General features: G+C 58.7%; 33 protein-coding genes and 10 pseudogenes. 19 read left to right on the forward strand and 24 right to left on the reverse strand.

Annotated features, from left to right (window positions below; all coding sequences use genetic code 11):
- Nucleotides 1-110: 110 nt before the first annotated feature.
- Together QCM77_RS35210 and panB are read right to left on the reverse strand one after the other, a co-directional pair.
- Nucleotides 111-368 (reverse strand): annotated as a pseudogene (locus QCM77_RS35210) (transposase); the annotation flags it as partial.
- Between the two features lie 1,079 nt (nucleotides 369-1,447).
- Nucleotides 1,448-2,317, reverse strand: coding sequence for a 3-methyl-2-oxobutanoate hydroxymethyltransferase (panB, locus tag QCM77_RS35215; protein ID WP_280096042.1), 870 nt, complete (start codon nucleotides 2,315-2,317; stop codon nucleotides 1,448-1,450).
- Between the two features lie 606 nt (nucleotides 2,318-2,923).
- On the opposite strand from panB, the gene QCM77_RS35220 reads away from it, so the two are divergent.
- Nucleotides 2,924-4,006, forward strand: coding sequence for an IS5 family transposase (locus QCM77_RS35220; RefSeq protein WP_280096043.1), 1,083 nt, complete (start codon nucleotides 2,924-2,926; stop codon nucleotides 4,004-4,006).
- Nucleotides 4,007-4,368: 362 nt separating this feature from the next.
- Here the strand turns inward: QCM77_RS35220 and QCM77_RS35225 are convergent.
- The 7 genes and pseudogenes from QCM77_RS35225 to QCM77_RS35255 form a co-directional block, all read right to left on the reverse strand.
- Nucleotides 4,369-5,709 (reverse strand): annotated as a pseudogene (locus QCM77_RS35225) (adenosylmethionine--8-amino-7-oxononanoate transaminase).
- Complete coding sequence (gene bioD, locus QCM77_RS35230) at nucleotides 5,709-6,341, reverse strand: dethiobiotin synthase (protein ID WP_280096044.1); 633 nt, start codon at nucleotides 6,339-6,341, stop codon at nucleotides 5,709-5,711. The pseudogene QCM77_RS35225 and the gene bioD overlap by 1 nt, the downstream one beginning before the upstream one ends.
- A pseudogene (locus QCM77_RS35235) lies at nucleotides 6,338-7,485 on the reverse strand (8-amino-7-oxononanoate synthase). Before QCM77_RS35235 ends, bioD begins: the two are co-directional and overlap by 4 nt.
- 84 nt (nucleotides 7,486-7,569) lie before the next feature.
- Nucleotides 7,570-7,923 (reverse strand): aspartate 1-decarboxylase, encoded by a 354-nt coding sequence (gene panD, locus QCM77_RS35240; protein ID WP_280096045.1) that lies wholly within the window; start codon nucleotides 7,921-7,923, stop codon nucleotides 7,570-7,572.
- Between the two features lie 63 nt (nucleotides 7,924-7,986).
- Nucleotides 7,987-8,508: pseudogene (locus tag QCM77_RS35245) on the reverse strand (radical SAM protein); the annotation flags it as partial.
- Nucleotides 8,509-9,066: 558 nt separating this feature from the next.
- Complete coding sequence (locus QCM77_RS35250; RefSeq protein WP_462804371.1) at nucleotides 9,067-9,372, reverse strand: DUF7694 domain-containing protein; 306 nt, start codon at nucleotides 9,370-9,372, stop codon at nucleotides 9,067-9,069.
- Nucleotides 9,373-10,329: 957 nt separating this feature from the next.
- Nucleotides 10,330-10,518, reverse strand: a complete 189-nt coding sequence (locus QCM77_RS35255; protein WP_280096046.1) for a hypothetical protein — start codon at nucleotides 10,516-10,518, stop codon at nucleotides 10,330-10,332.
- Between the two features lie 1,339 nt (nucleotides 10,519-11,857).
- On the opposite strand from QCM77_RS35255, the gene gmd reads away from it, so the two are divergent.
- The 4 genes and pseudogenes from gmd to QCM77_RS35275 all read left to right on the forward strand — a co-directional run bounded on the left by gmd (nucleotide 11,858) and on the right by QCM77_RS35275 (nucleotide 17,248).
- Nucleotides 11,858-12,943, forward strand: a complete 1,086-nt coding sequence (gene gmd / locus QCM77_RS35260; RefSeq protein WP_280096047.1) for a GDP-mannose 4,6-dehydratase — start codon at nucleotides 11,858-11,860, stop codon at nucleotides 12,941-12,943.
- Nucleotides 12,924-13,901 carry a GDP-L-fucose synthase gene (gene fcl / locus QCM77_RS35265; protein ID WP_280096048.1) on the forward strand — a complete coding sequence of 326 codons (978 nt, stop codon included), beginning with the start codon at nucleotides 12,924-12,926 and terminating at the stop codon, nucleotides 13,899-13,901. Before gmd ends, fcl begins: the two co-directional genes overlap by 20 nt.
- 221 nt (nucleotides 13,902-14,122) lie before the next feature.
- Nucleotides 14,123-15,949: a glutamine--fructose-6-phosphate transaminase (isomerizing) gene (gene glmS, locus QCM77_RS35270; RefSeq protein ID WP_280096049.1), complete on the forward strand. Its 1,827-nt coding sequence runs from the start codon at nucleotides 14,123-14,125 to the stop codon at nucleotides 15,947-15,949.
- 341 nt (nucleotides 15,950-16,290) lie between these two features.
- A pseudogene (locus QCM77_RS35275) lies at nucleotides 16,291-17,248 on the forward strand (MFS transporter).
- Between the two features lie 568 nt (nucleotides 17,249-17,816).
- Here the strand turns inward: QCM77_RS35275 and QCM77_RS35280 are convergent.
- From QCM77_RS35280 to QCM77_RS35295, 4 genes are all read right to left on the reverse strand, one after another.
- Complete coding sequence (locus QCM77_RS35280; RefSeq protein ID WP_280096050.1) at nucleotides 17,817-18,683, reverse strand: electron transfer flavoprotein subunit beta/FixA family protein; 867 nt, start codon at nucleotides 18,681-18,683, stop codon at nucleotides 17,817-17,819.
- 412 nt (nucleotides 18,684-19,095) lie between these two features.
- Entirely contained in the window at nucleotides 19,096-20,862 is a 1,767-nt protein-coding gene (nifA, locus tag QCM77_RS35285) for a nif-specific transcriptional activator NifA (RefSeq protein WP_280096051.1), read from the reverse strand.
- Between the two features lie 250 nt (nucleotides 20,863-21,112).
- Nucleotides 21,113-21,949 (reverse strand): SDR family NAD(P)-dependent oxidoreductase, encoded by an 837-nt coding sequence (locus QCM77_RS35290; protein WP_462804372.1) that lies wholly within the window; start codon nucleotides 21,947-21,949, stop codon nucleotides 21,113-21,115.
- A 1,369-nt stretch (nucleotides 21,950-23,318) separates the two neighbouring features.
- Nucleotides 23,319-23,963 carry an effector protein NopP gene (locus QCM77_RS35295; RefSeq protein WP_280096052.1) on the reverse strand — a complete coding sequence of 215 codons (645 nt, stop codon included), beginning with the start codon at nucleotides 23,961-23,963 and terminating at the stop codon, nucleotides 23,319-23,321.
- Between the two features lie 653 nt (nucleotides 23,964-24,616).
- Between QCM77_RS35295 and QCM77_RS35300 the strand changes: the two are divergent.
- Nucleotides 24,617-25,950: pseudogene (locus QCM77_RS35300) on the forward strand (IS5 family transposase).
- Nucleotides 25,951-26,396: 446 nt separating this feature from the next.
- On the opposite strand, the gene QCM77_RS35305 reads toward QCM77_RS35300, so the two are convergent.
- The 10 genes from QCM77_RS35305 to QCM77_RS35350 form a co-directional block, all read right to left on the reverse strand.
- On the reverse strand, nucleotides 26,397-27,368 hold the full coding sequence (locus QCM77_RS35305) for a nodulation protein NodZ (protein WP_280096068.1): 972 nt from the start codon (nucleotides 27,366-27,368) through the stop codon (nucleotides 26,397-26,399).
- Between the two features lie 197 nt (nucleotides 27,369-27,565).
- Nucleotides 27,566-29,569 (reverse strand): carbamoyltransferase family protein, encoded by a 2,004-nt coding sequence (locus QCM77_RS35310; RefSeq protein WP_280096053.1) that lies wholly within the window; start codon nucleotides 29,567-29,569, stop codon nucleotides 27,566-27,568.
- 194 nt (nucleotides 29,570-29,763) lie between these two features.
- Entirely contained in the window at nucleotides 29,764-30,552 is a 789-nt protein-coding gene (gene nodJ / locus QCM77_RS35315) for a nodulation factor ABC transporter permease subunit NodJ (RefSeq protein WP_280096054.1), read from the reverse strand.
- A gap of 3 nt (nucleotides 30,553-30,555) precedes the next feature.
- Nucleotides 30,556-31,470 (reverse strand): nodulation factor ABC transporter ATP-binding protein NodI, encoded by a 915-nt coding sequence (gene nodI, locus QCM77_RS35320; protein WP_280096055.1) that lies wholly within the window; start codon nucleotides 31,468-31,470, stop codon nucleotides 30,556-30,558.
- Nucleotides 31,471-31,474: 4 nt separating this feature from the next.
- A complete protein-coding gene (gene nodU, locus QCM77_RS35325; protein WP_280096056.1) occupies nucleotides 31,475-33,187 on the reverse strand; it encodes a nodulation protein NodU in 1,713 nt (570 codons plus the stop codon).
- Nucleotides 33,188-33,198: 11 nt separating this feature from the next.
- Nucleotides 33,199-33,825 carry a nodulation methyltransferase NodS gene (nodS, locus tag QCM77_RS35330; protein ID WP_280096057.1) on the reverse strand — a complete coding sequence of 209 codons (627 nt, stop codon included), beginning with the start codon at nucleotides 33,823-33,825 and terminating at the stop codon, nucleotides 33,199-33,201.
- 24 nt (nucleotides 33,826-33,849) lie between these two features.
- Nucleotides 33,850-35,205 (reverse strand): chitooligosaccharide synthase NodC, encoded by a 1,356-nt coding sequence (gene nodC, locus QCM77_RS35335; protein WP_280096058.1) that lies wholly within the window; start codon nucleotides 35,203-35,205, stop codon nucleotides 33,850-33,852.
- 14 nt (nucleotides 35,206-35,219) lie between these two features.
- On the reverse strand, nucleotides 35,220-35,879 hold the full coding sequence (gene nodB / locus QCM77_RS35340; RefSeq protein WP_347882415.1) for a chitooligosaccharide deacetylase NodB: 660 nt from the start codon (nucleotides 35,877-35,879) through the stop codon (nucleotides 35,220-35,222).
- The gene (locus QCM77_RS35345) at nucleotides 35,876-36,508 is read right to left on the reverse strand and encodes a NodA family N-acyltransferase (RefSeq protein WP_085399767.1); all 633 of its coding nucleotides are present in this window, start codon (nucleotides 36,506-36,508) and stop codon (nucleotides 35,876-35,878) included. The genes nodB and QCM77_RS35345 overlap by 4 nt, the downstream gene beginning before the upstream one ends.
- Complete coding sequence (locus tag QCM77_RS35350; protein WP_280096059.1) at nucleotides 36,505-36,903, reverse strand: response regulator transcription factor; 399 nt, start codon at nucleotides 36,901-36,903, stop codon at nucleotides 36,505-36,507. Before QCM77_RS35350 ends, QCM77_RS35345 begins: the two co-directional genes overlap by 4 nt.
- A 465-nt stretch (nucleotides 36,904-37,368) precedes the next feature.
- On the opposite strand from QCM77_RS35350, the gene QCM77_RS35355 reads away from it, so the two are divergent.
- The 12 genes and pseudogenes from QCM77_RS35355 to QCM77_RS35410 all read left to right on the forward strand — a co-directional run bounded on the left by QCM77_RS35355 (nucleotide 37,369) and on the right by QCM77_RS35410 (nucleotide 52,496).
- Complete coding sequence (locus QCM77_RS35355) at nucleotides 37,369-38,313, forward strand: LysR family transcriptional regulator (protein ID WP_280096060.1); 945 nt, start codon at nucleotides 37,369-37,371, stop codon at nucleotides 38,311-38,313.
- Nucleotides 38,314-40,926: 2,613 nt separating this feature from the next.
- Nucleotides 40,927-41,631 (forward strand): MerR family transcriptional regulator, encoded by a 705-nt coding sequence (locus tag QCM77_RS35360; RefSeq protein WP_280096061.1) that lies wholly within the window; start codon nucleotides 40,927-40,929, stop codon nucleotides 41,629-41,631.
- Nucleotides 41,632-42,141: 510 nt separating this feature from the next.
- The gene (locus QCM77_RS35365) at nucleotides 42,142-42,972 is read left to right on the forward strand and encodes a branched-chain amino acid ABC transporter substrate-binding protein (protein WP_280096062.1); all 831 of its coding nucleotides are present in this window, start codon (nucleotides 42,142-42,144) and stop codon (nucleotides 42,970-42,972) included.
- Nucleotides 42,973-43,010: 38 nt separating this feature from the next.
- Nucleotides 43,011-43,427, forward strand: a complete 417-nt coding sequence (locus QCM77_RS35370; protein ID WP_280096063.1) for a type 1 periplasmic-binding domain-containing protein — start codon at nucleotides 43,011-43,013, stop codon at nucleotides 43,425-43,427.
- Nucleotides 43,428-44,045: 618 nt separating this feature from the next.
- Nucleotides 44,046-44,684: pseudogene (locus QCM77_RS35375) on the forward strand (aminotransferase class I/II-fold pyridoxal phosphate-dependent enzyme); the annotation flags it as partial.
- Between the two features lie 6 nt (nucleotides 44,685-44,690).
- Nucleotides 44,691-45,056, forward strand: a complete 366-nt coding sequence (locus QCM77_RS35380; protein WP_462804373.1) for an LLM class flavin-dependent oxidoreductase — start codon at nucleotides 44,691-44,693, stop codon at nucleotides 45,054-45,056.
- Nucleotides 45,053-45,526, forward strand: coding sequence for an LLM class flavin-dependent oxidoreductase (locus QCM77_RS35385; RefSeq protein WP_462804374.1), 474 nt, complete (start codon nucleotides 45,053-45,055; stop codon nucleotides 45,524-45,526). The genes QCM77_RS35380 and QCM77_RS35385 overlap by 4 nt, the downstream gene beginning before the upstream one ends.
- A gap of 349 nt (nucleotides 45,527-45,875) precedes the next feature.
- Nucleotides 45,876-46,151 carry a hypothetical protein gene (locus QCM77_RS35390; RefSeq protein WP_280096064.1) on the forward strand — a complete coding sequence of 92 codons (276 nt, stop codon included), beginning with the start codon at nucleotides 45,876-45,878 and terminating at the stop codon, nucleotides 46,149-46,151.
- Between the two features lie 590 nt (nucleotides 46,152-46,741).
- The gene (locus QCM77_RS35395) at nucleotides 46,742-47,092 is read left to right on the forward strand and encodes a hypothetical protein (protein ID WP_280096065.1); all 351 of its coding nucleotides are present in this window, start codon (nucleotides 46,742-46,744) and stop codon (nucleotides 47,090-47,092) included.
- A gap of 1,041 nt (nucleotides 47,093-48,133) precedes the next feature.
- A pseudogene (locus tag QCM77_RS35400) lies at nucleotides 48,134-48,469 on the forward strand (chitooligosaccharide deacetylase NodB); the annotation flags it as partial.
- Nucleotides 48,466-49,713: pseudogene (nodC, locus tag QCM77_RS35405) on the forward strand (chitooligosaccharide synthase NodC); the annotation flags it as partial. The pseudogenes QCM77_RS35400 and nodC (QCM77_RS35405), both read left to right, overlap by 4 nt.
- A gap of 2,420 nt (nucleotides 49,714-52,133) precedes the next feature.
- Nucleotides 52,134-52,496, forward strand: coding sequence for a hypothetical protein (locus tag QCM77_RS35410; protein ID WP_280096066.1), 363 nt, complete (start codon nucleotides 52,134-52,136; stop codon nucleotides 52,494-52,496).
- Between the two features lie 534 nt (nucleotides 52,497-53,030).
- Here the strand turns inward: QCM77_RS35410 and tnpB are convergent.
- The gene (gene tnpB / locus QCM77_RS35415) at nucleotides 53,031-53,384 is read right to left on the reverse strand and encodes an IS66 family insertion sequence element accessory protein TnpB (protein ID WP_247466759.1); all 354 of its coding nucleotides are present in this window, start codon (nucleotides 53,382-53,384) and stop codon (nucleotides 53,031-53,033) included.
- A gap of 125 nt (nucleotides 53,385-53,509) precedes the next feature.
- On the opposite strand from tnpB, the pseudogene QCM77_RS35420 reads away from it, so the two are divergent.
- Nucleotides 53,510-53,688: pseudogene (locus QCM77_RS35420) on the forward strand (IS66 family transposase); the annotation flags it as partial.

A 53,688-nucleotide genomic window follows, 5' to 3' on the forward strand; every position in this document is an offset into this window, starting at 1 on the left:
TATGAGACACGCTATCGGACGCGAGTGATCAACAATTTGCACCGACGTGCCAAGGCATTCGGCTTTGTCCTGCACCCCTTGGAACCGGGAGCTGGTGCCGTTTCTTAGGAATCGTTCTCCAGCGTCAACTCCCCGATCTTGGCGTGCAGCGACCTCACATCGACCGCCGGCGTGGCAGGCGCCGTGCCCCCAGGTCCAAAAACTCCGGAAGCGCCACCCTCCAGCTGGGCCTTCCACGCCGTAATCTGATTGGGGTGAACATCAAAGTGCTCGGCCAGTTGAGCTATCGTCCGGTCGCCTTTGACGGCGGCAAGCGCCACCTTCGCCTTGAAGGCCGGAGTGTGGTTCCGGCGCGGTCGTCTGTTCATGGTCTCTCCTGATTCGCGGGCTTATCGTGCCCGCCGTCAGGCAGAAACTCCACTTAGCGTCCTGTTCAAATTTGCGAGTCCGGCTCTATGAACTAGCTGTATCCATTTGATCGTTTGAGTAAGGCAGGGTGCCGATAGCGTCGACTTGTGACGCCGCTGGAATAGCTTTCGAACCCAGATCCGGGCGGCGACGGCGTGCTGCCGTCGAGGCGATGATCGGCATAAGAGCAACCCCATCGAGCGTGTATTGCTCTCGGTTTGTATGGCAGCGGCGAACTCAGCCCATTGCCGCCCATCCAAATACGGTCGCGTGTCGTGAGATTTGCTTCGCTGTACCAGTCGTCTATTAGCCGCCAGTTTTCGATTTAGAATCGAACCCAATCCATTCACACTCAGCAAGATGGTTTCTTCGACTGCCGTACTGAACCCGAAACCTCCCAGTCGTTCAAATCTCCGTCTAGACCCGCAGCTGCCCGAAGTAAAAGGCCCTCGGAAACCAACAAGCCGTTCTTGTTCGAGGAGGCGATCGCGATTGCTCATCGCGAGCCTGTCGGGTTCTCACCGTCTCGAAACGGTGACGATCTCGATCGGAAGATTTAGATTCACTAGCATGCGGCGCACGACCGCGCGTTGTTGACCCCTTTTGTCCAATGCATGCGACAATGGCTGCACGATAGAACAGCTTGCACACGTACTTTGCAAGGCCGCGAGAATGCAAGCGTGCAGAGGCTTGGCGGGTTCGCCGGTTCGACGGGGTCTCAAATAAAGCCGGACAAGTCTCCCGGGAACTGGCGCAGAGACGAACCCGCCCCGCTTCGCGGCACGGCTTCTCACCGTTTGGGAAGTCACGAGACTATCTGCCGAGATCCTCATTTGGCCTCAACTGGAGCGGGTGCGAGGAAGGCGCTCACTAACGGTGATAACGGAGGTCGTCGAGCTTTCGGCCAGGGCGAGATGACGATCGTGCGGCCAACCTATCGTCGCAGCGGGCCCCGCCTCGTTATCGGACTGGCGCTCCTCTGCAAGGGCGCCGCGCAGTTCCCCGACCGTACTTGCTCGTTTGCATGTTGGACCTTGCACTAGCTTGACTTGGGCGTCCAATTTACGATCGCCCCGCGCAAGCCGTCCGGAATCCGATATGACTCCTGCGCCGCAGGGAATGCTCCGCTACGGACATCAGCTGCCCAGCGCGAGAGGCCCTCCTGCAGCAGCTGATGGCCCTCAACATAGACACGCACGAATTTTGGATAATGGCTTCCTGCGAGCCCCAACACGTCGTGGAACACTAGAACTTGGCCTGAGCAACTTGGACCCGCTCCGATCCCAATCGTTGGTATGGTTAGAGATTCAGTCGCTCGGGCAGCGAGCTCAGCCGGGATACCTTCGAGGACAAGAGCAAAGCATCCCGCCTGCTGTAGCTGGTGCGCATCGTCAAGCAGACGTAGGGCATCGTCCGCGTTCCGGCCTTGTACCTTGAAGCCACCCATTGCGTTGACGCTTTGTGGCGTGAGACCAAGATGGCCCATCACGGGAATTTCGCAATTCACCAAGGCTCGGATCATCTCGACACGCTTACCCCCTCCCTCAAGCTTGACGGCGTCGGCGCCACGCTGCAGGAAGCCTCCAGCGTTGCGTATCGTGTCGTCGGGACTGAGATGAAAGCTAAGAAACGGCATGTCAGCTACAAGCATGGCCCGAGGCCTTGTCCGCGCGACCGCCTCCAGGTGGTGATTCATCATCGCCATGCTGACCGGTAAAGTGTCATCAAACCCAAGGCATACATTGCCGACGCTATCGCCAACAAGAATGACGTCGACCACAGGATCGGCGATACGTGCCGTTACCGCATCATAAGCCGTGGTCATGACGATGGCGCGCCTTTCCTCTTTGAATCGTTGCAGAACGGGAATCGTGACGCGCTCAACTGACAGCTGCGAAATGTGACTCATGTTCGATCTGACCCGGCCGCGCATGTCTCTGGAAATGGCCTTTCCCTTGGAAGAGCAAATGGTCTCTGTCAATAGGGAGGCCGAAAAGTCGCGTCACTGAGAAGTTGGAAAGCACAAGTTTCCAATGATTGCGCGATCAGCAAACAAACTCTTTCAAGATGTTCCTCTGCGATGTGGTTCTGGGATTCCACCATCCAAACATTCTGCGACTCAAAACGGCGGCCTGGAGACGATCCACGCAAGCGGCGACAGTGAATGTCCTTATGAGGCTCCGATCTACGTGTCAAAGCCCACGTTAAGGCGGCATGTCCATTTCGTATGGCTGCTGATTGGCTTATGGCGCTCAAAGCCGCGGCTTCGGCGGACTGCAGGCACATTCCGCAGCGACCGTGATCCAGGCGAGCGAAATAGGAAAGATGCACCGGCGCTCGCACGGCTGCCGCACACTCCAGAATGCGGATGACGTGTCCACCATCTTCGCGTGCGCCGCCTCTTGATAAGATCCGCCGTCCAGGCCGATCTCCTCTAACAGTTTGCTGAAGAACCCCCTCGCCACGGAGGGGGCTTGATGATTCACTTTATCATCTCGAATCGGCGGAGGCGATCATGCGCGGCAGGTTTACGGATCAGGGCGGGCTGTTTTCGTACATCGCGCCCGATAAGCGAGTGCCAGCGAACCATCCGCTGCGGAAGGTCCGGGAACTTGTCCGGGATGTTTTGAGTGATTTGAACCGCAGCTTTGGGAGGCTCTATGCCAGCGAGGGGCGTCCTTCGATCCCGCCGGAGCAATTGTTGAGCGCCTTGTTGCTACAGGTGTTCTACGGCATCCGCTCGGAACGCCAGTTGATGGAGCAACTGGACTACAATCTTTTGTACCGCTGGTTCGTGGGACTGTCGCCGGACGATCCGGTCTGGGACCCGACCACCTTCACCAAGAACCGGGAGCGGCTGCAGAACGGCGATGTGTTCACGAAGTTCATGACCAGGCTTCTGAACCATCCGCAGGTCAAACCCCTATTGTCGGATGAGCATTTTTCGGTGGACGGAACGCTGATCGAAGCCTGGGCTTCGCAGAAGAGCTTTCGCCCCAAGGACGGCAGCGGCGGCGATGATGACGGCGCCAACTTCCACGGCCAGAAGCGCAAGAACGACACCCATGCCAGCACCAGCGATCCGGACAGCAGGCTTTATCGCAAGGCGGCCGGACGGGAGGCCAAGCTTTGCTATATGGGCCACGCCACCATGGAGAACCGGCATGGGCTGGCGGTGGCTGGCAGAGTCACGCATGCCAATGGCACCGCCGAACGCCGGGCTTCGGAGACCATGCTGAAGGCCAGACGCAAAGCCGCGGGCCGTCGCATCACGGCTGGTGAGGACAAGGCGTACGATACCGCCGATCACGTCGCCAACCTTCGCGCCATCGGCGTGACGCCGCATGTGACACAGAACCAGGCCGTCACCAAAACCGGCAAGACCCGCAACAGCGCGATCGACGAACGAACCACGCGGCATCAGGGTTATGGCATGTCGCAATCACGCCGAGCCATGGTCGAGTGCATCTTCGGCTGGGGCAAGCAGCATGGGACAAAGCGCAAGACCAAGCATCGTGGCATCGCTCGCGTCGCCGCCGACTTCCTGCTCAATCTGATCGCCTATAATCTGATCCGCATTCCCAAACTGCTTGCGTAGCCGTATCGGGCGGCAACACCGCCCTCACGCAAAAAAAAGCCTCGAACTGGCGACCCCATCACCTGAAACTCGATCGACGGCCTTTACCGAGACAAAGAAAACTCAAATCCTTGGGTTTTTCAGCAAACTGCTAATCAAAATGACGAACGACCTTCCGCAACAGGCCGCCACCAATGGGCGCATAACTTCATCACCTCGTGGCGAATTCGCGCAGGCATCCATACTGATCAACGGGTACCCAATCGCAATGACGCGATCGGATTGAAAACGAACGCGCGGTCACACTGTGGACCGGCCGGCGAAGCCCGCGGTCTCCCGGCCGGCCGCACCCACATTGCAGGATGCGAGGCAACAATCGTCCATTACGTAGGCAGTCTATGGTAAGGCTCTCTCAAGTCGTTCGAGAAGCGGACGACAGCTGGAACTCCTGGATCTTGCACTCCCGCGCGCGTCTTCAGGCCAGCGCATCGGCACGTCACAGACGCCTCATATATTTCGTCCAGGTCTCCTGCTGTTACGCAATACGGCGGCATCATGTAAATCGTATCACCGAATGGGCACAGCAAGAGATTGCGGTCTTTAAAGAGGGCGTGAAGCTTCGGGCCGACGCCTGCGAGATAGCCGGTCTCTCTCGTCTTCAGATCGTGTGCTGTGATTGTGCCGCAACGGCGAACGTTTGCAAAGCGCGGATCAGCGCGGAATGCTTCAATTGCCAGCTCTTGCATGGTTGCGACCGCAGCGATGCGCCGGTGACTTTCCTAGCCTTTCCACAGATCCAGGTTAGCCCTGGCGGCCGCATGGGCGACCGGATTTGCCATATACGAACTCGAGTGAAAGAATGTGCGCGTAAGGTCTTTTGAATAATGAGCATCGAAAATCTCTGCCCGGCAGACTGTCACGGCGAGCGGCAGCGCTCCTCCCGCGAGACCCTTCGAATAGCACGCTATATCTGGCCCGACATTGGCGAAGAATATTCCGGTGCGGCCTTAGCCCGTCATGCCTCATCGGCAATGAACAGGACGTCCGACGCCTCGCAGATTCGCTTCATCTCTCTTAGCTTCAAAGCTTGGTACATCAACATTCCGCCTGCCCCTGATACCAGTGGCTCGACGATAAAGGCCGCGGCATTATTTTCGTTCCGACATGCTGACTCAAGCGCATCAAGGTCGCCTGCTCACGACCGCTCGCAGGGAACGGGATTGAGGTCACGTCGAAGAGGAAAGGGCCGTACGCCGCGTTGAAGACACCGCGGGCCCCCACTGACATCGCCCGAAGGCGTCACCCTGATAGGAGTGTTGCATGACAACGATGCGTGCTCGCTGTTCGCCTATATTGTGCCAATAGCCGAGTACCATCTTCAAGGCGACTTCCACGCTGGCTGAGCTACTATCCGAGTAGAAAACATGTTCGACGCCTTGGGGGGTGCGAGGTTCAAAAGGAGCCGAGCGACCTCTTCAGCCGGATCGTGGGTGTAGCCGGCGAAAATGATTTGGTTCAGCTTGCCGGCCTGTTCTTCTGAATCGCGCTCACGATTTGCGGATGGCGATGGCCGTGGGTGACGACCCACCAGGATGAGATTTCATTGTTGATTCGATGGGCGCAGTGTAGAGATAAGCACCGTCGCCACGCACAACTTTGGTCATTTCGTTGTCAAGAGCATGCTGCGTGAATGGATGCCAAATTGGCCACCTCTTGTTTGGCATCAAGGCTCGAAATCGCCGGGGATAAACGAGCCCTTGAAGACAGCCTGCAGGCTGTCTGCCGTCAGAGGAGAAATCCAGGGAAGCCGTCCTAACCAACGCACCCGCGTGATGTCACAAATTGCGCTCTCAGTTTCAGAATTTCTTTCCCCGATGAATGCGATCCCAAGAAGTTCGATCTGGCGCTTTCGCAAGGCCTCTATCGACAGCAGAGAGTGATTGATGGTCCCGAGTTGCGTGCGGGCGCAAAGCACGACGGGAAGCCGCCACCGCTCGAAGACGTCGATGTAAAGTGCGCTGGAATGCAGCGGCACCATCAGTCCGCCGACGCCTTCGATGACGAGCGGTCGCGCCCCGGCATCCGGCACCACGAGCGAATCGGGATCGATGCGAATTGCGTCTATTTCGGCGGAATGATCCGGGGAAACGGGCGTTCTAAGGCGGTAACGCTCCGGAATGATCCGATCGGCCGACAGACCGCCCAGTCGTGCGACCAGCTGGCTATCGGTCTCTCCTTCAAGACCGGCCTGAATTGGTTTCCAGTAATTCGCGCCCAGGAGATGGGCAAGGCCTGCCGAAAAGACAGTTTTGCCGATCCCAGTATCTGTGCCGGTCACCACGATCCGCTGACTCATCGAGATCCGCCCCTCGTCTCCTCAGCGAGCACATCGAGCATCGCACGTACCTCTTCCTCTCCGACGTTAAACGTCAGTGAAATTCGTAAACGGGCCGTGCCGGCCGGCACCGTTGGCGGTCTGATTCCTCGGATGTCAACCTCGAGCCCGTAGCGCGGGGCTCGCCTCATGGCGCGGGCATTCTCGCCAACGATATAAGGCAGGATCAGCGAGTTCGAAGGACTTCTCTCGCCTCGCGCAACGATCTCCCAATGCGTCAACGCGACAAGCTTCGTCAGACGCTGTTGGCGCTCCGGCTCCTCCTGCAGGATCAACAGAGTCTCCCATGCGGCCACCGCCATTAACGGCGAAGGGGCGGTCGCGAAAACAAGCAGGCGACAGCGTTTGATTATGAAGTCGCGACAGCACGCCAGAGGCGGTGACAAGCGCCCGGGCAGCTCCCAGCGCTTTGCCGCAGCTATGAACAACGAGGAGATTTTCCCGTCCTTCATAGGGCGCTGTGAGACCTCGTCCCTGCTCGCCGCAAACACTGGTGGCATCCGCCTCGTCCACGACCAAGAACACATCGCGCCGGTCCGCGATCGCGAGCAAATCTTCAAGCGGTGCGGGATCGCCATCCATGCTGTAGAGACTCTCGACTACGATCCAGACCTGCCCGGCTCCGCCCGCGGCACGCCAGTCGCGAATTTCGCTCTCGATAGCCTGCGGGTCCTTATGGGCGCAGATACTGAAAGCGGCTCGGCCAGCTCGCGCCCCTTCATGAGTACTGGCGTGAACCAGAGCCTCAAAGCAGGTCGTGCCGTTGCGGCAGCATTGTCAGCACTGGAAAACTTGCGAAATAGCCACCGCCGAAGAAAAGCGCGGTCTGCGCCCCGAAGAACCGCGCTGCTTCTGCCTCGAGGCATTCGTGCTCCTCATAGTTGCCGCGCAGAAGCCGTGACCCGCCGGCTCCGATCGGAGTACCGGCTTCCAGCCCGGTCAGAATGGCCATTTTCATGCGCGGCGCGTCCGCCAGGGCCAGATCATCGCTTGATGGAAAGTGGGTACCGATGCGCGGCATGATACCGCGCAGGCGATCGTCTTCTTTAAGCGCATCCAAGCCTGCCACATAGCTGGCTGGTTTAGCGGCAATGACGGAACTCATTCTTCACTCGCTGAGCAACGATGGACGCCGCAAAACTCCAACTGGCGGCGAAGAACAGGGCCTTCCCGCGTTGGCCGTTTGAATTCAAACCGGCAGGATGCGATTTTCTCGATCAACCAGCACAATGCGCGGCCTGAAGATTCTTGCATCCTCCTCGTCAAACGACGCGTATGCGACGATACTTATCTTATCTCCGGGCATCGCCAGTCGGGCCGCCGCACCGTTCACGTCTACGGTGCCGGATCCTTGTGGCGCTTCTGTCACAAACGTTGCAAAGCGTGCCCCCGTCTCAAGATTGTAGAGTTCGACGCGTTCGTTGATCAGGATACCGGCCGCGTCCAGGAGCCCGCGATCAATCGAGATCGAGCCTTCATATTGCAGGTCGGCTTCAGTTACCGAGGCGCAATGAATCGTTCCCTTCATCAAGACAATCTGCATTTTTCACCTACGCTGATCGCTTGCGCGCAGCACCTTTATCGGTTTGAAAACCTATGCGAAGGCCACGTTGTGATTGTAAAAGTCGAGGCCGACGTCGGCGAGCCGTGCGGCCTGCTTTGGCGTGAGCATGCCGAGCGTTACGCACGTCTCCATGACAACACGTTTAATGGCGACAATCGTGTCGCAGACCTGATCGAGATCGCGGTCCTTTGGACTGCGCCAGGCCGCGACCATGCAGAAGCGAATCGCCCCGGCGGCCTTGGCGTGCTGCGCGGCGGCGACCACATCCGCGCGATCCATCAAGCGAGTCGCCTTCAGGCCAGTGTCGTAATGCACGCCCTGTGCGCAGTAGGCGCAGTCTTCAGGACAACCGCCGGTCTTGACGCTGAGCAAGCTTGCGGTTTCGACGTGGTTTGGATCGAAATTGTCGCGACGAACGGTCTGGCCGTGAAATAGGAGCTCGGCAAATGGCAGCTCGTCAAGCTCTCCCGCTTCGGCACATTCCCAGTCGCGGCGGACCGGCGCGCCGTTGCGGCCGCTATTGCCTTCGACTTCCACAGCCCCCCGAGACTTTCGCTCATTCATATAGACGACACCATCGTGCGTAGCCCCGCAAAGCAATACTCTTGCCCGGTATTAAACGAGAATTATCGCCGAGTTGCGCCGGGATGGCGCTCATATCAGGCTTATAGCCGCCTCTCACGCAGGATTCCCTCGCAGCATCGAGGAACGCGCAACAACACTCCTCAGCGCCCCTCACTCAGGCAACTAGCCGATGCGTACGTGGTTGCGCTCCATAGGATCCTTTCCTGATACTAATGTGTTTTGCCGCGCGCCATATATAGTGGATCCACGGACCTGCTCTATTCGTCCCCCCGGCCGATTCCTCGTCGGTGCGGTTATGCACGTCGCATTCCGCACAATAACGGTGTTCGGACGCGCCGCTTGTGCGAGCGCTGCCCCGCGCCGCCTTCAGAAGCGCAGCGGGTTGGACTCTGGGGCGCAGAGTGGTGACCCGCACGCCCTTGGCGAGCCTGTGCACCATTAGGTCACCTAGGCTCCATCGACGGTGTGCTCGCCGCCGGTAGGAGCAGCAGTGTCCTTTGCCGCCACTCGACTTAAACACCGACGCGGCGAAATCCGTTATGAGACCGCACTCATCTGCCCAAACAGAGTTGCCGCTTGAGACGGCCCGAGCCCGACGATGCCGGCGGAGGCTGCCGGAGGCACCGGGATGAGCTGACGTATCCGCCTCCAGAGATGCAGGCAATAGCGACTAATGTCGACATATTGAGAGCGAGGAGGATGCAGCTGCATCACGCATTCCTCCTGATCCACAACAGATCTTTGACGAGGTACATTTCGTGCCAGCTTGGAGGTCGCCGTCGCGCCGACACCGAGCCATGCACCCATCCCGGACGGACGAAGCCGATAATCTTGAGGTGACATCCACAAGGCCCCTGCACGAAGAAGTGAGCGAAAGGACCAGAACCCGGTGCGGTGGTGAATCGGCCATCGCCGACGCGCCCTGCCTGGAGTCTTTCTACAATTTGCTTCCTCACGCGTTCCTCCTTGCTTCGGCCGATAGAGTTGACGCCGGCACCGCTCGTGTCCTCCGACTGATATATCGAGCGGTTGCCACCTGGCATGGGCAGTCCCAAATACTCCTGATCATCTGCACCGAACTTACCTGGATGAAGAACATCGGTTCTGTCCGGAATCGTCCACCGGAGAGTTCTGTTGTGGTTGGTTTTTCGACTATGATTTTCGCTTGGATTTTCTCGTCATGCGTGACTTCGTTGCGAACCCGCCTCATGCTGACGATCCGCGCAGACGTCTACGATGGTTTGGCTCCGCAAGCCTGCCAGCAGGAGCTTCTGCTCGCCGCTTCGCCTTAGTAAGCCGCAACGTTATGGCGTTGAGCTATCCGTGTTTGGTCCAAGATACCAGAGCTCGACTGAAACGCCTCACAGCCAAAATGGCGGCGGAAGCCAATTCGCGTAGCATGATCCGGCGAACCGGTTACTTTGCCACCCAAAGACACGTCGCCGGCGTCAGCAGATGATGCAAAGTGATGCCAATGCTTCGCCAGTTCGTCGAGCGAGAGGCTTGTAATTTCGCGCTTGCGACGATCAGACGGCGGGCATCCATCTCATTCCTTCCCATGTCCAGCAGTTAGCCAGCTTGCCGCCTGAGACACCGTCAATGCGTCATCTAAGTGGCCGGCCACCCTTGACTCACAAGCGATACACGGCCAGAGGCTCGGACGCGCTGACCGCACTTTTGAGCAGCCTCGCTCATTGGCGTTACCGATCAGGGCGTTTGCCCTAGAGCCGTCCGACGGCGAGGCTTGCGCTGCGATCACAACGCCTTGACCTTCGATGCAACCGTTCGCTCCGGCGGGGATCAGAACTTCCCGTCAACCTCATTTCTTTGCCGCTTCTCCGCGCGGCGAGCCAGCTTATCATATTCCTTGGCGATCTTGAGGAGCCTGCGTCTGGATATGTCGTCCTTGAGCGACTCCGCTTTTACTCGCGTCGCTTCCGCACGGCCTCGCCAATGTTTGGCGTCGGGGAATGGCTTCTTCTGCTTCATGCAAAAGACGATGTCATTTTTAGATCAAGAGAATGCGACACATGCCCTACGTAAGATCCCGTAGGTTGGCTTTCGCAAAAGCACCTCATTTGCCGTCATCTGCCGCCCGCTCTGTCAATGTCTGAGATGCGACAAACCACTCGCAGTAGACGCAAGCGCGTCGAGTGAGCTTGACTGCGGTCTTCTTGGTCGAGAACGCCCGCTTGGAAATCCCACGCCAACGCACAATGATAGTGGAGATTGGACTCATTGGGGGTTCGCGTCAGATCGCGCGCCAAATGCGCGACTCTCGACGTAAGGGCTTGAATCGGACGTAGCGTCAGACTGTAAGGTCTTCGATACAGCTGACGACCGTGCCTGGCACGTACAACAGCTTCCGGGCAACCAATTGGGAGTGTGTCATTTGGAGCTCAGATTGCAGAACACCCGCGATGCCTCGAAACGCCTCAGTGGGGTAGCCTCGGCGAATCATTGCAAGATCTCGCGATGAAACGGGGAGTGCAGGAGAACCGGATACTAAGATCGGAGCAGCATCACCGGTGGCGATTGCCCGATTTGAGATATTGCTCATGGCGGAGATCGCCTTCCGGAGCTCAGCGCTTCGCTGCTCACAGTGGAATGGAAGTTGGAGGCCATACAGGTGGTCGTGATCCACCTACCGCGAACCTACGAATGGCTTGCTCGCGCGGAAACCGATCAGCTGTCGGCATACACGTCGGCACAGTGTTTGGTACGCATCCTCCTATCGCGACATCTTCGTCATGCCTGGCTGCAATGATTGGGCCATCGTACGAAAGCTGGTCGGATTATGAGCTGGCTCACAGCTTGCTGAGCAATCTCAGGAGGGTTCAGGCCTTAGAGACTACCACTGCCTCCTCGATATGCGCATCGAAAGCTCAAGGAGCCCGACTGCATGCCTGCCTCATTCGGGCCCAACGATCGGCCCTTTCGAGCAGGTCGCATGTCCGAGGCGGCCATCCTATGGCCTGGCTCGCCGCGCGAGTTGCGCAAGCAGAGACAGTGGAACGGCTTCTCGGTCCCGACCGGTCGCTTACCACCTGTCCGCGCCGCAATTCCACTGGTCGCCCCCAAGCAGTGGAGCGACACCCGACGAAGCCGAACGAAATCCGCCGGATTACAAACTTTCGTATAGTCCTTCAAAACCGTTTCGATGTGGAACGTTTACCTCCGTACAGTTGAGCGATCGATGCATAGTCTATACACGGTCTATACACGTCCAGAATTCGGTGCTTCGAGAGCGTGACGCTTCCGCATCGGAGGCCGACGCGATTACAGGTCGTCGATCGCGGGACGACATTAACATGCGCAGAGAAAAGATTTGTCAAACCAAGCGAGCAAACGGCGGGTCGCTCTCATCACCGGCGTGACTGGACAGGACGGCGCCTATCTCGCCGAACATCTGCTGTCGCTCGGCTATATCGTGCACGGCATCAAGCGGCGCTCGTCCTCGTTCAACACCGCGCGCGTCGACCATCTCTACCAGGACCCGCATGTCGGCAAGGTGCCGTTCCTGATGCACTACGGTGACATGACGGACTCGACCAATCTGATCCGCCTGGTGCAGCAGATCCGGCCGACCGAGATCTACAATCTCGCGGCCCAAAGCCACGTCGCCGTCAGCTTCGAAAGCTCCGAATACACCGCCAACGCCGACGGCATCGGCGTGCTGCGGCTCCTGGAAGCAATCCGCATCCTCGGCATGGAGAAGGAGACGCGGTTCTACCAAGCCTCGACCTCCGAGCTCTACGGCCTCGTGCAGGAGATCCCGCAGAAGGAGACCACACCGTTCTATCCGCGCTCGCCCTACGGCGTCGCAAAGCTTTACGGCTACTGGATCACGGTGAACTACCGCGAGGCCTACGGCATGTTTGCGTCCAACGGCATCCTGTTCAACCATGAGAGCCCGACCCGCGGCGAGACCTTCGTGACCCGCAAGATCACGCGCGGCGTGGCGCGCATCGAGGTCGGGCTCGAGCAGACGCTCTATCTCGGCAATCTCGATGCCAAGCGCGACTGGGGCCATGCCAGGGATTATATCGAGGGCATGCACATGATCCTGCAGGCCGACAAGCCGGACGATTTCGTGCTCGCCACCGGCGAGACGCGCTCGGTGCGGAAGATGGTCGAGCTGTCCTTTGCGCAGGTCGGCCGTCGCGTCGAATGGCGCGGCGCAGGCGTCGACGAGACCGGAATCGATGCCAAGAGCGGCAAGACCCTGGTGAAGATCGATCCCACTTACTTCCGCCCCACCGAGGTCGATCTCCTCGTCGGCGATGCCACCAAGGCACGCGAGGTGCTCGGCTGGACTCCGAAGCGGAGTTTTGCGGAACTCGTCGCCGAGATGGTGGCGAGCGATCTGGCGGAGGCAAACCGGGATGCGACCAATGCCAAACGCACCGTTTGAGCTCAACGGCAAGAGCGTTTACGTCGCTGGCCATCGCGGCATGGTCGGCAGCGCGCTCGTACGCCGGCTCGCGCGAGAGGATGTGAAGCTCTTGACGGTGGACCGTAGCGAGGTCGATCTCTGCAACCAGGCCGCCGTGGTCAACTGGTTTGCGAGGACCCGGCCGCAAGTCGTGTTCCTTGCCGCTGCAAAAGTCGGCGGCATCGTCGCCAACGCCACGCTGCGCGCCGAGTTCATTTACGACAACATCGCGATCGCGGCCAATGTGATCCGTGCCGCGCATCAAAACGGCGCCGAGAAGCTGATGTTCCTCGGCTCGTCCTGCATCTATCCGAAGCTGGCCGCCCAACCGCTACGCGAGGACTCCGTGCTGACCGGCCCGCTGGAACCGACCAACGAGCCATATGCGATTGCCAAGATCGCCGGCATCAAGATGGCGGAGGCCTATCGCAGCCAGTATGGCAGCGACTTCATCAGCGTGATGCCGACAAATCTCTACGGCCCCGGCGACAATTATCATCCCGAGCTCAGTCACGTCGTCGCGGCCCTGATCCGCCGCTTCCACGAGGCCAAGGTTTCGAGCGCGAAGAGTGTCATTGTGTGGGGCACCGGCACGCCACGGCGCGAGTTCCTCTATGTCGACGACATGGCGGATGCCTGCGTGCATTTGATGAAGACCTATTCGAGTGCCGAGCTGATCAATATCGGCACCGGCGAGGACATCACCATCGCCGAATTTGCGCGCGTGGTCGCCGAAACCGTCGGTTACAGCGGCGAGATCAGTTTCGATACCTCCCGGCCCGACGGCACGCCGCGCAAGCTGCTCGACGTCAGCCGTCTCGCGAGCCTCGGCTGGTGCGCGAGGACATGGCTCACACATGGAATGCGGCAGGCCTACCAAGCCTTCTTGGCGGCATCGGCTACATCGGACAAAAGGAGAGAACCATGCAGCTGCTAGGCGCTGATGGCGCTCATTGTTCGGCTCCAGAAAGTTGCTTTACGATCTTCCGGCGAATTCGCCAGGGCTCCACGTGTTTGCTTGCAGCTCGCGCGCCGCCGGGTGACGCGTGCCCCGATGGAGGGCAGGCACGGGCTAGACTGGCCCATAGCTAGAGCGAGCGAATTGGTCAGGCGCGCCTTGCGGCGCACTCTGTTTGCACTTGAGGTAAACTGATTAGCATGTGCGGGATTGTCGGCATCTTGGGGCGCGGTCCGGTCGCGGATCGACTCATCGATTCACTTAAGCGACTGGAGTATCGCGGCTACGACTCAGCAGGCATCGGAACGCTCAAAGGAAATTATATCGAGCTTCGGCGTGCCGAGGGCAAGCTGAGGAACCTGGAGACACGCGTTCGCCGCCATCCGCTCTCAGGCCATGCCGGGATTGGGCACACGCGGTGGGCTACCCATGGCAAGCCGACCGAGCATAATGCTCATCCCCATGCAACGGATAATGTTGCAGTCGTCCATAACGGCATTATCGAGAATTTCCGCGAGCTGCGCGCGGAGCTGAAACAGCATGGCGCCTATTTCGCCTCTGAAACAGACAGCGAGGTGGTGGCGCATCTTATCGACTCATATCTGAAAAATGGCTGCTCGCCGCAGGACGCAGTAAAAGCGTCGCTGCCGCGGCTAGTGGGCGCGTTTGCGCTTGCAATCCTGTTCAAGGGGCAACACGACCTCATGATCGGCGCGCGGAAGGGCTCACCGCTTGCGATCGGCCATGGCGAAGGCGAAATGTATCTCGGATCGGATGCTATCGCGCTCGCGCACCTGACCGACTTGATCACCTACCTTGAGGACGGCGATTGGGCTGTGCTCAACCGCAACTTCGTCGTGGTTTACGACGCACAAGGCACAGTCGCCCGCCGGGAGGTGGTGAAATCTGCCACGTCGTCGGTTCTCGTCGACAAAGCAAACTACCGTCACTTCATGGCGAAGGAAATCCACGAACAGCCAGAGGTGATCGGGCAGACGCTGGCGCACTACGTCGATATCGCCAACGAGAGCGTCGCACTGCCGCAGCAGCTTCCGTTCGATTTCAACGCGATCGGACAGATCTCGATCACGGCTTGCGGTACGGCAGGATATGCCGGCCATATCGCCAAATACTGGTTCGAGCGGCTGGCTCGTATTCCGGTCGAGCTCGATGTCGCCTCCGAGTTTCGCTATCGTGAGGCACCGATGCGCAGGGGAGATCTTGCTATCTTCATCTCGCAGTCCGGCGAGACGGCCGATACGCTGGCCGCCCTCCGCTACGCCAAGTCTCAAGGCCTGCATACGCTATCGATCGTGAACGTTCTGGGTTCGACCATTGCGCGCGAAAGCGGGACAGTGTTGCAGACACTCGCCGGACCTGAAATCGGCGTTGCCTCCACCAAGGCGTTCACATGCCAGCTTGTCGTCCTGGCGGCGCTTGCAGTCGCTGCGGGCAAGGGGCGGGGTGAATTGTCGGAGAGCGACGAGGTCGATCTCGTGCGAGCGCTGATCGAAATTCCCCGGCTGGTTACAGCGGCGCTTGCCAGCGAGCCGCAGATCGAGAAGCTCGCACGCGACATCGCAAAATCGCGTGACGTGCTATATCTTGGTCGCGGCACGTCGTTTCCACTGGCGCTGGAAGGGGCCCTGAAGCTGAAGGAAATCTCCTATATTCACGCCGCTGGCTATGCGGCCGGAGAGCTCAAGCACGGCCCCATCGCTTTGGTCGACGAGAGCGTTCCCGTCATCGTCATCGCTCCTTGCGACCGGCTCTTCGAAAAGACCATCTCGAACATGCAGGAGGTCGCCGCACGCGGCGGCAAGATTATCTTGATAACGGACGCTACCGGAGCCGCGGAGGTGTGCATGGATACACTCGCGACGGTCGTGCTGCCGGAAATGGAGACAACATTTACGCCCATTGTCTATGCGATTCCGGTGCAGCTCCTGGCCTATCACACGGCCAACTTGATGGGCACGGACGTCGACCAACCGCGAAATCTTGCGAAATCGGTTACCGTCGAATAAGCTAAGGTGACGCCACCTGGAATCGGCGTGGGTCAGATACGGAAGGCGCGCAAAGCCCCGGCAGATCTCATCATGATGTGCCGCCCAGCTCGAGGCCCGACGCCCTCGCATGGCGTATTTGGTTGTGCCGGTCCATGGTCGGGAAGCTGGGACTCGTGCGCAAAATCTACGGCTCATGAGGTTAGAGGCTGGCCCGTCTTCCGGCAAAAAGGAGTCGGATCCGTCAGGCGCTTACGGGTGGGCCGATAGTGCCTGATGGCAGATTCGCGGCCATGAAACTGCACTCGGCTGGCATGAGATTTTCCGGCAACCGGCCATTTCAAACCGAGAGGAACCTCGTCCTGTCACCAGCGTCCATTGCGCACGGGTCAAATGCCAAATCGCGCATTGGCGCCATCTTACGTGCGACGAGCGGCAACTTTCTCGGGCACTTCGACTTCTTCTTGTTCGGGTTCTACGCCAGTGCCATCGAAAACGCGTTCTTTTCCATCAGAAGCGAAACGGCTTCACTGCTTAACACCTTCGGTGTGTTCTGGCTCGGTGCCTTGATGCGATCTGTTGGCGCGATCGTGCTTGGAGCCTATATTGACCAGATTGGCCGTCGGGGCAAAGGCCTGATCATTACGCTTTCGATCATGGCGATTGGCACCATCATCATCGCCTTTTTTCCCCGCTAAGCGACGATCGGCATTGCCGCACCCGTGATCGCGCTGTTCGGACGGCTGTTGCAGCTCTTTTCTGCCGGCGTTGGGGTTGGCGGCGTTTCCGTCTACCTCTCCGAGATTGCCACAACGGGAAGCCGCGCTTTTACACTCGTTTCAGTCATCGAGCCAGCAGGTTGCGATCTTTGATCGCGGCTCTTATCCGATATTTTTTTGAGCAAGCCGGTCCTGCTGACGATTGCCGGCCTCGCCTTGGTGACCGTATATCTCGCGTTGCCTTGGCTTGTGACCGACCCAAGCTTTGGCAAGATGCTGGCAGTGGAGATGATGTTCTCGTTCTACTTTGGCACCTATAGCGCGGCGCCTTGTTGGACGCTCTGGTTGAAATCGTGCCGAAGCACGTTCGCATAACCTGCTTTTCTTTAGCCCTTCGCACTCGCCGCAGGCTCTCTTAGGCACGTTTACGCCGCTCGCATCGACGTGGCTGATCGAACGGACCGATGATGAGGCGCCCCCCCCCGGTTTCTGGTTGATGTTTGCAGCTTTGCTCGGCATCATCGCCGCACTGACGATCTATCCAGGAAACACAAGAGAGTTGCGAAGCCCTCGCGACTCGAGCGGTCTAACACGGCCCTAACCGTGCAATTTTTCGCGTATTAGCATGCGCGCCCACCGGGACGTTGACGGCCCAAAACCGAATTGAACTTGGTGCGTGACGGTCCTTGATGATCTTACGGTGGTGCGCGGGCTACTCTGCCGGTCACGGTTCTTCCTATGCGATCTGGGGCAGTATCGGGACGAGTTGGCGATGATGTTGACCGGGAATGGCTGAGCATGATCAGCTAACTTCGATTCCGTCCTGTGGTCGAACCTTCGATGATAATGCCCGCAGGTTGCAGTCACGCGGTGAATTCAGCGGGCGCTCTATGCGGCTGCCACACAAACTGAACGGGCGCGTCTTCAGGCTCCATGAATTCTCCAGTGAATTGGTGTATCGCAGGTCGCCAAACGTTAGCGTAACGAGACGTCTGGTATGTTGATCCGATACCTGCCTCTCGGCGCTCAGATACGCAAGTCGAATGCTCATCCTTATCGTATTTGGAGAGGAGCGGCCGACAAGATCAATGCGGCCTCGTGCAACCGAGCGACGGGCCATGCTTGACCACGATCCGGCCATCGCCGGCTCCGCTCGATCAGCCGCGACTTCACGCACCGCTAGCTTGCGCAGATGAGGTACCGCGCGCGAGCTGTGCGAGCTCCGCCTCAAGCATAGGGTTACGATTGAACATGGCGTCGATCAATGCTTGCGCCGGCTGCTCGGCCGCCTCCACCCACGTCGCCTTCTCCGCTCGTGGGGAGGGCGCGAAAACACGTTTGACGACGGTCGGCGACCCCCTCAGACCGCATTTGGCCATGTCATCCACGCCGGCATTTTGGGCGCTCCATTTTACGATTGTGGCACGGGCGGCACGCAACGCATCTATCATTGCACCGCGGCGAATTTGATTGGTTGCCTCTAACATGCTGACGAGACACGGCAGCTTGGAACGCAGCACCTGGACGCCGCCTTCGCAGCGCCGTTCCGCCTCGATCGTGTGTACTTTGAAGTTCAACGCTTTGATTGTGGAAACATAAGTAAGCTGCTGGACCCCGAGCCTCTTTGCAATGCCAGGCCCCACCTGAGCCGTATCGCCGTCGATCGTCTGCTTGCCGGTGAATATGACGTCCGGCGGGCCATATTCCCTCCCGATATTGCGAATCGCGCACGCCAGCGCGTAACTCGTCGCCAGCGTATCGGAGCCCGCGAAGCTACGATCGGTGAGCAGGACAGCGCGATCGGCACCAAATGTCAGTGCCTTTCGGAGAGATTCTTCGGCCGACGGCGGCCCCATTGTGAGAACGGTAATTTCGCCGCCGAACCTATCTCGTAGCTCGAGCGCAGCTTCCAGTGCGAAGAGATCATATGGGTTGATGATTGTCGGCACGCCCTGGCGCATGATCGTATTCGTAACAGGGTGCACGCGGATTTGAGCGGAGTCGGGGACCTGTTTGATGCAGACGATGCTGTGCATGTACTTCTCCTAAGATGCTGAGCCGGCTCCCGACGAGCAGCAAATGTCATACCATCCCAGGCGTTTCGCTGATCAGGAAGGCATGCAAAGACTGACGGCGAGTCGGTTGTCGCAACTGCGACGGCTTGAGCATGGGCGTGATCTTAGGCTGATCTGAGTTACGGGCAGCAACGGAGCCGCAGCAATCACGCGCCGGTTTCACGCCAAGCCAGTTTTCAGGGCGAATACGTTGCAAGCAGACGATGACAAGACCAGCCGACGCGAAGACGCCCTACACTTCACCGGCAAGCGTATCCCAACCAAGGCATGAGGCTAGCATCCGCATCATGCATCAGAGCTGGCAACCGCCTCTTGCCACGCTCTCCTATCCCAGTCGGCCGAGCGCGAGAGAGGAGCGAGCCCGACGCTTTGCTCAGAAGCGCTTGATCTCGATACCGTGTCTTCGCAAGGCATAGCCAATCTGGCGCGGGGTTAGTCCAAGCAGGCGCGCCGCCTTCGCCTGTACCCACCCGGATCTTTCCATGGCTGCGATGACGCGCTCGCGATCGGTGAGTTTCGCAGCACCCACCGCGGGTCGCCCCGGTGGCCCTAGCGGTGTCAGCTCGCTACTGACCGGCTGAACGGCTGTTATAGCTTCTGGAGGCGGCATGCTCAGCCTCGCGGGCAGTGAGAAATTGGGGCTCTGCTGTCGCGCCATTTCCTCCGGTCCACAGTTCAGTCCACACTTCCATAGCTTGGCCGACAGGCATTGCCCGTGACAGCATGCAAAATCGTGTCTTACGATCGACGATCCTTGCGCGAGGGTCGCGGTCCGCTGCACGCAGTTCTCCAGCTCGCGGACATTACCGGGAAATTCGCAACTCATGAGGATCTCAATCGCACTTGAATCGAACACCAGAGCACGGCCGTTTTCATTGTTGAAGTTCTTCAAGAAGCGAGCGGCGAGAAGCGGAATATCAGTGCGTCTTTCGCGCAGGGGCGGCAGTAGCAGAGGAACCACGCTGATTCGGTAATAGAGATCGGCACGAAACTCCCTCCTTGCCACCGCCTCTTCAAGATCCTTGTTCGTGGCTGCAATCACGCGGACGTCGACTTTGATCGTCTGATTGCCGCCCACCCGCTCGAATTCCTGCTCCTGAAGCACGCGCAGGAGCTTCGCCTGGAACGACGCCGAGATCTCACCGATCTCATCTAGGAACAGCGTTCCCTTGTCGGCGAGCTCGAAGCGACCCTTGCGCGCGTTGAATGCACCCGTAAACGCCCCCTTCTCGTGACCGAACAATTCGGATTCTAGCACCGTCTCAGTCAGGGCTGCGCAATTCAGCTTGATAAAGGGGCGTTTGGCGCGCGCTGAATGCTCGTGAATCGCCTTCGCGACCAGCTCTTTTCCGGTACCCGATTCGCCACGCAGCAGAACCGTGCTGTTGGATTTTGCGATCACCTCGATCTTCTCAAGTAACGTGCGCAGCGCCGGGCTGTCGCCGATAATTCCATCGACTTGGACCTTTTTACGCTCCCGCCCATGAGGCTTTGGTTCGGACAGCTGCTTCTGCAGCCGCAATTCCTCGTCCATAAGGCGCCCGCGATCGCGCTCAAAAACGTGATGCAGCTTCGCAGTCCGACCCAGAAGGCCAGCGACCATGGTCAGCAGGTGGAGGTCGTCCTCGAACTGCGCACGCGTCCCGTTATCTGCGACGCGGTCGATGCTCAGCGTACCCACAACCTTCTCGTCAATATCTATGGGAACGCCGATGAACGCAACACGCGTATTACCGGCGGCATCTAGCATCTCGACGTCGGATGGACTGAAGGCCGAATGCAGCGCTACGTTCTCGACGATGAGCGGCTGCCCCGACGCCACGATTTGATCAATTGCTCCTTGCGGCAAGCGCACCCCGCAGCGGGAATCGCGGCCTTCGTTCTGACCGTCGCCTACGATGATCTGGGGCACGCCGTCATGATCGAAGAGACACACGATGCCGCGGCGCATCTGCACGAGCGATTGCAGACGCTCGATGACACTCTCCAACTTGGCTTCGAGCCGGGATAGGCCGGTGAGCGTGTGCGCTATTTCAAAGATCGTGCTTAGCGATTTCTCTTGCGACGGCACAATATAACCGGAAGGGTCCGCGTCGGAGGTTGAGTTTAGTTTCTCGCGCAGGGAAACGCTGTCCAGCATAACGACTTCTCCGTTTCTTTCTTGATCCTCCCATGACCTTGATCGGACTCTTGTTGCATGCCCTCTCGATCTGACATCCGGTTCTCAGGGCGGGGCGAGAGATGACGCCTCTTCATGGCACGTCGGCAGCACCTACAGTGACTAGGTTTGCTGCGTTATTCTTTCCAACTCCCTGCGCGGATTCGCCCTGGCCAAAATGAGTTCCATCCATGAGGCTCAGATTAACCGGGCTTCGCCAAGGGCAAATTCATCACAAGTGTTGTCCGCCATTGATCGGGACTTCGGCGCCAGTGACATAACTTGCCGCATCTGAACATAGGAAGAAAATGACCTTGGCGACCTCTTCGGGTGTACCCACTCGGCGAAGTGGGATCTTTGGCACAAGATGCGCTTCCGTGGCAGGCGACAAAATGTCCGTCTTGATTTCTCCGGGCGCGACCGCATTGACGCGAATGCCATGTGAGGCGTAATCGTGCGCCATTTCGCGCGTGAGACAAGCGAGCGCAGCTTTCGAAGTCGCATATGCCGTGCCTGCAAATGGATGCACCCGCGAGCCGGCGATCGAAGTCACATTGACGATCGAGCCTGAAGCCGCTTTTAGCTCATCGAACAGACCTTGGGCGAGCAGGATCGGCGCCACCAGATTGAGGTGGAAGACGCTCATCCAGGTATCGACTGAGGTCGCCAGCGACGTCAGCCGGGCACCGTTCGGCGTTTTTGGTGAATTTCCGGCATTGTTTACCAGGCCATGCAACGGTGCGCCGGCAAGGCACTCCTTGATCTCGGCAATCACGCGCGGCAGCGTCCGATGGTCGCTCAGGTCGACTTTGATATAGCTGCCGTCCTCCGAGTCCCAAGGGCAGCGCACCGCGTCGAATGGTTGGCGCGCGCAAGAAATGACGCGCCAACCGGCTTCCGAAAACAATTTTCCGGTGGCGCGACCGATACCGCGCGATGCTCCGGTCAATACCAGCGTCTTCCGCTCACGCAGCAGGCGGCGCGCTCGATCGGCGTGAATTGGACCGCCCGGGTCCGTTTCCGACGATTGAGCTGCGACCGCTTTGTCATTTGGTAGACCTAGATTCACATGCCGCTCCCGTCCGCTCTCCTCGGCTATGCACCTGGTGCAGGATCCGGGCCAGATCGATGCAGAGCACAACTGGCGCGGTTTGACCCCCCAAATGGCAGATTCCGAACATCTCGCCTGTTCGCTTTTCGACAATAGCAACGCCCCGGCAATGGCAGGACCATCGTCGTGTTTCCGTGCGCGTTACAAATGCGTGCGGGCTCGATCTTCGAGTCGAGAGGCCGGCGTTTGCACCGCGAGCTGACTACATCGCTCTCCCCAGGTGGCCTGAGGCTCATTCGCCAGGGAAGATAGATCAGCTCCCTTTGGCGGAGATCAGGACCGATGCTAGTTCGTGCAATTCCTTCTCGGCCGCAGTGTGCGCGCGCGCACATGCGGCTGTTGATCAATCCGATACGGGCCAGAGGTCTTGCTGTTCGCAAGGTCCAACAAAAAGGACGCGATGGGCGCATGAATGAATAAGAAGACTAGTTAGTGGCAAAACGATTGCCCAGCAAAGGCGATCTATCCACCGGGCGCGCCCTTGTTGCTGCTGGGACATTCACACGTGACTGGCCTGCTGCGTTGACCGCCGGACAGCAATCACTGTGCTCTTCGCCGTCTGCCCGGGGATGGCAGTTTTTGGCTACGATGATGATACGGCCATAGCCCTTCCGGACGACACGGCTTACGCATGGTGGCGCGAAGCATTACGTAGCCAAGCCGCTGGCGCTCGTCGGTATTGGCCGAGGCTTCGCACCCGCACGCCTGATCGTGCCGGCATCGCATCCGTCGCAGAAGCAGCCGTATTAACAGTCGGCCGGCCAGGCGTCGCACCCGGGGCGGAAATCACCACCGTTTCGTTTCTGCGATATACCTCGCCAAGCAGATGGGTCGAGGCCAGCACTATCAGGCCGATGATCTCGGCAGGCCATTGATTAGCCCGAGCAGCCTCGTGGTAAGTGGTTCGGCGTGGAATAAGGCACCCCTTTGGTCCGCGCGCTAAACTGGTAGCGCTCGCGTCCTCGGAACTGGTCGGGATTGCGGAGGCAGAGGAGCGCGGGTTGTTCGAGCATCGTCGCGGCATCACTCGCGGTCGTTTTGGGTCTCGACGATGTCGCAGTGATGGGCCGAGCGCTGGATTTTGGAAACGGCGAGCACGCTCGGCCATTCCCCGGTCGACGTCAGGCTCGGCCAGGCCGGCCTGCGCGATCTCCTTGGCCCGCCAGCACGTAGCTGGCGGCCAGCACTCAATGCCGCGCCGCAAGCTTCGTGCCTAGCTTTCGTGGTCAACTAAATCACGCTCTCCGCTTCACGCGGGCGTGACCATAGGACTCCTGCAGTCGGATGCGGCCGCCATCATTGCGGCTACATCCAACAACAGTGCTAGTCACATGAAATCATCCTCGTACGAGTATCTGGGGGAACCTGGTGCGTTCTCGGTATCACTGCTCCCGTTCTCCTCAGCTTTGGAGAGATAGAGTCGAGGTTTGTCCGCACGCTGCCATTCACCGGCACTGTTCTTCGTCCACTTGTCGGGATGCTGCGCAGGGTCGAGTACCATGCCTCCATCAGCCAGTTGAACGAAACCCATCTTCGCTGCACGGGCTTGTGCTTCTGGATTGTCCGGATGCCAATTCAGCAATGGGCGTTCGCCATCGATCCGAAGTTGATGCTCAAGCAGAATATCGCCAGCGTTCTCGACAAGTGGATGAGCGACCTGAAAATCCACGATCGAGGTAATCTCAGCCCCGCCAGGAAACTGGTGTCGCCAATCGTCCGATTCAAATTCAGTCATGCTGAACCCGCCTTCCGTTCTCATCAGTCCGGCGCTCTGGTTTCCTAACTGGTAGCTGAAATACCGCGCTTCGTCCGAATCTCGCCTCACCGCGTATTGCTTAGCAACTTCCGCGGTGCGTCTCGCCCTCGAGGATACGAATTCCGAATACTCTCGTGGATTCTCGGCAATGTGCATGATATTATCGCCATGAAACTGCCTCGCTTCCCTCCTGAAAGACGTGATGTCCATCTCCATCACTGGAGGTCTGTCATTCAGGAAGTACGCTGGTGCTCCCGCTGAAGATGAGCTTCCGCCAGAAGTCGATCCGTCTAAGCGCATCTGTGCAAACGTGTCAGCGAAGCTTTCGGTTCCCGCATCGGTTTGCCAGCTGGCGTCATGCGTGTAGCATCGGAGGATCCACCAATTCGACCATACATAACTGTTCGCTCTCCTATTTTTTGCATTGGGTTCAGGCCAGCGAGGCCCGGCAGATACCCATAAATTGCTTAGTTGACGACTAGCCGACGAAGGCGTTCTCCCGGACGCACAAACCAATTAGAATTGCATCAAGTCAACGAAATTAGGTTGCGGCCCTGCTTGACGAACCCCGCATCTGTTCTGCGAGGTCCGCCGGACGAAAAGAAAGAAAGGGCCCTTTTCTGGCTCGAGGCGGCGGGGCCTGCTACTGCAGCTTCGGCTCCAAGTCGACGCGCTTCGCCGGGCTTGCCGCAATGAGTCGTCCGTGAAGAATTCGGAAGTGATTGATCCGTCGCTGTGATTTGACGTGAGCAAGTATTCGATTTTGCAAGAAAACCGTGGGTAGGTCTGGGTTTTCTGGCGTTTTGGGATTCCGGATTTGGCGGCTTCGTGATTCCTTTGACGGCGAGATCCGCTGTTGGGGAGAGCCCATGAGCCAGCCGCGCGACAATCGTCAGGACGATCTGTTTCGTCCATCTCTGGAAAAGATCATCAACCTTCGCCATCCGCTGGTGCGTCTGGCGGCGGAGATCGATTGGGACTTCCTGGCGGGACGCTTCAGTTCGGTGTGTCGCCTCGGCCCGGGGCAGCCACCGTTTGCCGACACGATTGGTAGCCGGACTGTTCATCCTCAAGCACATGCACAATCTCTCTGACGAGGCGCTGTGCGACAGGTGGGTCGAGAACCCGTATTTCCAGTATTTCTGCGGCGAGGTGGTGTTCCGGCACGACCTGCCGTTCGATCGCTCGTCGCTGACCCGCTGGCGCCAGCGGCTGGGAGAGGAGCAGATCGCCGCGCTGTTGCAAGAAAGCCTCTCGGTGGCACATCGAACGGGGGCGATCGAGACCAAAGATCTCGAGCGGGTCATTGTGGACACCACCATCCAGGAAAAGGCGATCGCGCATCCGAGCGATGTGCGGCTCATGCACCGGGCGATCGAGAAACTGGTCGATTTGGCCAAACGCGAGTGCGTCGAACTGCGCCAAAGCTATCTGCGCGTGGCCAAGCGCGCCGCCATCATGGTGGGCGCTACACGCACGCCACCAGTTCAAGCGTGCCCGGCGAGAACTCAAATTCCTGCGCACCCGGCTTGGCCGCGTCATCCGTGACATCAGACGCAAGATCGAGGGCGACCCAGCGCTTGAGGATCGCTTTGGTCCGCTGCTCGATCTCGCCCACCGGGTTCGCCATCAAGAGCCGCGTCAGCGCGGCCCCAAGGTCTACTCGTTGCACGCCCCCGAGGTCGAGTGCATCGGCAAAGGCAAGGCCCGGGCACCTTACGAGTTTGGCTGCAAAGTCTCCATTGCCACATCTGCCACAGCACCCAAAGGCGGGCAGTTCGTGCTGCATGCCAAGGCCCTGCACGGCAATCCTTATGACGGCCACACGCTCGGCCCCGTCATCGCCGATCTGGAAAAGCTCACAGGTGTCGCAGCCCGCCGCATCCACGGCGACAAGGGCTATCGCGGCCACAACTATCCCGACCGGTTCAAGGTCTGGATCAGCGGCCAGGTTCGCCGTGTCACCAAAGCCATCCGCCGCGAGATGCGGCGTCGCGCCGCCGTCGAGCCTGTGATCGGCCATCTCAAGGACGACCACCGGATGCGCCGCAACCATCTCAAGGGTCGCGACGGCGACCGCATCAACGCCGTGCTCGCCGCCGCCGGCTACAACTTCAGCCTGCTCCGCCACTGGTTCAAGGAACTTTTACGCGTCCTGTTGCGGATTCTCTGCCGCCGCCTATCGCATCCACACCTTGCCTAAAACGGCGCTCAGAAACGTTCTTCACGAACGACCAATGAATGCTTCATGCCCCTGCGTACCAAACCTAAACGCCGCGACCAACCGCAAGATCGGCTGCGGCTCCGTGGCCGACCTGCTGTAAACAGCCCGACGTCGGAAGGCGGTGTGAGAAGCGACGACCAGAATAGCGCGCGCCGAGAGCAAGCGTCAATGCGCCCGCTGTTGAGATTTGGACTTGATCTGCACTCCACCGACAGCGGCTTCTGGAAATGCCAATATGAAGCTCTGACAGAAGACCGCACTCGATCACGTGCCGTAAAGGGGCAGGCCTCTTGTTGAGAGGCAACCACAGAGGGCACCAATGTCAATCGGCGTTGCAGTTGGTCTCAAAGGTGGATGCTGCTAACCCCGAAATGGCGTCCCCTTTTGGATGCCGATTGAGACTAACTGCAAGCCGACGCGGCAGTTCATGAAGCCGCGAAATGCTCGTATGGGTTATCGATCATGGTCAGACGCGCCGGATTGCTCAGATCGAATTCAATAATGTGTGGCACGAGCAGACGGGCATAGCGCGTGAAGGCGCTGGTTGGGGGAAAGCGGATCACGGTAGCGCATCGCGCAAGAAGATACATGTCGACGAGAGCGGAAGCTCCACCTTCAATTCCCATTTCCGCACTATGCAACGGCCCTGCCCGATCGGCCTGGAAACGTTTTGGTACCGCGAAGACATCGGGAAACATACCCGATACGTAATCGAGCACCTGTGCACTGTCCGTGCACAGGAAGACCTTTACAGGCTTTGGATATGGCAAAGCCTTGGCTTTACGGATTGCCATGCAGACCTGACGAAGGGCGAGCTCAGAATCGGCCCAGTACGGCGCATGCTCCATGATATCTTCGCCATTGCCGTGCCGAACATGAACGCCGATGATGCTATGGCCGTTAAAGTGTTCCTCACAGAACGCGTCGATCCGCGCTCGAATCTCAGGCCTGAGTTTGATGTTCCGAAAGATCAGTCGTTCGGCTTCCTCGCTGCAACGCCACATCAGGCAAGCGTCACAGACAATGGTGTTGGCTTCGTTATCTTCTTTTGACTGGAACAGCTCGGTCAGTTCGTCACGTTCTCGGAATATCTGCTCATCCGGGCGATTGATGCAGTCGATCGATGGCCTATTCCACCACCGCGGGAAGAACGGTCCGGGAAACGAGAGCTGGTTGACCCGATCATCGCAAATCACCGGCACTCCAGCGATGTCCTGAACCGGCTCGAAGAACACCGGAAAGGCGTTGCTGAACTGTTGGTCGATGTAACAGGAACCGCGCCAGTCGATGACGAGCGTCCGCCCGGTCCGCTGCGCGTACGACCAGGCTGACGCCAGCGACCAGAGGCAATCACCAAAGCCGGTACGCCTCCGAGAAATAACAAAGCGTTCCTTCATCAAATTATCAAACCCTTCTCGTTGCGCAAGATCAGTTTTGTGTGGCGTACCTACTTTTCTGCGATTCCGATCCCCGCCAATGGACGGCTGGTCACCTGGACGCAAGGCGATCAACCTGCAAGCCTATCCTCCACGGCACCGCGATTGGCAGGTCATGCAAGAGGCTTCCACGGAGCCTCTTCCGCATTGCTCACCTTTCACGACCGCGCAGGATGCAGCCGAATACGGCGCTGATCCCAGAGCCCGCGCAGTTCGTTCACGAGACCTTCGCGCCTAATCCTGTCAGAGGTGACCCTTGCGAGAAGATCGGCAAGAACAGCTTCCTTCTCAATTTGCATCAGCATGTCGAACAGGTCATGCGAGACGCGCACGCTGTCATGGCTGGAGTGACCCATGCGGATCTCGCAGACCGTCTCCTGACGTTCTCGGCCCGCATGAGCGCGAACCCGGTAAAGGGATACATGGGGCGGCAGTGATACAGCGAGTGCAGTCCAGCTTTCGAGCGTTGTTGCCCGCTTCTTGACGAGGAATGACCCGACCACAAGGCCATCCAGCTCGGTCGACAAAAACGCCGTAATCGCATCGGCAACGGAATCTACGATCGGTTCGGCATTGTTGTTGAATGACGTATTAAGCAGAATCGGGACGCCTGTCCGGCTCTTGAACGCATTGATGAGTTCCCAATAGGCGGCATTGTTCGTGCGGGAAACCGTTTGCAGCCGAGCGGTACCATCGATATGCGTGATCGCCCCCAGCAAAGCGCGCTTGGATTCACGCACGCGAACGACGAAATTCATGAAGGGATATTCTGCGCGACCATCCGGCAACTCAAAGAACGCGCCCGCATCCTCCTCCAGAACCGACGGCGCAAATGGTCGATAACTCTCGCGCTTCTTGACCATCGCGTTAATCCGCTCCTTGTTTGCGGCGGGCCTCGGGTCCGCAAGAATACTGCGGTTGCCGAGCGCACGAGGGCCGAACTCGGACCGGCCCTGGACCCACCCGATCACGGCGCCATCAGCGATCCACTCGGCTGCTCTGGTTGCGACGTCAGCGGTCCGTTCTATCTCCAGGTGTCCGGCCCATCGCTTCAGTTCCTGTTCAATGCTGTCGTCGCTGCCGACATCTGGCCCCCAATAAACCGCCTGGAGTCGCTCGCGGGGCGCAGGCTGCCCCGCCTCTTTCGACACCATCAGTGCCGCGCCCAATGCGCATCCGGCATCATGCGCTGCCGGCTGCACGAAGATGTCTTCGAAGAGGCCTGAATACAGGAGTTTTCCGTTCAGAGTGCAGTTGTGGGCGACCCCGCCGGCCAGGCACAACCGTTTCATTCCCGTCGACTCACGGTAGTGCCGAAGAATATGAAACACGATCCGTTCCAGCGCCTCCTGCAACGATGCGCTCACATCTTGATGCTGTTGCGTGAACGGCATTCCCTTTCGCCGGACTTCGATATTGCGCAGCAATGACGGACCGATCCGGTCGAGGTGAACGCGGTAGCCACCGTTTGCGGAGAGCTCATAGAATTGGGCAAAGAGCTCGCGATAGCGTGCGGGATCTCCGTAAGGAGCCAGTCCCATCACCTTATACTCGTCGAACAAGCCGTAACCGAGATATCGGATCGTCTCCAGATAGAACAATCCGAGAGAGTTATTCTCTGGAAACGTCATAAGCTCGGTCATTTCGGTACCCGACCCGACCGCCAAGAGACCCGAGAGGAAGTCGCCACAACCGTCGATGGCGAGAACCAGGCCTTCTTCAAAACCCGACATCGCCAGAGCGCTCACGGCATGGGCCTGATGGTGGCCTACGAATGACACCCGCGAGGGATCAATTTCGGTTCCGAACTCCGCCGCCAGAAGGTGCCGTAATAGCAAATTGGCATTTAGCGGAATTGAGATCTCAGGTTGTGAGATGAACAGCCGTTCGAGCATCGCGTTGCAATAGGGTTCGGTGGCGTAGAACGCAATACGATCGACGTCGCGAAGCTCCACACCTGCAGCTGCAAGACAGTATTGAATCGCACCGCTCGGGAGCTTGTTTGAGTGTTTGATCCTATTGAGGCGCTCCTCTTCAACGGCAGCGATGACGCGCCCGTCCCTGACAAGTACTGCGGCGCCGTCGTGCAGAAACGTGTTCGGTAGTTCAAGCGGATTTTCATAGACCCTATCGAGCCCGCCACTCAGTCCTAGACACAGCATCTTGTTCTCCGTTCATCCTGAGAGGCCTGTTGGCCTATTTCGTATCGCTTGCCTTGCAAGTAGACCGTACATCGCGGCGGGCAGATCCGGCATTGCTAGCGTGACAAAGGCCCACATAAGCGTCGCACGCGAATCGCGTTACGCCCGATATCTGATCTCGTCCACGCAATGCTTCGCTTGAGGTCTTGTTCCTCTCACCGCATCAGCCGTTGCCGAAGCAGCGCGGCCGAGACGAGGAAGGGAAACGCCGCGTAGATGCAAAGTGCGCCCACATGCAAGCCGACGCTGTCGACTGGCCGTCCGAGCATTGCTGGACGAATGAGATCGACCGAATGAGTCAGCGGCAAGAAGGCGGCTATGCGTTGAAATGACCCTGGCAACTGGCTCATTGGGAAGATCGCCCCGCTCAAATACATCATGGGCGTGAGAATGAGTGACTGGTAGAAGATGAAATAATCGTGGCTCGGTGCAAGTGCTGAAACGACCATTGCGAGGCTCGCGAACGTAACGCCAGTGAGGGCGATGGCTGGTAACGCATAGGGGATGGATGACCACTCGGCATAACCCAGTGCGACGGCAACAATCGTAATCGCCGTCCCGGCGAGCAAGGCCTTGCTCGCTGCCCATGCCACTTCACCGAGAACAATGTCGCCGAGCGTAAGGGGCGTACAGAGCACTGCCTCCCATGTGCAATTTGTCTGCATGCGAGCGTAGGCCGCATAGATCGTTTCGAAGGTTGCGGAGACCATCGCGCTTGTGGCGACCATGCCAGCGGCGAGAAACGAGATGTATGAGGTCCCCTCGACGCCACCGATGATCATTCCAAGGCCAAAGCCAAGGCCAAACAGAGAGCTAATCGGCTCGGCCAGATTCCCAAGAATCGATGCCAAAGCGACTTTCCGCCAGACCAGAAAATTCCGGCGCCATACCGCGATCCAGTTCCATGGATTAGCAGGGAGCGCCGGCGCAAAACGTTGCCACATCGTTCAGTCCTTCATCTCTCGCCCGGTTAGCCGCAAGAAGACATCCTCCAGATTTGGAGGACGCTGCAGAAGGCGGAGATCCGTGCGGTTACCAAGCCGGACGCGCACCTGCTCTGGATCCCTGACATAGCAGAACAACGTCTCTCCGCTGACCTCAGCGCGCTGCACTTGGGGTCTGACCAGCGGCAGCAGTTCATGCGGATTACCACCGTAAATCTCGATCACTTGGCAGCCGATCTGCTGCTCGATCAGCGCGTGAGGCCGGCCTTCGGCGATCTTGCGGCCGTGCTCAAGCACACATAGGCGGTCGCACAATCGCTCCGCCTCTTCCATGAAATGGGTAGTGAGAAGAATTGTTTTGCCGCGCGCTAATAGCGAGCGCAAGCGTTCCCAGATCAGGTGACGGCCGTGCGGATCGAGGCCGGTCGTCGGCTCGTCTAGCACCAAAAGCTGCGGGTCATTAATGAGGGCACGAGCGAGCGTCAGGCGCCGCTTCATGCCACCGGACAGTTCGCCTACCCGGGCATCCGCCTTGTTCTCCAGGCGGGCGAATTCGAGCAGTGACGGCGTGACCGCTTTGACCTCGGTCGCGCTCATGGCGAAGTAGCGACCGAAAACGAGCAAATTCTCGCGCACCGTGAGCTGAAGATCAAGGTTGTCGAACTGTGGGACAACCCCGATGCCCCGGCGCGCCAAGCGAGCACGTGTCGGCACCGGCTCGCCAAGCACGCATATCTTACCTGCGTCGGGCGATGAAACACCCAGGATCAAACGCGCAAGCGTGCTTTTACCCGCGCCGTTTGGTCCGAGCAGACCGAAACACTCTCCCGGCGAGACCGTAAACGAAACAGCGTCCACGACGACCCTGTCGTTGTAGGACTTGCTCACCTCGAAAAGGTCGACTGCCGCGGTTGACATTTGCTTACGCCATCGCGACGGACGTTGTTCGCGCCGCTTCCTGGGTCGCGCGCTTTTTTGTCCAAAGCAGGCCGTCGCACCATACGTGATCAACGCGTCCCCACTTGCACGCGGCGGCGGCATCCGGGAAGAAGCCGCGTCCATGCAGATTGGCGCTGGTATTGCAAAGCAGCGGAATGGCTGTGAGCTTCTCGTACGCGATGAGAAGCTCGGCCACTTTATGTGGAGAGGTTCTGGAAACGGTCTGTAGGCGGGCCGATCCATCGAGATGCACGACGGCCGGAATTTTGTCCCGCCATTCCGGTCGCGTCTGGTGATCGAACAGCATGTACGGATCGGGTACGCCAGGGCTAAAAATCTCGGCCGCGCGATCCTCCAGGCATATCGGCGCTACCGGCCTGAAATGCTCGCGAAGTTTGATATCGTTGAGATGATCTTTCATTCCTTCCCAGGTCGCGGCTGCGAGAATGCTTCTGCCACCCAGAGCTCGTGGTCCGATCTCGGCCGGTCCAGCAAGGAAGACGACCGGCTTGTCGCCCGCGAGAATTGCCGCAAGTTCGCCCATCGTGCAGGGCGCGCTCTCCCATTCGGGCGGGACTTCGCTGGGACGAACGGCCGGCCCACTGTAGACCGACCATTCCAGAGCTTTAAAGCCTTGCTGTGCCGCCAGTGCAGAGCAAGCAGCACCGATGGCTGAGCCGCTGTCGTTTGGAAAGGGGGGCACCCACACGGCATCGAACAGGCCGGTCGCACGAAATGCACTATTCCACTTAATATTCAAGCCACAGCCGCCGGCGATGCAGAGGTTACGCGCCCCCGCAAGATCCGAGTGCCGCTGCACAACATCAGAAATTGTGCGAACCAGCAGACGCTCTAGAAAGACGTGAAATGACGCAAGGACGTCTTCGGCTTGCTTGGCCTTCAATCGCAGTGCGCACGCATCGAAGAAGTCGTGCAGAGCTTCAAGTGGCGATCGTGAGCTGTTGGTTTCTGCAAGCTCACGGCAAGCGCCGTCAGCATGCGTGGCAAAGTGCGCCTCATAGAGTTCCTGAAACGTCTCGATAATATCCCCGTCGGGCGATCCCAGCGCGATATAGGCCATCAGCTTGCCGGCTATACCGAGATCCCAACTGGTCCGGTCCACCCGCCTGTAAGGTCCAAAGTGATGTCCTGCCGTCGCATAGGCGTGACCTATCATCGGAAACAGGCATTCGATGAAACGGATGCCGTGGGGCTCGACATAGTAGAGGCGTGGAAACATGCAGCCGTCCCACACCAAGCAGAAAGCAGATTGTGCGGATTTGGCAAACGAGCTGGCGCAGTATGCGGATGCTACGTGCCCGGTGACATGGGGATAGCTTTGATAAGGATATAGCTTCCCGTCTAGCATGAGGCCGATGCGATCGCGGGACGTCAGGGGGCTGTCGCCGTGCCGTTCGACATACGGCGCGCCCTTGAGCTTGACGGTCGTCGGCCCACTAAGGACTTCAAACTGCGATTCGAACTCTCCATCCCAGCCATCAATGACGAACTGATCAACATCGCTCGGATCCAGCCCGTGCTCCGCCAAGGCGCCAACAACCGCATCCAGGTTGTCAATGGTTTCATAACGCGGATTATTGTTCAGCTTCTCCTGTTCGACACAAAACACCAGCCGGCCGTCTTCGATCAGAGCGACTGCCCCGTCATGCGTCAACTTGATACCGCAGATACGCATAGTGGCTCCTTTCAAGCTCGGCCGTTAAGACGGACCGAAGATTGCTCCGGATTGAGAAAGCGGACCAACAAGCAGTCTTCGTCAGCTGACTGCCCCTGGCACTGCGCGCGTTCGACCTCAATGAGCGCTTCAGTCAGCATCGCGATGACCGTCTCGGCGCCAGCGACATGCCCCCATCGCTTGCAGGTGGCATCACGTGCAGATCCGAAGACCAGATGCCCACCTGGAGCAAGCATCTTCACCATTTTGTCGATCGCGATACGCATCTGTGTCATGTCTTGAAGATAGTAAAGAACTTCAGCGACCACGATCAGATCGAACAACTCTGCGGTCGAGAACTGCAGAATGTCGCTCGCCGCCCAGCTGATATGCGACCACCTCTTGGTCCGCTGGACCGCGCGACCGATCGCTCGCGGCATAACATCGATGACCGTGAGTCGTTTGCAGTGAGGAGCAAGTTTCTCTGTGAATGCACCGGCCGCGCACCCGACCTCGAGGCCGTTTGAGACGGCGCCGTCCGACAGCGATAGCCGCAGCAATTGGGTGTGACGCTTACGTTCGAACGGATTGTCGTCAAGCCGCCACGGATCGTCGTTAGCCAGCTCCCGTTCCAACGACTGATATGTGTCTACGCTCACGAGTTAATACCCCTACAAAACTGCTCAGTCAGTCTCGGCCGCAATGCCATCCGGCGCGATCAGCTGCGAGGAAGCGCGCGAAAGGCCTGCCCTGCGAATTGAGCCAGGCGTTCCCGATCCTGGGTTAAGGCTTGGTCCACTTGCCGCCTTTTCGATCGAGGCCTTCGATTCATCAACGTCTGATTTCGCTACTTTGCGCGAGAGCCAGTTGCTGTTGCTCAAGGTACAGAGCGCGTAGGCCTTCATTGGGAGCAGGAGGAAGATGTTGATCGGGGTGTGCAGCGCGAATCCGAGAAATCGAAGCTCGCGGGCGCGAATCGCCGCCACGCTGCACCGAACCATGGTCATCGCGACGATGGTCAGACCTGTCCACCAGGGCACGCTGTCGGTGAGCGCGAGCTGAGCGAGCGCGGCAATCGAGGAGATGGCGAGCAGCAGCGGCCCGAGGTTCTGTCCGAGCACATCGAGCGTGAGATACCGATCGAGCCCGGGCAGCAGGTGCAAACCGAGCAGCGTGTCGCGGTAAGTGCTCCGCGCCCAGCGGAGCTGTTGCCGCAAATATGGCAAGAGCTTGTCCGGGACCACCGTGGCGGCGATGGCGTCCGGAACGTACTCGGTTCGAAACCCTGCCTTGAGCATGAGGATCGTGAGATGGCGGTCCTCACCGAAGTCGCTCGGCTTTCCCCGGAAAAACTGGGTCTCGTACTGGTCCAGCAGCAACATGAGCGCGGAACGGCGGTACATGGCACACGGCCCACAGCAGCACATGACCGCACCAAAGCGCGTTTGCGCCGCGCGCTCCTCGTTGCAAGCCAACCAGTACTCCATGTCGATCAATCCGGTCAGCCAGCTGTCGTCGCGGTTGCTGGCCGTCAATTGACCCATGGCCGCGCCGACGGCTGGATCCTGCATCTTGCGGACGAGCTTGCTGACAACATCGCTGGCGATTTCCGTGTCGGAATCGACGTTGAGCACGAGATCGCCGAACGAGCGGCGTATCGCGGCGATCTGCGCCTTGCGCTTTCCAACGTTGCTTGGCAGCAGAATGACGCTGACCCTCGGGTCATGTGCGTAGCTTGCGTGCACGGGTGCCACTGCACCGACATTTGCGGAGCCGTCATCGACCACATAGACCTGCAATCGCCCTGGGTAGTCCTGGCTTGCAATAGACTTCAGGCAGGTCGCCAGCGTGCGCGGGTCCTCGTTGAAGCAGGGCACGATGACATCCACGCTGGGCAGAGCACCGGTGTCGACCGGGTCGTACGGCGGCAGTGAGGCGTCGGTTCGCAGCGCATAAAGCGCCTGCGCGCTCTTGTGGACGCTGGAGAGCAACGCGTAGGAGGCGACAGCAACGGTGCTGATGGTGGCAAGCAGGGTCATGGGAATTGATCTATTCAGTGAGGTTGAGGAAGCGGCCGGATTGCAAATCCACGGTCATGCAGTGCTGGAATGAGCTGGGCGAGCGCCATCACAGTCTGGTCGCGCTGACCAGCATGAGGGCAGCGTCCCAACTCGTCGGGTGGGCATCCGTCGTGCAGGAGCACGATTGCCCCCGGCCGGACTGCGGCCAGCACCGCGGCAACAATCGCCTCGACGCCAGGACGAGACCAGTCTTGCGGGTCGACTGACCAGTGCAGGGCCGCCAGATCGGCCTTCGCCGACGCGGCGAGGGCCTCCTTGGTCCAAATCCCGTACGGCGCACGCATGTGCCGCACAGAGGCTCGAGGGCAGCCTATTCCGATGACCTTGTTCGTCGTCAGGATCTCGTATTGCACCTCATCCGGCATGCATTTGGACAATTCCGGGTGCGTCATTGTGTGGTTTGCGATTTCGTGCCCTTCAGCAATGATGCGCTGGATCAGCTCGGGCTGGGCGGCTGCATATGCACCGATCACGCAGAAGGTGGCGGGGGCCCGATGCTGCGCCAGCACGTCCAGGATAGGCGGCGTGCAATGCGGGTTTGGACCATCATCAAAGGTCAGATAGACGCAGTGCTCTCCGCCGGCCTCGGCGTAGTCGCTCCGCGCTTCAGTCACGTCGTTTGTTGACGTCACAGCTCTGGCCCGTTCCGTTCAATCATCTCACCGGCCGGCCATTCGCTCATTGGCCTGGCAATCGGCAGAACGAGGCCGACCACGTCCTCCACGCGCGTCGGAGGCACAGTGAGATAGATATCCGGACGAGCAGACCGAACGCGGAGCCCTGGTAGAACAGTCGCCAAGCCCTGTCGCCCGAGCAGTCTGGTAATATGTTTCTGCAGGGCAGATCGGACCGTGCCAAAGCCGAATGGCACGCCAAGATCTCGCAATACGGGGTACATCACGCGGATGGAGTGGCTGATTCCTAGCCCCTCGAGATCCGGGCGCACCCCGTACAATCCGAGCTCAGCCACGAGCAGATCGACCTCACCAACTTTTATGAAGCGGCGCAGTGCGCCGATGTGAATCGCGACGCCACGATCATCGTAGCCAATTGCCCGAATCTCAGGCCTTGCGCCGGCCCAGCTTCGATGACCTTCAAAGGGCTTTGCATTGAATTCCCCGGTCGGACCATAGGTCTTGCGGAAGAAGTCGGACAATTCGATATGGTCAGCAATTTGAAGCTCATTCTCCCAGCACAGCCTCCAACGAACTGGAGGGCGCGCCGAAACACCTCGTGTGGACCCAGGCGCGATCATGTTCATAGAGAGTAGTTCCTATTCATTATTTGGCTCCTGACGCAGGCCAGCAGTTCGCTACGTTCGAAAGGCTTGCTCAGGAACTGGAGTCCAGCTTGCAGGACTCGGCTCACGTGGTCTCCGGAGTGGTCTGTGAGCAGAACGGTGGGAATCGCGCCTCCGGATGCAACCAGATGATGGAAAAGCTCAAGGCCACTCATCACGCTCGACTGCATGTCCGCGATCAAGCACGACGTGATCAAACGGCGACCCGATTTCAAGAACCCGTCTGCGCTCTCAAAGGGTTCTGGCACGTAGCCCGCGGAAAACACCACATCCGTGAGAGCTTCACGCACTGACCGATCTGCATTCACAATTGAGACCACATCGAGCGTGTGCGCAACTCGCATCAGATTCGCCAAGGACGCCTTCGTTTGCATGTTCCGCACGATTTCACCCCAGCAAGGACGCAATCCAATCGACTGCGGCCACAACACATTCGGCACCCGCAACCGGGAGGGTCCGACTGGACGGAAATCTACGGCCAAGTTGAGCGTTCGCTCAATTCTACGGCGGTACACGGCGGATATAGAATGGGTTGGCAAAGCCAAACGATGGTTTGCTCGTCGTATACGCCCACGCGAGTTTGCGGATCCGCACCGTCCGAACTCGGCGAGATATGGCTTGCGCAACATGCGCGAACCTGCGACCGCACGGTCCAGACGTCTTGATCGATCCCTTGCGCTGGGCTGAGACGCGCAACGATTTGTAACCATTCTGATTGATCTGACTTCTCGCTAAACCATCGTTTGCTATCCTCATTCGGTACAAATGGTAAAATCGATTGTATCGATAGAACACATTCACACCGTGGATCACTCAGGATCATGCGTTTCAAAGGCCTCGATCTGAATCTCCTCGTCGCGTTCGACGCCCTGGTGACGCAAGGCAACCTCACCGCGGCGGCAAGAAGCATCAACCTCAGTCAACCTGCCATGAGTGCCGCCGTCGCGCGGCTTCGCACTTCCTTTCGAGATGAGCTATTCACGATGAGGGGCCGAAAACTGGTTCCAACGCCGCGGGCTGAAGCGCTCGCAGCCCCGATTCGCGAGGCTCTCGCTCACATTCAGCTCTCCATCATTTCTCCGGACGACTTCAATCCGTCTCAATCGACTCGGCGATTCAAGATCATCCTGTCCGACTTCATGACTGTCGTTTTTTTTCGAAGAATCGTGGACCGCGTCGTGCGGGAGGCTCCTAGAATCCGCTTCGAATTGCGGCCACCTTCAGAGGAACCCGATGAGCTTCTCCGGCGCGGTGAAGTTGATTTTCTGATGTATCCGGAGATGTTCATGTCGAGTGCGCATCCAAAGGCGGCACTGTTCGAGGACACTTTCGTTTGCGTGGGCTGCCCCATGAACAAGCAGCTAGCATCGCGACTCACGTTCGAGAACTACATGTCAATCGGGCACGTGGAAGCTCAATTTGGACGTTTCTTGAGGCCCTCCTTCCGCGAATGGCTCTTGCTCGAGCATGGTTTCAAAATACGCACCGAGGTCGCTGTGCAGGGTTTTGGTATGATTCCGCCAATGTTATTGGGCACCAACCGTATCGCGAGCATGCCCTCAAGACTCGTCAGCCATTTCGCAAATACGATGCCCCTGCGGGTTGTCGAACCTCCGTTGCGACTTCTGACATTCACCGAGGCCGTCCAATGGCCCGCGATTCATAATACTGATCCCGCAAGCATTTGGATGCGCAACATATTCTTCCAAGAGGCATCCACGATGGTCTCTCCGCCCGAGACCAGCCAATTTCACAGCCCGTTGTAGGATTGTTCGGGCCGGTTGCGACCTTCTCTCGGTTAACCAGATCTTCTCGAAGCTTCGGTCCTCTGACTGACGTTGGGCAAGGGTCGAAATTGGCGCGCTTGAGCGCGGTTTGATCGGGTCGTTGGCGCTATTGATCTCGCGCTGCCAGGACGATCTTGCGCCTCATACAGCTCGCTCGGCGGCGCTCCGCAATGATTTTCCGCCGATCCGGGCCGGCTGCATCGCGCCGGTCCATGTGAGCCGAGCACAGAGCTCGCGAAATGATCCGGCGAGTCAGGTGAACAATATCCGACCTCAGCACTAAAATTCCCTTGAATCGCACGCTGCGTCAGGTTGTAGACCAGCACCTGCGATCGAGGCCGCAAGGTGGACGCTGGTAGCGCACCCGCACCGCTCATCGCCTGACGGTGGGCATTCTCCTTGCCGTCAACTGGCCCGGCGATCGAAGTAATGCCGAAGCACATCAGTAGCTAGACGTCTATGTGGCGGGCGACCTACTGGGGCGATGCTCGCTTGTTTGCGTCGGAACAGCTTGTTCTGCCGAACGCCAACGCCCGCCATGGTCGCGCCCGCGAAGCCCAACGCGAGCTGACCTAAACTCGGGAGAGCGGACCGGCAAGTGAGAGGTATTGCGTAAGGCTGGAATGGAGATTGGGACACGTCATCTCAACGGCGCTTATCTTACCCTTATTGTGCTCGATCCGGGATAATCGGGCGCAACCGCAAAGTCGCTGGCCGCAGGCTCAACCTGGATCCAGGCCATGAGCTCGCGGCATTGTCGCGCTGCGCGCGTGCTTCGGTGATGAGTGTTTATGATGAGAGGGCGGCAACTGTGCCAATGTCCGCGCACGAAACAGAAGGGCTCACCGTTCCAACTCGCCATGCCCTGCTCCACCTCCAGCTCTTGATCCTTTCGGCCGACATGTTCACCCAAGCCAAATCGGATCATGCTTGGGGGGCCTCCTTTCGGATCTCGCGACAGTTGTGTTCTTTCCAAAGTGTCGTGGCGTGACGCGCGCGGTGCCACCGCCGTCGGTCTCGAGTTGCTGCCCCTCACCGCTGAGCCCGATGGGCTCCTTTGGCGCGGTAACATGATTTGTCTATCTTCCCCGAAGCATCTCTACTCAGCGGGCGAACCCAAAGCGATACCGCTCGAGGATGATATTGAGTGAGTGAGCTGCCGGACGAGCAAGCCAACCGCAACAGGAGAAACTTCGAGCCTACGTTCGATAGGATACTTGCGGTGTATCCCCAGACACTGCCCCTCAGATTCGAGGGGTCTTTGCCTTGAACATGGTCTTAAGATGCGCATTAAGATCCTCCTCCAAGCTATAGCCTCATCCTCCTTTGCTATTGCGGACCCCGTATGGCGCGGCTGCCAGCAAGGCTCGCCAAGCTTTGTGCAAAGACTATGCCGCTACGGATCCTTGCACTTGTAGTGCATTGCATCTGGTGAGTCCGATGTACTGCGCTGCGCGACACTGATCCGGCACAGGTCTGGATATGCGAGTTATTGCTGTGCACGTCCGCGTTTGCCCAGCGTGACCGCGTGGTGGCGGGGCCCCCGTCGACCCATTCTGAGCGCCTCACGTTCAGCGGATGCCGGAGCGCTCCTTCGAAAGTCGGTCCTCAATCGCGAGCAGCGTTTCGCCAGCCGCGCCAAATGCGCTTGCGTTGAGATGCATGACGGGATTGGTTTTGAGGCCCGCCTTCGCTCATTCTGCCGATGCTTTGCCGCCGCGGACTTGCGCCATTAAAGAGCAGCCATCATCTTGTGGCATTCCAAGAACAGATGTAGCCATGCGCGAGCAACGCCTTCGCGCCCACAATCCCATCTCAACTGGACTACCATAGGCGCCGAGCCGGCGGCGCGCCACGACGTGGCGGTAGAACTGATTTGCGATGATTTACCAATCAGCGCCAGGCTCAACGAGGGACATCACAGGAAGGATTGCGATCGAAAGAGGCCCATCTGATCAGGACTGTGTCTGGGTCCGCCGTTTCGTGAAGCAGCATCTAAAGATCAAGCGGAGCTGTATGCGCATGGTGGTCGCTTCTCGCGCCGATCAGACAGCAGATTGCCACCGCTGCGGCAGCATCCAGGAGAAATTACATAGTTTCAGCTAGCGACGCCTTGGACAAAAGGAAGCGTACGCCGTGTTGCACAACGGCATCACGCGGCTCCTCCTGACACATTCTTTCGCGCACGTCGCCGCTCCGTCTCGTTTTTGCCCCACCACGGCCAAACGGCTTCGTCACGTGCGGCGCGAGTGCGACAATGAAAGGAGCCTACTCTTGGGTGAGTCGAGTGGAATCTACGATCCGGAGGATCTCGCGATGTTGGGACACCTCTTTGATCAAGCAATCACGTGTTTACCGACATGCATGCGAACCAGCGAGAACCGCGCGGCGATCGCGAGACTTGTTCTGCAACGCGCAGCGAGTGATGAATTGGGGTCGCTGGCGAACTTGATGCTTGCACTTGTCTCGGCCGCTTGATCAACAGCGTGCTCTTAGTCCTTTTGCGGTACGCAGCAAGAGACCATCACCTAGATCATTGAATTAACTTGATTCTCACGTGGCGTCAGGTTGTAGGCATGTAAATAGAGGACCATGACAAACGCCAGACCACGACGGCGCCGATGGCGCATTGGAGAACTTGCAGAGGCGACCGGTGTAACCGTACGCACTCTGCATCACTACGAACATATCGGGTTGCTGATGGTCTCGGAACGTACCGATGGCGGTCACCGCATGTACGACCATGAAAGCCTACAACGCGTCACTCAGATTCTCGCGCTGCGTAATCTCGGCTTCTCACTTCCTGAGATCCGCAAAGCAATCGAGGGGCGAACGTCTCTCACGGACCTGTTGCGCAACCATCTGGAGCGGATTGAACGTGAAGTCGCGCAGGCGACATTATTAAGGGACCGAATACGCAGTATGACGACGCAAGGTGAGACACACGTCAGTGTCGACCAACTGCCGGCCACGTTAGACGCAATGTCGCGGATTGAGGAGCCTACCCCCTCGGCGATGTGCGCCGCTAACGCAGAACGGTGGCGGAAGATTCGCGACGAGCTACGAAGCTGCATGGATCAGGGCGAGCCTCCATGCAGTGAACGAGCAAAAGCGGTCGCGCGTCAGGCCCGTTCGCTGCTGACTGAGATCGGAGGAGCTGATTCGACTGTCTCAATGGTACTCAAGGTGCTGACGCGATTGACCGAACCACACAATCTCGCCGGCTGGGATGCGAGCCTCATGCAATACCTCGATCTCGCCCTCGCCGCGCTAGAGGACCAGCTCGGAGAGAGTTGACGCCCGGTTGCGCACGCAATCGGTTACCGGAATGTCTTTAAACCCAATGGGTTGATAGTGCCCCTTCGAGTCTGAGGACGATCGTTAGCCGCTAGCATTTCGCCCTCGAATCTGCGTTGGCTGGGACTTTTTGGGTCTTTGGCTCTGTGGCTCTTGGCGATCAACCTCGACGAGCACGCTTCGAAGTACTTGATTCGTACGTAACGTCAAATTGTACCATCTAACGCATCGTCTCAGCGGCGGGGCGGACAGAGCGTCGGCTAGACGATGGAGACTCCAATGATCGGCATCGCTTTCGGAATTTCCCGGTGAGAGGCCTCGGCGAGAACAAGTCGGTGGATGATCGTCCGGGCCTTTCAAGCGCCTCGTCGGCACACATCTGCCGCGCACAGGAGATTGATGAGTCTACGGGGCACCGGCAGGATGCTCGATATGGGTCCTGTTGACGCCTAGAGAACGCCCTCCTGGCCAGTCCCGTAAGGTCCGTTCGTCCGTGCCCGCCGGATACTTATGGATGAGCCTCGCAACAACTTGAGCCGTTCGTACCAACCTGAGTTCGATTCAAACATCATTGCGCCGGGCTGCTGGTCGCCGCGTCATACCAACGGCGAAGCCGATCAAGAAGTCGCGCCATATCCGGAGCTCCACATGTCGATTCTTCCCGTTCATAGGCTTGCAACTGCCGCGCTCCTTTCTTCGATCCTAAGTTCGAGCGCGTGGGCAAAAGATGTTTACATTGCGGTAGCGGGCCCAATGATGGAAAACACTGCGGCGCTGGTCGCGCAGATACGCGACGGAGCGTCGGCGGCAGTGGATTCGATAAATGCATCGCGTCTGCTGCCTGACACAAAGCTCGTGTTGAGGATTTCCGACGACGCATGGGATCCCAAGCAGGCCGTCGCTGTTGCCAATCGCTTTACAACTGACGGGATCAAGCTCGTCTTTGGGCACTTTTGTTCATCTTCGTCGATTCCGGCTTCAGACATATACGCCGAAGCCAAGGTGCTTCAGATTTCACCTGGCTCGACGAATCCCCCTCTGACAGAGCGTGGCGCAACCACGCGGTTTCGGATTTGCGGCCGCGATGACCAAGTAGGCGGGGTTGCGGCCGACTATATCGTGCGGCACCACCAAGGCGCAAAGCTCGCGGCCCTTGACAAGAGTACAGCAGGCAAGGTCATCGCCGATATCGTTGAATCACGGCTTCGGGCAGCTGGCGAGCACACTGTTCGACAAAGCTATGCTGCCGGCGAGAAGGATTACGCCGCTCAGGTTTCGAGACTGAAGAGAGAGGGAACCAGATCGTCTATCTCGCCGGCTATTACAACGAGATCGGCCTAATCGTGCGTCAAAGTGGGGAGGCGGGCGCACGTCTGGCCGTGATCGCCAATGACCCGCTGATGCCAAGCGAGTTTTTGGCCATCGCCGGCGACGCCGCAAACGGCACGATCTTCACCTTTATGCCGGACCCGACGAAGAATGCTGCAGAGCCAGCCGCCGTCGCCAGGCTCAAGACTTCGAGCCTATCTGCCGCGGGTTACACGCTCTACGCTTCTGTCGCGGTGGAAGCATGGGCAGGGTCCATCAAACAGGCCGGCACCTTCGATCCCACCCCCGTCGCTGCGGCCCTACGCTCGGGCTCAATTAAAACGACCATTGGCACGGATCGATTGGACTCCAAGGGAGACAATGCCGCTCCTGGCTCCATCGTTTACCGCTGGCGCGACAATAGCGTCGACGCGGTCGAGCAGAACGGATCGCCAGTCCCAGCACCGCACGGAGCATGCGAACGATGAACCATCCTGGACATAGCGATTACGCACTGCTCACGTGCCTCGCAGTCGCTGCAGTCGCAGCATTTCTCGCCCTCGCGGCAGTGCTATCACAGCTGTCGTGCGCGCCCGAACGGTCGCCCGAAGAGTACGTTCCCATTCGCCTGGTGCCACTGAAGTGAGCACCAGGCCCAGACTCATAAGGGCAACGAACATCCGCACCTTCTTCCAGCTAATCAAAACTGATGCGCGTCTCGCTCTCGGGAGTGAGCCGTCCGGGCCTCTTCAGAAGGAACGCACCCTGTGGCAAGATGTCAGTCGCGCGCAGTCGGTCTGCTGATTGCGCGAGTTCAAGGCAAGCGTTACCAGCGTTGTTCCGCCGAGTAGACGTGGCGTTCCATCCCCTCGTGGAAACGAGTATTCGCTGGGATAACGCCGTGCGGCGCCTGATCCGTGCGATCGCTACCGGCCCTTGAGACGGGCTCTGATCCGGTGCGACGCTTAGATCTAAGCCGACCTACCGCCCCCAACGCTCGCATTCAGTCGTGCCTTGGGCTTCCCGGTCCCGAACATAGCGCGCGGATCGACTAAGCTCGATGAGCGGCCTCAACCGCTCTCGTCGACATATCAAAGGGAGAACACCTGGTTGGATGCGAAATGCGAACTCTGCTCTCCTCCCTCTCGCCAGTCGCCCGCGAGCTGGGTGCTCTGCCGTCCGGCCGGCCTACCCCGGACAATGGTTGCGTGAAACTGAACACAAGTGAGAACCCATTTCCTTTGCCAGGCATCGTGATGCGAAGCGCAATTTCGGCTCTTGAGCTGCAATACCTTTATCCAGAAGACGACAATATCAGCTTGAGAGAAGCCGCCGCAGCTGTCTATGGCATCGCAACCGATCGCGTGATGGCTGGCAATGGATCGTCTGAACTCCTCAGTCTGATCTACAGAGGCTTTTCTTGCACCGGCGATGGCATCGCAATGATGTCGCCTGGCTTCTCGTTCAATCGTTCAATCGCAAGCTTGCCATGTTGCAAGGGGGCCGCTTCATTGAAATTCCCTCCCTGGTCTGAACCTGACTGCTTGCCGATGGATGAGCTGCTTGTCCGTCCCGCTAAAGATGGCAAGTTCATTGTGCTGGCCGACCCAAACAATCCAACCGGAACCTCTGTTCCGCTCGCAGAGATTGAACGCCTCGTTATGCGATCTGACCGATTGATTGTACTGGGCGAAGCCTATGTCGATTTCGCACCCGAGGATGGCCTACGCCTTGTTGAGCGCCATAACTGAGTGAGAAACGTTCTTCCCACAAACCTGACCTGCGGCATCTTTGATCATCTTGACGAGGACGGCCTCGATATCGCCGAGCATCATTGCTATCCTCATGGAAGGGGCCCTTCGCCGAACTTGTTTCTGTCGAGCGTCATACAACGCACACGGCGACTTTGCGTTGATCCATTGGTCATGCCGCTCAACCTCTATCACCCGCTGCGTGCATTCGAGGAGAACTGCATGTTGGATCACCTGAGCAGCGGCAGGGTTGAGGTAGGCCTTGGTCGCGGCTCCCTACTGATCGAACTGAGCTATTTTGGGGCTGGAGCCGACGTTGCCTCAAGCCGTTACGAGGAAGCTACCCACATTTGGTTAGCGCGATGAATGGCGGTCTGCTTTCATACCAAGGGCAACATTTTGCGCTAAATGACGTTCCTTTGACGCTTTCACCTCACCAGCGTCCTTGTCCCCCGACATGGATTGCTACAAGTCGGACAGAGTCCGCCCTTTGGGCGGCGGCAAATGGCTCAAGTCTGGCGCGCATGGGGCCTTCTTCTGCCGTTCGCAAGGTCACCGATCGCTATCATGCTCATCGAAGCGCGGAGCGTGACGCCAGCGGTTCAGCACCGTTTCTCGCATTGCTCCGCATGGTCGTAATCGCAAGCTCTGAAGCAGCGGCCCGTTCCCTCGCCGCGCCAGCCTACGAAACATGGTTCAAAAACTTTAAGGTCCTGTACGAGCTCAATGACGTCCCGCCTCCATCCAACCTGCCCCTGGCCTTGAATGCCCCAATCGACAGTGAACTGTGGATGCCTGCCTCAATACGGCAACGGCGATTCACTCCGAGCTCATAGCGCCACAGCACTGACGGTGAACCCAACAGCAATCCCAGTAACTTCGCTCTTGACTAGGCAACAAATGGCAACGCCGAGGCCAATGAGTACCGGAGCCGAATGCATTTATAAGGCCGCTCTTGCGGTCCAAACGGCTTCGACGCGGACTCGGTCCTTTGGACGCATCACCAAACGGGAGACGTACGGCAATGAATGGCCTGTCCTTCACATTGCGTGCGTTGATACTACCCGAGCAGTGGATTGCCTGGTCAGGTAAATCGGCTCACGCTCGTTCCGCTTTGGCGGGCCGGTTCGTGGATCGCATTCTACACGAATCCAAGGTGCGGCTTATTGCCCGAGCGGATCTGTCGTGACGCGATCCCGGCAGCGCTTCGCTCAGACCGAAGAGATCGCGCGTAAGCTCGATGTCGTGCTGGCAGAGTTGGCTTCGCTGCGCATTTTGCCGGCCGAGCACGGCATTAGCACCCCGCGACCTCTCGATGAGGATTACCTCACTGTTCAGCGGTTCGCAGCGATGAACCACATAAGCCCCGAAGCCGTGCTCTCTCGAATCCGCCGCGGCAAGTTGCGCGCAGAGAAACGCGGTGGCCGGTGGTGGGTGAAATGCACGGTTTGCACAGCATAGCCGTGCAAGGACGGAGGATAGTAAGACAGGCGAAGTGAATAACTCCGAACTCCGGCACAAGAAATGATATGTGCGTTTAAGTTAGCATCTCTTCTGAGCTCGACCAGTCGGTCGATCGCGAGTCAAGAGATCGATCAAGGTCAACGTGGCGCACGGCCAACACACCTCCGCCAGATCGGGTGGCTCAATCTCGATGCACCGATGCAACCACAAAATGCGTGGGCGGGTATCCTGGTTAGCAGAGCGATCGCAGCGAACAAGCGGAAACGGATGGACGCCTGCTGGAGAAGTCCAACTCCGATGCCGCTGGCGGCATTGTGGCAAACAGAACCCTCTCCATTGTCGGTCTGGACGTGAACCACCGCACGCGACCTGGTTACGGCCTGGAGCACAGGAAAGATAAACGCCTCGCCCGCAAATCGCACGCTTTGCGAGCTCCCCTAGCAACCTGCGTCTCACGCGCCCGGGGCCTAGCAGAGAACTTGCATCTCAGTCACTCGCCTGTTTCAGGCTCGCCTCGCGCGCCGGTGTCAGACGAGAACGGATCTGATTTCGCTGGAGTGGTCGCCACAATTTGGCTGGAGAAGGAGATGGCAATGATGTCACAAAGACTGATGTCAGTCCTCAGTTCTATGGTAGCAGTCGAACGTATGTTTTGGAAACTTCGAGAATTGATCGATGGAGACAGCTCGATCTCACTTGAGTTTCGACAGACGCTTCGCGCAATGTTAGATGCAAAGCTTCTTTCCGCAAAAGATAAGATTATGAGCGACGCGCGCGCTGCGATCGACGCGATTCCTGATTTGCCGCAGGCGGTACGCGACCGAGCATTCAGGTCGCTCGACTTTGCAACGAAAATGTTCATGACCAGCGAACCGCGCCGCACTGAGGATACTCTTAGCCGAGTCGGTATCTGCAGCGCCAATCGCAAGATGCATTGATCCATGCCCCGCTCCACCCATCACCCGCCGTAACACTTGGCTGTGCACCATTGATGTTAGCCGATGCGCTTCAATTGTGTTACTGAGGAGCTTTGAAGCTCGTGGGATGGAGCGACAGCACCTCGCGAGTTGATGAATCCGATGAAGCTACTGTCTCCCGGGGCCGGCAGACTTGGGCGAAACCTGCCGAAAGCTGCACACTCAGGTTCTTCTCGATCACCCAGAACCAGGATCTCTCTGGCCACCTTTAGCGGTCCTCTGCGTGGTGCCAACGAGCGCGTCCGCTCAACTTTTTAGTTTAATCATCGAGATGACCGGCCACTCGTCGTCATCAAGCAGTGGGCGAGCGCGCTCGACTCTGTTAGTGGGAAGCGACGCTTGAGTTGATTCAGCTCAAGCATCATGGTTCGCGTTTTCGCGCTATGGTTGTGATGCTTGGCGAAGACCTTCACCGAACTAAAGGTCGCTCGTTGAGCCATTCCTCGGTATGCGCCAATCGATTGGATAGAGGATCGGCTCGCCCACCCGACGTTGATGGATTCCTCTTGGCTCATCGGCAGCATGGATACCTCCCATCAAAACAATAGATTGTACCAATATTCTCCGAATCCACATAGCTAGCCGCCGGCTATAGCAAGGACGTTCAGGATCAGGCGCGTGACGACGTATTCGCGATTTTTAACGCAATGTGCGGATGACGAGCAAGCGCCAGCACATGATCACCCCTTGCGTCCAGATAGAGGCAAGTCTTGGTCTCGCTATCGTGGCACGCGCGAGCTTCTTGCATGCATTAATCTGGCCCCAACACCAGCCATGAGACAGCATGGGCAGCTCGCCTTCAGATCTCTAGCCAGCCTTAGCAGGAGCGGCGCAGCGCAAGCCGATAGCGACAAGGGCGATCTAGCGCCGCTGGGTGCAGCGCTCTGGCAGGGTGATCCCGGATGGAGGCGCTTGACGCGCACCGGTTTGGCGTCGCTTCGATCGGGAGTGCTTTGCGAGTCAACAAGGAACTGGAGTGTCTTTGATGCGGGCTCGTGGCCTCGGCACATGCGTGCGCCGTATGAGATATGGACAAAGGAGGCCCTCGCCGCGTCGGCGAAGGCCGATCTGGCGGCCCTGCACTGGTAAGTCGACCCGCAAGACTGGTCTCGTCCTGGCGTCGAGGCGATTGTTGCCGCAGTGCTGACCTCGCTGCAACCGGGGGCAATCGTGCTCCTGCACGACGGATGCCCTCCCGACGAGCTGGGACGCCGCCCTGATGCTGGTCGGCGCGACCAGACTGTGATGGCGCTAGCCCAGCTCATTCCAGCACTGCACGACCGTGGATTTGCAATCCGGTCGCTTCCTCAACCTAACCGAATCGATCAATGCCCATGACCTTGCTTGCCACCATCAGCACCGTTGCTGTTGCCTCTTACGCGTTGCTCTCCAGCGTCCATAAGAGCGCGCAGGCGCTTTATGCGCTGCGAACCGACGCCTCACTGCCGCCGTACGACCCGGTCAACACCGGTGCTCTGCCCAGCGTGGATGTCATCGTGCCCTGCTTCAACGAGGACCCGCGCACGCTGGCGGCCTGCCTGAAGTCTATTGCAGGCCAGGACTACCCAGGGCGATTGCAGGTCTATGTGGTCGATGACGGCTCTGCAAATGTCGGTGCAGTGGCACCCGTACACGCAAGCTACGCACATGACCCGAGGGTCAGCGTCATTCTGCTGCCAAGCAATGTCGGAAAGCGCAAGGCGCAGATTGCCGCGATACGCCGGTCATTCGGCGATCTCGTGCTCAACGTCGATTCCGACACGGAAATCGCCAGCGATGTTGTCAGCAAGCTCGTACGCAAGATGCAGGATCCAGCCGTCGGCGCGGCCATGGGTCAATTGACGGCCAGCAACCGCAACGACAGCTGGCTGACCGGATTGATCGACATGGAGTACTGGTTGGCTTGCAACGAGGAGCGTGCGGCTCAGACGCGGTTTGGTGCGGTCATGTGCTGCTGCGGGCCGTGTGCCATGTACCGCCGTTCCGCGCTCGTGTTGTTGCTCGACCAGTACGAGACGCAGTTTTTCCGAGGAAAGCCGAGCGACTTCGGTGAGGACCGCCATCTGACGATCCTCATGCTCAAGGCAGGATTTCGAACCGAGTACGTTCCGGACGCCATCGCCGCCACGGTGGTCCCGGACAAGCTCTTGCCGTATCTGCGGCAACAGCTCCGCTGGGCGCGGAGCACTTACCGCGACACGCTACTCGGTTTGCACCTGCTGCCCGGCCTCGATCGGTACCTCACGCTCGATGTGCTCGGACAGAACCTCGGGCCGCCGCTGCTCGCCATCTCGTCGATTGCCGCGATCGCTCAGCTCGCGCTCACCGACAGCGTGCCCTGGTGGACCGGTCTGACCATCGTCGCGATGACCATGGTTCGATGCAGCGTGGCGGCGCTTCGCGCCGGCGAGCTTCGATTTCTCGGATTCGCGCTGCACACCCCGATCAACATCTTCCTCCTGCTCCCAATGAAGGCCTACGCGCTCTGCACCTTGAGCAATAGCGACTGGCTCTCGCGCAGACTGCCAGATTTGCCCGACGAAAATGGAAGGCCTCGCAACTTTTTGTACGCGGCCTCCGGAACGGATAAACCGAAGGAAATTGTTTGCACGTCGCGCATTCAGCACCTTGAGCACCGCATTGCTTTCCAATGGGAAGTCGTGGCTCAACTGATCTGCCAAGACAAATTCGCGCTCGGAGCGGTCAAGCTGCTCGACGACCTCACAAGCGAACTGGTCGCGGAAAAACTCGAACTTGGCGCAATAGCCGAGGCAAGCGCCAGGAAGCGAACAGTCCCAGCGGAAAAACACGGTGACCTCTTCTATCCAGAAGACCTCCGCATCCTAGCTAAACTTTTCGACGAGGCAGTCGCAGCTTTACCGCCAGATCGCCGTACTATCGCCAATCGTACGCAAATCGCCAAACTTGTTCTAGCTCGTGGAGCGACACGTGAAGTCAAGTCCGACCCAAATCATGGCGCCTGCGTTCTTGGCGGTTTGATTGATCACACGTTCAACTCTTCCTCTTCCAATCAAATCGAGGCTCCGCCTAGCACCTGGCGGAATTCTGCGTGAGGCGTAGGTTAAATCACTCGATGGTAATTTGAAGACATTACCCCAGTTTTGATAACCGGCGGTCCTTTCGAGATCGCCGAGCGATGTGTATACGGACAGCCTGCTTTTGCTAACAGATTCGTCTCGTCAGCAGGCAGGCCGCAGGACAGGTGGCAGGACCTCTTCTTCAGTATCCTGAGGGCGAGAACCCTGTATTCAGGCCCTTGGTCTCAGAGGATGAGTGCGGTACCCTAGGCACTGCAATGCGACCGCTTGCCGGCCGCCCCGACGCAAATTGTCCAGGCGTCCTGATAGGACGCCGACTGCGCAGTGAGATGGCTAGCCTAGTCCATTCTTCTCCGTTGCCGCCAAGGCGAGTGAGGCAACGCCGTCGAGAGAAGAGCACCACTCTGGCCAAACCACATCGATCACCATGACGAATGTCGTACTGCAACGATCCCGGCGCGGGCTGGTCCGCGAGTGATCTGCAGAGCTGTGCCTGAGTCCACGCACACTGCTGCAGGCCCCCTTGAGTTGGAATACATTTTGGTTGGAAGTAGCCGAAAGGACTTGAAACGCACGTAGCGTCACGTTGTACGAACGATGCATCTTCCGCCTCGCGCCGAACAACTAGTCAACACCGATGGCGGGAGTGTGACGTAACACATCAAAGCAATCCTCCGGTTCGGGCATCGAGATGACGACAGCACTGCTTTTCCTCACTATGATCTTCTTCGGCGGCTTCGGACTAGCTAGGCTTACGGTATGCGCAGCTGGCGTTCCCGCAAGCGACGTGAGCGCGCCAGGCTCTAAGGTGCTTTCTTTCATCCCGGCACTTCTGCTCCGCCGCCGCTCCGAGTTCCCGCACGCCGTGGCTTCTAACGCTGCATTCGGCCTTGCCCAAACAAGGAAATTGCCGATCCGCCACGCGAGGGCGCACGCCCACCGCCGCAAGTTGGTCGAGCACAGATTCGCAAGGCAGAGTGGAGGCCACGCGTGCTCGCGGAGCCAATTCCAACCACACGGAACGTGTGACTGATCGCCGATTTGACCCGAGACACTGAACGGCCGAGACGGCGAGTCGGCCCTTCACGAATCATTGGTCGGCAGAGGTGGAAAACCGGCCCTCGCCTTGCAACGTACATGTGTGTGATCTTAGCATCTGCGGAAGCCGTTACCAGACCGAATTCCAATCAGGGCTGGTGCGAGGCGCGGAGAAGATTATGTCTGACACGCGAGCTAACGCTTGAACTGAATGCGAGGGCGAGCGCGATTGCTGCAGCGTCGAGAAGGAGCCCCTTTCACTCTCCTCCGGCATCTACAGCACTTCGATGGCCGTCGCGATCTGCACTGGGCGAGAAGAGATATCCAGAGTCCTCGCACGACCTCGCATTTCATCTCGCGTCCGGATCAACGCAGCTTCGGCCTTGACCAATGCTTCCAGGCCGAGTTCGATTCGCTCAACTACCCTACCTAAACTGAGAGGTTTCGAAGGTGAGGCTTCCTTCGTAGAACTCGATCCGGGATAGTCAGTACAGCAGATGCATCATGAAGCCTGACGAGCGCCTCGCCGAAGTCCTTGAGAGTAGCGCGTGTTTTGATAATGAGGCATGGAGGGTGTGGGCACAGTGCCTCTCACCCGCTGAGCGGCTGGCGTATATTCGCAAGCATCGCTCTCGCTTCCGGTTCGCAGATTATGATGACGTGATAGCTGTTGTACGTGGCCGGCGCTTCACCGGTTGCTCATCGCAGCTCCTTCAATGGCGCCACAGTATAAGAGCAAGGACGTTGCAAAGCGCTCTGCTCTTCTCGGTTGCGGTGTGGCTAGGTATCATCTGGCTTGCGGTGCGCTTAATTCGCTGAGATCAGAAGCCCGCTTTTCGCCAACACCTGAGCCACCTGTATTCGCACGCGACCGAGCAGCGCGATGCGGTTGGAGATGATTTGCAATGCCACAATCTGACGTAGCGTTCGATTCGAACCTTCCTTTGTGCGCGAGTTGCGACGCAGTTACAGCAATTCGCGCGGACGTTGTTAAGACGCACGGCAGTCAATATGTTTGCAACCTCAAAATCCAACGTGGCGCGCCAGAATGTCAGAATCTGCGGGCCGGCACCATCGATGCGCAGGTCGCAGCGGCTTTTTTGCAAGCCGTCGCGGCGGCGGAAATCGATGCGCTATCCAAAGCGCGCAAGACTCAGCTTCGATCCGAAAGAGCCCTGCGGCAAGCCGAGGAACAACAATTGAAAGGCTCGCTACCAAGCAGCTCACGCGGAGCGCCAGTTCAATCGTGCCGCCCCGGACAATCGTAAGCGCGAAGCCGATACCCTTGCTTCAGAATTCGAATGAACGTGCGAAGAAGCCTCCGGCTTGGACGGAGGTTTGGGATGGGATTGGACAGCAAAAGGACGTCCATTTGGACGGCTCATCTGGAGGGCGGGTGAGCCGTCTGGAGGTGCTTGAAGGACCGGTCGGGGCGCCGGGTGCGTTCGGAGGCTGAGAGAGCCCGGATCGTGGCCGAGAGTCTACTACCGGGTGCGCAGGTGTCCGAGGTGGCGCGCAAGCACGGAGCGACGCGCTGGCAGATTTACGACTGGCGGCGGCGGTTTCGACAGCGAGGCATGTTGCCGCCGCGCGAGGCATCGCAGTCGGCATTCGCGCCGCTGGTCGTCCTCCGATGCTGCCAGCGCCCCCTGATGCTCGCTCAAGGCCGCCTGCGTTTGCGCCAAAAGCGCCTTCAGGCGTTCGTTTTCGTCGCGCAGCGCCGCGATGCTCATGCGCTAATTCGAGCACACCGCCACTGCGCCTGCCACGTTCAAAATAGCTTCCGAGTCACTCTGCCGCAGTTATCCCGCCGCCTGCGGACGCCGCGCTTCTTGCGGGCGGACCAACCTCCAATCCAGCCCCTCGAACAGGGCTGCGAACATCGCCGGCGATATGCGCATCACGCCGTCTGCGATCGTTGGCCAAACGAACTTGCAGCCTTCGAGGCGCTTGTGCACCAACACCAGGCCCGTTCGATCCCAGACCAAAATCTTGATCCGGTCCGCTCGTTTCGATCGGAACACGAAGGCTGCGCCGCTGAACGGATCGAGACGAAGCATCTCCTGCACCTTTGCCGCAAGCCCATCGTGGCCACAGCGGAAGTCAATCGGCCGCGTCGCGATGTAAATCTTCAGATCGGCACCGGGCGCGATCATCGTGACGCTCGCATCGCGCGGATCACACGGGACAGCTGCTCGCCATCTATGGCGGGGTCCGTCCGCAGCACGACATCCCCAATCGCGATCTCCAGCTTGATCGCCGGAACGCGACCCTCCTGCAACGCGAAGCGCGGCGTCGGCTCGAGGTCATTCTCGGGGAATTGCGACGCGAGAAAGTTCGGCCGCGAAGTCCGAGAAGCTGCGGCCAGATCAGTATCACTTGCCGCTGGAAGACGTGGAGATCGCGCAAGGCATCCTGGACGCGGCGCAGGAGAGAGCTGAGGCTGTGATCCAGGGTCGA

It is taken from the genome of Bradyrhizobium nivariense (genome assembly GCF_029846695.2).
GTDB lineage: Bacteria > Pseudomonadota > Alphaproteobacteria > Rhizobiales > Xanthobacteraceae > Bradyrhizobium.

Bases quoted from the DNA above. Each gene is read 5' to 3' on its own strand.
- glmS (WP_280096049.1), top strand. From the start codon at position 14,123: ATGTGCGGGATTGTCGGCATCTTGGGGCGCGGTCCGGTCGCGGATCGA.
- QCM77_RS35280 (WP_280096050.1), bottom strand. From the start codon at position 18,683: ATGCACAGCATCGTCTGCATCAAACAGGTCCCCGACTCCGCTCAAATC.
- nodI (WP_280096055.1), bottom strand. From the start codon at position 31,470: ATGTCAACCGCGGCAGTCGACCTTTTCGAGGTGAGCAAGTCCTACAAC.
- QCM77_RS35250 (WP_462804371.1), bottom strand. From the start codon at position 9,372: ATGTCACCTCAAGATTATCGGCTTCGTCCGTCCGGGATGGGTGCATGG.
- QCM77_RS35395 (WP_280096065.1), top strand. From the start codon at position 46,742: ATGGCAATGATGTCACAAAGACTGATGTCAGTCCTCAGTTCTATGGTA.
- QCM77_RS35220 (WP_280096043.1), top strand. From the start codon at position 2,924: ATGCGCGGCAGGTTTACGGATCAGGGCGGGCTGTTTTCGTACATCGCG.
- QCM77_RS35385 (WP_462804374.1), top strand. From the start codon at position 45,053: ATGAATGGCGGTCTGCTTTCATACCAAGGGCAACATTTTGCGCTAAAT.
- panB (WP_280096042.1), bottom strand. From the start codon at position 2,317: ATGAGTCACATTTCGCAGCTGTCAGTTGAGCGCGTCACGATTCCCGTT.
- QCM77_RS35295 (WP_280096052.1), bottom strand. From the start codon at position 23,963: ATGGAGATGGACATCACGTCTTTCAGGAGGGAAGCGAGGCAGTTTCAT.
- nodJ (WP_280096054.1), bottom strand. From the start codon at position 30,552: ATGTGGCAACGTTTTGCGCCGGCGCTCCCTGCTAATCCATGGAACTGG.
- QCM77_RS35345 (WP_085399767.1), bottom strand. From the start codon at position 36,508: ATGAACATGATCGCGCCTGGGTCCACACGAGGTGTTTCGGCGCGCCCT.
- QCM77_RS35360 (WP_280096061.1), top strand. From the start codon at position 40,927: ATGACAAACGCCAGACCACGACGGCGCCGATGGCGCATTGGAGAACTT.
- QCM77_RS35355 (WP_280096060.1), top strand. From the start codon at position 37,369: ATGCGTTTCAAAGGCCTCGATCTGAATCTCCTCGTCGCGTTCGACGCC.
- QCM77_RS35255 (WP_280096046.1), bottom strand. From the start codon at position 10,518: ATGAAGCAGAAGAAGCCATTCCCCGACGCCAAACATTGGCGAGGCCGT.
- nodU (WP_280096056.1), bottom strand. From the start codon at position 33,187: ATGCGTATCTGCGGTATCAAGTTGACGCATGACGGGGCAGTCGCTCTG.
- tnpB (WP_247466759.1), bottom strand. From the start codon at position 53,384: ATGATCGCGCCCGGTGCCGATCTGAAGATTTACATCGCGACGCGGCCG.
- panD (WP_280096045.1), bottom strand. From the start codon at position 7,923: ATGCAGATTGTCTTGATGAAGGGAACGATTCATTGCGCCTCGGTAACT.
- nifA (WP_280096051.1), bottom strand. From the start codon at position 20,862: ATGCTGGACAGCGTTTCCCTGCGCGAGAAACTAAACTCAACCTCCGAC.
- QCM77_RS35305 (WP_280096068.1), bottom strand. From the start codon at position 27,368: ATGAAGGAACGCTTTGTTATTTCTCGGAGGCGTACCGGCTTTGGTGAT.
- fcl (WP_280096048.1), top strand. From the start codon at position 12,924: ATGCCAAACGCACCGTTTGAGCTCAACGGCAAGAGCGTTTACGTCGCT.
- QCM77_RS35365 (WP_280096062.1), top strand. From the start codon at position 42,142: ATGGATGAGCCTCGCAACAACTTGAGCCGTTCGTACCAACCTGAGTTC.
- bioD (WP_280096044.1), bottom strand. From the start codon at position 6,341: ATGAGTCAGCGGATCGTGGTGACCGGCACAGATACTGGGATCGGCAAA.
- QCM77_RS35310 (WP_280096053.1), bottom strand. From the start codon at position 29,569: ATGCTGTGTCTAGGACTGAGTGGCGGGCTCGATAGGGTCTATGAAAAT.
- nodC (WP_280096058.1), bottom strand. From the start codon at position 35,205: ATGACCCTGCTTGCCACCATCAGCACCGTTGCTGTCGCCTCCTACGCG.
- QCM77_RS35410 (WP_280096066.1), top strand. From the start codon at position 52,134: ATGCCACAATCTGACGTAGCGTTCGATTCGAACCTTCCTTTGTGCGCG.